The organism is Streptomyces sp. NPDC049627, assembly GCF_044465645.1.
Classification (GTDB): Bacteria; Actinomycetota; Actinomycetes; order Streptomycetales; family Streptomycetaceae; genus Streptomyces.
Genome location: NZ_JBITLW010000019.1, coordinates 114229 through 170730 on the forward strand (window position 1 = coordinate 114229; position 56502 = coordinate 170730).

Annotated in this window: 53 protein-coding genes and 1 tRNA gene (2 of these 54 cut by a window edge); 30 read left to right on the forward strand and 24 right to left on the reverse strand. The window is 70.5% G+C overall.

Features of this window, described 5'->3' with window-relative positions; translation table 11 throughout:
* Both ACIBU0_RS39770 and ACIBU0_RS39775 read left to right on the forward strand, forming a co-directional pair.
* Positions 1-67, forward strand: the 3' portion of a protein-coding gene (locus ACIBU0_RS39770) for a DUF397 domain-containing protein (protein WP_398828576.1). The gene continues 149 nt to the left of window position 1, outside the view; 67 of the gene's 216 nt are visible here — the last part of the coding sequence; the start codon falls outside the window, past its left edge; its stop codon occupies positions 65-67.
* 123 nt (positions 68-190) lie between these two features.
* Positions 191-337, forward strand: coding sequence for a hypothetical protein (locus ACIBU0_RS39775; protein ID WP_398828579.1), 147 nt, complete (start codon positions 191-193; stop codon positions 335-337).
* Positions 338-352: 15 nt separating this feature from the next.
* Here the strand turns inward: ACIBU0_RS39775 and ACIBU0_RS39780 are convergent, their stop codons facing one another.
* Complete coding sequence (locus ACIBU0_RS39780) at positions 353-1087, reverse strand: DUF899 domain-containing protein (RefSeq protein WP_398828582.1); 735 nt, start codon at positions 1085-1087, stop codon at positions 353-355.
* Positions 1088-1337: 250 nt separating this feature from the next.
* Between ACIBU0_RS39780 and ACIBU0_RS39785 the strand changes: the two genes are divergently transcribed.
* Positions 1338-2141 carry an endonuclease I family protein gene (locus tag ACIBU0_RS39785; protein ID WP_398828584.1) on the forward strand — a complete coding sequence of 268 codons (804 nt, stop codon included), beginning with the start codon at positions 1338-1340 and terminating at the stop codon, positions 2139-2141.
* Positions 2142-2269: 128 nt separating this feature from the next.
* Positions 2270-2542 carry a hypothetical protein gene (locus tag ACIBU0_RS39790; protein ID WP_398828586.1) on the forward strand — a complete coding sequence of 91 codons (273 nt, stop codon included), beginning with the start codon at positions 2270-2272 and terminating at the stop codon, positions 2540-2542.
* A gap of 4 nt (positions 2543-2546) precedes the next feature.
* Here the strand turns inward: ACIBU0_RS39790 and ACIBU0_RS39795 are convergent, their stop codons facing one another.
* Genes ACIBU0_RS39795 through ACIBU0_RS39805 form a run of 3 tightly spaced genes read right to left on the reverse strand, consistent with a single transcriptional unit; the run spans position 2547 to position 6730 of the window.
* A complete protein-coding gene (locus ACIBU0_RS39795) occupies positions 2547-4235 on the reverse strand; it encodes a thiamine pyrophosphate-binding protein (RefSeq protein ID WP_398828588.1) in 1689 nt (562 codons plus the stop codon).
* On the reverse strand, positions 4232-5212 hold the full coding sequence (gene speB, locus ACIBU0_RS39800; RefSeq protein ID WP_398828590.1) for an agmatinase: 981 nt from the start codon (positions 5210-5212) through the stop codon (positions 4232-4234). Before speB ends, ACIBU0_RS39795 begins: the two co-directional genes overlap by 4 nt.
* 57 nt (positions 5213-5269) lie before the next feature.
* Entirely contained in the window at positions 5270-6730 is a 1461-nt protein-coding gene (locus tag ACIBU0_RS39805) for a sodium:solute symporter (RefSeq protein WP_398828592.1), read from the reverse strand.
* A gap of 121 nt (positions 6731-6851) precedes the next feature.
* On the opposite strand from ACIBU0_RS39805, the gene ACIBU0_RS39810 reads away from it, so the two are divergent.
* The 3 genes from ACIBU0_RS39810 to ACIBU0_RS39820 all read left to right on the forward strand — a co-directional run bounded on the left by ACIBU0_RS39810 (position 6852) and on the right by ACIBU0_RS39820 (position 10179).
* Entirely contained in the window at positions 6852-8594 is a 1743-nt protein-coding gene (locus tag ACIBU0_RS39810) for a helix-turn-helix domain-containing protein (protein WP_398828595.1), read from the forward strand.
* A gap of 62 nt (positions 8595-8656) precedes the next feature.
* The gene (locus ACIBU0_RS39815) at positions 8657-9445 is read left to right on the forward strand and encodes a phosphatase (RefSeq protein ID WP_398828597.1); all 789 of its coding nucleotides are present in this window, start codon (positions 8657-8659) and stop codon (positions 9443-9445) included.
* A gap of 44 nt (positions 9446-9489) precedes the next feature.
* Positions 9490-10179, forward strand: a complete 690-nt coding sequence (locus ACIBU0_RS39820; RefSeq protein WP_398828599.1) for a DedA family protein — start codon at positions 9490-9492, stop codon at positions 10177-10179.
* Positions 10180-10217: 38 nt separating this feature from the next.
* On the opposite strand, the gene tesB is transcribed toward ACIBU0_RS39820, so the two are convergent.
* The 4 genes from tesB to ACIBU0_RS39840 form a co-directional block, all read right to left on the reverse strand.
* Positions 10218-11084: an acyl-CoA thioesterase II gene (tesB, locus tag ACIBU0_RS39825; protein ID WP_398828601.1), complete on the reverse strand. Its 867-nt coding sequence runs from the start codon at positions 11082-11084 to the stop codon at positions 10218-10220.
* 44 nt (positions 11085-11128) lie between these two features.
* Positions 11129-12286: an acyl-CoA dehydrogenase family protein gene (locus tag ACIBU0_RS39830; protein WP_398828603.1), complete on the reverse strand. Its 1158-nt coding sequence runs from the start codon at positions 12284-12286 to the stop codon at positions 11129-11131.
* 102 nt (positions 12287-12388) lie between these two features.
* Positions 12389-12883: a pyridoxamine 5'-phosphate oxidase family protein gene (locus tag ACIBU0_RS39835; RefSeq protein ID WP_398828606.1), complete on the reverse strand. Its 495-nt coding sequence runs from the start codon at positions 12881-12883 to the stop codon at positions 12389-12391.
* Between the two features lie 43 nt (positions 12884-12926).
* The gene (locus tag ACIBU0_RS39840; RefSeq protein WP_398828609.1) at positions 12927-13523 is read right to left on the reverse strand and encodes a TetR/AcrR family transcriptional regulator; all 597 of its coding nucleotides are present in this window, start codon (positions 13521-13523) and stop codon (positions 12927-12929) included.
* Between the two features lie 96 nt (positions 13524-13619).
* On the opposite strand from ACIBU0_RS39840, the gene ACIBU0_RS39845 reads away from it, so the two are divergent.
* From ACIBU0_RS39845 to ACIBU0_RS39895, 11 genes are all read left to right on the forward strand, one after another.
* Complete coding sequence (locus tag ACIBU0_RS39845) at positions 13620-15236, forward strand: carboxyl transferase domain-containing protein (RefSeq protein ID WP_398828611.1); 1617 nt, start codon at positions 13620-13622, stop codon at positions 15234-15236.
* A 14-nt stretch (positions 15237-15250) separates the two neighbouring features.
* Positions 15251-17194, forward strand: a complete 1944-nt coding sequence (locus ACIBU0_RS39850) for an acetyl/propionyl/methylcrotonyl-CoA carboxylase subunit alpha (RefSeq protein ID WP_398828613.1) — start codon at positions 15251-15253, stop codon at positions 17192-17194.
* A complete protein-coding gene (locus ACIBU0_RS39855) occupies positions 17191-18138 on the forward strand; it encodes a hydroxymethylglutaryl-CoA lyase (protein ID WP_398828615.1) in 948 nt (315 codons plus the stop codon). Before ACIBU0_RS39850 ends, ACIBU0_RS39855 begins: the two co-directional genes overlap by 4 nt.
* 6 nt (positions 18139-18144) lie before the next feature.
* Positions 18145-19305: an acyl-CoA dehydrogenase family protein gene (locus tag ACIBU0_RS39860; protein ID WP_398828618.1), complete on the forward strand. Its 1161-nt coding sequence runs from the start codon at positions 18145-18147 to the stop codon at positions 19303-19305.
* A gap of 259 nt (positions 19306-19564) precedes the next feature.
* Positions 19565-21556 carry a glycosyltransferase gene (locus ACIBU0_RS39865; RefSeq protein WP_398828714.1) on the forward strand — a complete coding sequence of 664 codons (1992 nt, stop codon included), beginning with the start codon at positions 19565-19567 and terminating at the stop codon, positions 21554-21556.
* Positions 21557-21664: 108 nt separating this feature from the next.
* Positions 21665-22711, forward strand: a complete 1047-nt coding sequence (locus ACIBU0_RS39870) for an ABC transporter substrate-binding protein (protein WP_398828621.1) — start codon at positions 21665-21667, stop codon at positions 22709-22711.
* A 109-nt stretch (positions 22712-22820) separates the two neighbouring features.
* Positions 22821-23630, forward strand: coding sequence for a siderophore-interacting protein (locus ACIBU0_RS39875; protein ID WP_398828624.1), 810 nt, complete (start codon positions 22821-22823; stop codon positions 23628-23630).
* Between the two features lie 108 nt (positions 23631-23738).
* Complete coding sequence (gene desA / locus ACIBU0_RS39880) at positions 23739-25181, forward strand: lysine decarboxylase DesA (RefSeq protein WP_398828626.1); 1443 nt, start codon at positions 23739-23741, stop codon at positions 25179-25181.
* A complete protein-coding gene (locus ACIBU0_RS39885) occupies positions 25165-26442 on the forward strand; it encodes a lysine N(6)-hydroxylase/L-ornithine N(5)-oxygenase family protein (RefSeq protein WP_398828629.1) in 1278 nt (425 codons plus the stop codon). The genes desA and ACIBU0_RS39885 overlap by 17 nt, the downstream gene beginning before the upstream one ends.
* Positions 26439-26981, forward strand: coding sequence for a GNAT family N-acetyltransferase (locus ACIBU0_RS39890; protein ID WP_398828631.1), 543 nt, complete (start codon positions 26439-26441; stop codon positions 26979-26981). Before ACIBU0_RS39885 ends, ACIBU0_RS39890 begins: the two co-directional genes overlap by 4 nt.
* Positions 26978-28750 carry an IucA/IucC family protein gene (locus tag ACIBU0_RS39895; RefSeq protein WP_398828633.1) on the forward strand — a complete coding sequence of 591 codons (1773 nt, stop codon included), beginning with the start codon at positions 26978-26980 and terminating at the stop codon, positions 28748-28750. The genes ACIBU0_RS39890 and ACIBU0_RS39895 overlap by 4 nt, the downstream gene beginning before the upstream one ends.
* 64 nt (positions 28751-28814) lie before the next feature.
* Here the strand turns inward: ACIBU0_RS39895 and ACIBU0_RS39900 are convergent, their stop codons facing one another.
* Positions 28815-30410 carry a beta-N-acetylhexosaminidase gene (locus ACIBU0_RS39900; protein WP_398828635.1) on the reverse strand — a complete coding sequence of 532 codons (1596 nt, stop codon included), beginning with the start codon at positions 30408-30410 and terminating at the stop codon, positions 28815-28817.
* A gap of 62 nt (positions 30411-30472) precedes the next feature.
* Between ACIBU0_RS39900 and ACIBU0_RS39905 the strand changes: the two genes are divergently transcribed.
* Positions 30473-31327 (forward strand): DUF4429 domain-containing protein, encoded by an 855-nt coding sequence (locus ACIBU0_RS39905; protein ID WP_398828637.1) that lies wholly within the window; start codon positions 30473-30475, stop codon positions 31325-31327.
* A 5-nt stretch (positions 31328-31332) separates the two neighbouring features.
* Here the strand turns inward: ACIBU0_RS39905 and ACIBU0_RS39910 are convergent, their stop codons facing one another.
* On the reverse strand, positions 31333-32898 hold the full coding sequence (locus ACIBU0_RS39910) for a purple acid phosphatase family protein (RefSeq protein WP_398828716.1): 1566 nt from the start codon (positions 32896-32898) through the stop codon (positions 31333-31335).
* Positions 32899-33073: 175 nt separating this feature from the next.
* On the opposite strand from ACIBU0_RS39910, the gene ACIBU0_RS39915 reads away from it, so the two are divergent.
* Positions 33074-33331, forward strand: a complete 258-nt coding sequence (locus tag ACIBU0_RS39915; protein ID WP_398828639.1) for a hypothetical protein — start codon at positions 33074-33076, stop codon at positions 33329-33331.
* A gap of 14 nt (positions 33332-33345) precedes the next feature.
* Positions 33346-35163 carry a glutamine--fructose-6-phosphate transaminase (isomerizing) gene (glmS, locus tag ACIBU0_RS39920; protein ID WP_398828641.1) on the forward strand — a complete coding sequence of 606 codons (1818 nt, stop codon included), beginning with the start codon at positions 33346-33348 and terminating at the stop codon, positions 35161-35163.
* A 54-nt stretch (positions 35164-35217) separates the two neighbouring features.
* Here the strand turns inward: glmS and ACIBU0_RS39925 are convergent, their stop codons facing one another.
* The 5 genes from ACIBU0_RS39925 to ACIBU0_RS39945 all read right to left on the reverse strand — a co-directional run bounded on the left by ACIBU0_RS39925 (position 35218) and on the right by ACIBU0_RS39945 (position 38660).
* Positions 35218-35718 (reverse strand): GNAT family N-acetyltransferase, encoded by a 501-nt coding sequence (locus ACIBU0_RS39925; RefSeq protein ID WP_398828643.1) that lies wholly within the window; start codon positions 35716-35718, stop codon positions 35218-35220.
* Positions 35719-35774: 56 nt separating this feature from the next.
* A tRNA-His gene (locus ACIBU0_RS39930) sits at positions 35775-35847 on the reverse strand.
* 117 nt (positions 35848-35964) lie between these two features.
* A complete protein-coding gene (gene orn / locus ACIBU0_RS39935) occupies positions 35965-36567 on the reverse strand; it encodes an oligoribonuclease (protein ID WP_398828645.1) in 603 nt (200 codons plus the stop codon).
* 159 nt (positions 36568-36726) lie between these two features.
* Entirely contained in the window at positions 36727-37968 is a 1242-nt protein-coding gene (locus ACIBU0_RS39940) for a helix-turn-helix domain-containing protein (protein ID WP_398828647.1), read from the reverse strand.
* Between the two features lie 377 nt (positions 37969-38345).
* Positions 38346-38660 carry a hypothetical protein gene (locus ACIBU0_RS39945; protein WP_398828649.1) on the reverse strand — a complete coding sequence of 105 codons (315 nt, stop codon included), beginning with the start codon at positions 38658-38660 and terminating at the stop codon, positions 38346-38348.
* Positions 38661-39012: 352 nt separating this feature from the next.
* On the opposite strand from ACIBU0_RS39945, the gene ACIBU0_RS39950 reads away from it, so the two are divergent.
* Positions 39013-39540 carry a universal stress protein gene (locus ACIBU0_RS39950; RefSeq protein WP_095755823.1) on the forward strand — a complete coding sequence of 176 codons (528 nt, stop codon included), beginning with the start codon at positions 39013-39015 and terminating at the stop codon, positions 39538-39540.
* Positions 39541-39702: 162 nt separating this feature from the next.
* Positions 39703-40269 carry a GPR1/FUN34/YaaH family transporter gene (locus tag ACIBU0_RS39955; protein ID WP_398828651.1) on the forward strand — a complete coding sequence of 189 codons (567 nt, stop codon included), beginning with the start codon at positions 39703-39705 and terminating at the stop codon, positions 40267-40269.
* 150 nt (positions 40270-40419) lie between these two features.
* Here ACIBU0_RS39955 and ACIBU0_RS39960 read toward each other — a convergent pair whose 3' ends face one another.
* The 4 genes from ACIBU0_RS39960 to ACIBU0_RS39975 all read right to left on the reverse strand — a co-directional run bounded on the left by ACIBU0_RS39960 (position 40420) and on the right by ACIBU0_RS39975 (position 43231).
* Positions 40420-41454 (reverse strand): sulfotransferase family protein, encoded by a 1035-nt coding sequence (locus ACIBU0_RS39960; RefSeq protein WP_398828653.1) that lies wholly within the window; start codon positions 41452-41454, stop codon positions 40420-40422.
* 20 nt (positions 41455-41474) lie between these two features.
* A complete protein-coding gene (locus ACIBU0_RS39965) occupies positions 41475-41882 on the reverse strand; it encodes a PIN domain nuclease (protein WP_398828655.1) in 408 nt (135 codons plus the stop codon).
* Positions 41879-42112, reverse strand: a complete 234-nt coding sequence (locus ACIBU0_RS39970) for a type II toxin-antitoxin system VapB family antitoxin (protein WP_398828718.1) — start codon at positions 42110-42112, stop codon at positions 41879-41881. Before ACIBU0_RS39970 ends, ACIBU0_RS39965 begins: the two co-directional genes overlap by 4 nt.
* Positions 42113-42175: 63 nt before the next feature.
* Complete coding sequence (locus ACIBU0_RS39975) at positions 42176-43231, reverse strand: LacI family DNA-binding transcriptional regulator (protein WP_398828657.1); 1056 nt, start codon at positions 43229-43231, stop codon at positions 42176-42178.
* Positions 43232-43615: 384 nt separating this feature from the next.
* Here ACIBU0_RS39975 and ACIBU0_RS39980 point away from each other — a divergent pair, with 384 nt between their 5' ends.
* From ACIBU0_RS39980 to ACIBU0_RS40000, 5 genes are all read left to right on the forward strand, one after another.
* Positions 43616-44941: an ABC transporter substrate-binding protein gene (locus ACIBU0_RS39980; RefSeq protein WP_398828659.1), complete on the forward strand. Its 1326-nt coding sequence runs from the start codon at positions 43616-43618 to the stop codon at positions 44939-44941.
* Positions 44938-45966, forward strand: coding sequence for a carbohydrate ABC transporter permease (locus ACIBU0_RS39985; protein ID WP_398828662.1), 1029 nt, complete (start codon positions 44938-44940; stop codon positions 45964-45966). Before ACIBU0_RS39980 ends, ACIBU0_RS39985 begins: the two co-directional genes overlap by 4 nt.
* Positions 45963-46865 carry a carbohydrate ABC transporter permease gene (locus ACIBU0_RS39990; RefSeq protein ID WP_398828665.1) on the forward strand — a complete coding sequence of 301 codons (903 nt, stop codon included), beginning with the start codon at positions 45963-45965 and terminating at the stop codon, positions 46863-46865. Before ACIBU0_RS39985 ends, ACIBU0_RS39990 begins: the two co-directional genes overlap by 4 nt.
* A gap of 133 nt (positions 46866-46998) precedes the next feature.
* On the forward strand, positions 46999-48429 hold the full coding sequence (locus ACIBU0_RS39995; RefSeq protein WP_398828668.1) for a GH1 family beta-glucosidase: 1431 nt from the start codon (positions 46999-47001) through the stop codon (positions 48427-48429).
* A 92-nt stretch (positions 48430-48521) separates the two neighbouring features.
* Positions 48522-50087, forward strand: a complete 1566-nt coding sequence (locus ACIBU0_RS40000; protein ID WP_398828670.1) for an oxidoreductase — start codon at positions 48522-48524, stop codon at positions 50085-50087.
* A gap of 87 nt (positions 50088-50174) precedes the next feature.
* Here the strand turns inward: ACIBU0_RS40000 and ACIBU0_RS40005 are convergent, their stop codons facing one another.
* The 3 genes from ACIBU0_RS40005 to ACIBU0_RS40015 form a co-directional block, all read right to left on the reverse strand.
* Positions 50175-51653, reverse strand: coding sequence for a cellulose binding domain-containing protein (locus ACIBU0_RS40005; RefSeq protein ID WP_398828671.1), 1479 nt, complete (start codon positions 51651-51653; stop codon positions 50175-50177).
* 113 nt (positions 51654-51766) lie between these two features.
* Positions 51767-53170 carry an ATP-binding protein gene (locus tag ACIBU0_RS40010; RefSeq protein ID WP_398828673.1) on the reverse strand — a complete coding sequence of 468 codons (1404 nt, stop codon included), beginning with the start codon at positions 53168-53170 and terminating at the stop codon, positions 51767-51769.
* Entirely contained in the window at positions 53167-53871 is a 705-nt protein-coding gene (locus tag ACIBU0_RS40015; RefSeq protein WP_398828675.1) for a response regulator transcription factor, read from the reverse strand. Before ACIBU0_RS40015 ends, ACIBU0_RS40010 begins: the two co-directional genes overlap by 4 nt.
* Before the next feature lie 158 nt (positions 53872-54029).
* On the opposite strand from ACIBU0_RS40015, the gene ACIBU0_RS40020 reads away from it, so the two are divergent.
* A complete protein-coding gene (locus ACIBU0_RS40020) occupies positions 54030-54551 on the forward strand; it encodes a hypothetical protein (RefSeq protein ID WP_398828677.1) in 522 nt (173 codons plus the stop codon).
* Positions 54552-54567: 16 nt separating this feature from the next.
* Here the strand turns inward: ACIBU0_RS40020 and ACIBU0_RS40025 are convergent, their stop codons facing one another.
* Together ACIBU0_RS40025 and ACIBU0_RS40030 are read right to left on the reverse strand one after the other, a co-directional pair.
* The gene (locus tag ACIBU0_RS40025) at positions 54568-55437 is read right to left on the reverse strand and encodes a spermidine synthase (protein ID WP_398828679.1); all 870 of its coding nucleotides are present in this window, start codon (positions 55435-55437) and stop codon (positions 54568-54570) included.
* Positions 55438-55483: 46 nt separating this feature from the next.
* Positions 55484-55927, reverse strand: a complete 444-nt coding sequence (locus ACIBU0_RS40030) for a hypothetical protein (RefSeq protein WP_398828681.1) — start codon at positions 55925-55927, stop codon at positions 55484-55486.
* 266 nt (positions 55928-56193) lie between these two features.
* Here ACIBU0_RS40030 and ACIBU0_RS40035 point away from each other — a divergent pair, with 266 nt between their 5' ends.
* Positions 56194-56502, forward strand: partial view of a hypothetical protein gene (locus tag ACIBU0_RS40035; RefSeq protein WP_398828683.1) — the beginning only. Its footprint extends 1188 nt past the window's final position; the window shows 309 of its 1497 coding nt (coding positions 1-309); it begins with the start codon at positions 56194-56196; the stop codon falls past the right edge of the window.

Consider the following 56502-nt stretch of genomic DNA (forward strand, 5'->3'; position numbering starts at 1 on the left):
TGCACTGATCTTCTCCGCCGCCAACTGGTCGGCGTTCGTCGCAACCATCAAGAAGTCACGGCTCTGAGTTTTGCGGTGATCAGATGCTGACGTTCACCGATGTCATCCTCGACTGCCCCGGCCCCTGGAAGCCGGCCGAGAGCACTGGGTCAACCTGCGCAACGACGGTGTCGAGCTGTCGTTCCAGCGGGTGGAGAACTACCAGCCGCCCAGCCGGCCGGGCCAGGAGCATCCGCAGCAGTTCCACCTCGACTTCGAGCTGGGCGCCACCTTCCGGAAGGTCTACACCGACCCGGCCGGGCATCCGTTCTGCCTGTGCCGCAACCGCCCGTCCTGACCGCGAACTCCGTTCTCAACCCCTCTCGTACTCGTCATGGCGCCGCAACCAGTGCGCCTCCTCGCCCTCCTCGTGGCGCCCCATCGGCGCCCGGTCCAGGAGGCCGTAGTAGGCCATGGCAGGCTCAAGGCCCCGCGCGGTCGTGACGTACGTCCGGTAGACGGTGCCGTCCGAGAGGGCGTAGGCACTCAGTCCCGGCCCCTCGGTGACGTAACTGGCGACATCCGTGCCGCACGCCTGCGCCATCTGCCGTACGGTCGCCGGGTAGCCGCCCTCCAGGAACGGCTTCAGTTCCTCGGCGGTGTAGACGAACCCGAGGTCGCGGTGGAAGTCGCTGCCGCCGCTGGAGACCCAGTCGAAACTCCAGCCCATCCGCCGCCGGTAGCCGAGGAGTTTGTCGAGCGGCGCACGTGAGGAGCAGATCAGCGTCACGTCACGGGCCTTGAGATGGACCGCGTTGGGGCTGAGGGTGTCCGCGATCGAGGAGCAGACCGGGCAGCCCGCCTCGTACGGCGGGCCGAACATGAAGTGGTAGACGAGCAGCTGCGAGCGCCCGTCGAAGAGGCCGGCGAGCGACTTGGGTCCGTCCTCGGTGTCGAAGCCGTAGTCCTTCTCGACCGGCACCCAGGGAAGCTCCCGCCGCTTGCGGGCGAGCTCGTCGCCGCGACGGGTGAGTTCCTTCTCCTGCGCGAGCAGCTCCGCTCGGGCCGCGTCGAACTCTTCCTGTGTGCCGACCCTGTGCTCGGGCATCGCCCTGTCCCTCCTGTAGGGGAGGTCATACGTCCACCGTACGCGCGCGGCGATGGACGGCGCATCGCAGCATGCCCTCGCCTCGTGGGCCGCCCCCTGGCCGCGACGTCGGCATCAACTCGCGTAGACAAGCCTGATTTGCCGTTTCCCGTCACCCAATGGACACGTACAAGGCCTCGACACGACAGCATGTCCATGCCACTCTCCCATCTGCCGCCTCCATTCAACCCGCGTAGATGGGACACCCCACATGCTGGCGACACGCATACGCAGCTGGAAGTCAGTGGCCCTGACGACCGCCGCCGTCCTGGTCGGCCTCACCGCCCCCGCGGTGACCGCGACCCCGGCCGCCGCCACCACGACCGCGTACGACTCGACGTACTACAAGAACGCGATCGGCAAGACCGGCACCAGCCTCAAGTCGTCGCTGCACACGATCATCAGCAGCCAGACGAAGCTGTCGTACTCGGCGCTCTGGGAGGCGCTGAAGGTCACCGACCAGGACCCGAACAACAGCAACAACGTGAAGCTGCTGTACTCGGGCATCTCCCGCAGCAAGTCCCTCAACGGCGGTGACGTCGGTGACTGGAACCGTGAGCACGTCTGGGCGATCTCCCACGGCGACTTGACGACCTCGACCGGCCCCGGCACCGACCTGCACCACATCCGCCCCGAGGACGTGACGGTCAACTCCATCCGCGGCAACAAGGACTTCGACAACGGCGGCAGCAGCTTCACCAACTCCGGCGGCAGCCTCACCGACTCCAACTCCTTCGAGCCGCGCGACGCCGTCAAGGGCGACGTGGCCCGCATGATCCTCTACATGGCCGTGCGCTACGAGGGCGACGACGCCTGGGCCGACCTGGAGCCCAACGACAGCGTCAGCAACGGCGGCAACCCCTACATGGGCCGCCTGTCCGTACTGAAGGCCTGGAACGACGAGGACCCGCCGGACGCCTTCGAGGAGCGCCGCAACCAGGTCATCTACGACACGTACCAGCACAACCGGAACCCGTTCATCGACCACCCGGAGTGGGTCGAGGCGATCTGGTAGACGGCCGGGCGCTGCGCGAGGGGCTCATTGAGCCCCTCGCGCAGGGCGTGCCCGCTGCCGCACTGTCCGGTACACCCTGATTTCAGGCTATATGTGACCTAAGTCCATCTGATGCCGTTGACCCGGCTATGAAGAAGATCAGCGCGCTCGCCGCGCTCACCATGGCCGCCCTCGTCCTCGCCACCCCGGCCCACGCCGACAACGGCAACCGGGGCCGTATCAACATCGCCGGCTACCGGGGCTTGTCCACCGCCTACCTCTGCAGGGAGGCACTCTCCCTCGTCCCGGTCGCCGCCCCATGGACCGGCCCCGCACTGGACGACGCCTGCAACGACCGCGACCACGACCACAGCGACGACCTGCGCGCCCAGCCCGCTCAGGCATCGCCCACAGACCGCTGAGGCTTCACATCGTGAGGTGCGTCGGCGCGAACATCCGCAGTACAGCGGGGAGGACGACCACCGACGGGCCGGGCGTCTGAAGCGCCTTCGCCAGGTCTGCCTCCAGCGTCTCCGGGGTCGTACGGACCCCGGAGACCCCGAACGACTCGGCCAGCGCCACATAGTCCGGCCGCGTCAGCTCGGTCGCCGTCGCCTCGCCGAAGGCGTCCGTCATGTACTCGCGCAGGATGCCGTAGCCACCGTCGTCGACGATGAGCCAGGTGACGTTCAGGTCGTACTGGCGGGCCGTCGCGAGCTCGGCGATCGAGTACAGGGCGCCTCCGTCGCCGGACACGGCGAGCACCGGGCGCGTCGGGTCCGCGGCCGCCGCGCCGAGGGCCGCCGGGTAGCCGTAGCCGAGGCCGCCGGCGCCCTGGGCGGAGTGCAGGAGGTTGGGGCCCTTGGCGTCGAAGGCCGACCAGGCCCAGTAGGCCAGGATGGTCATGTCCCAGAAGGACGGGGAGTCGGCGGGGAGGGCCCGCCGTACGGACGCCAGCACCTCCTGTTCCAGGGTCAGTTCCTGGGACGCGATGCGGTCGGCGACCTTCGCGAGGACCTCCCGTACGCGCTCCGGCGCCGTCGCGTCCTCCCGCTCCGGCACCGTCTCCAGCAGCGCCTGCAGGGCGAGGCGCGCATCCGCGTGGATGCCGAGCGCCGGATGGTTGGACTCCAGCTTGCCGAGGTCCGCCTCGATCTGGATGACCCGGCCCCGGGGCTTGAACGTGTGGTAGTTGGAGGAGAGTTCGCCGAGGCCCGAGCCGACCACGAGCACGACGTCCGCGTCCTCCAGGAAGTCCGTCGTGTACCGGTCCTCGATCCAGGACTGCAGCGACAGCGGGTGCGTCCAGGGAAACGCGCCCTTGCCGCCGGGGGTCGTGACGACCGGTGCCTGGAGCCGCTCCGCCAGCTGCTTCAGCTTGCCGGACGCGTCCGCCCGTACCACTCCCCCACCCGCGATGATCGCCGGGCGAGCGGCGCCGGACAGCAAGTGAGCCGCCACCGCGGTCAGTTCGGGGCGCGGCGGCAGCTCCTCGGGGAAGGCGTCGCCGCCCGTCACCACCGGGATCGACGTCTCGGCCAGGAGGACGTCCTGCGGGATCTCCACCCACACCGGGCCGTGCGGGGCCGTCAGCGCCGACTTCCAGGCCGCCTCGATCGCGGAGGGGATCTGGGACTGGGCGCGGACGGTGTGGACCGACTTCACCACGCCCCTGAACGAGGCCGACTGGTCCGGGAGTTCGTGGAGATAGCCGTGCCGGCCGCCGCCCAGCCCGGCCGACGGGATCTGACTGCTGATCGCCAGCACCGGCGCCGAGGCCGCGGCCGCCTCCTGGAGCGCGGCCAGCGAGGTCAGCGCCCCCGGCCCGGTCGACAGCAGCAGCGGCGCCGCCTCGCCCGTGATCCGGCCGTACGCGTCCGCGGCGAACCCGGCGTTGTTCTCCACCCGCAGACCGATGTACCGCAGGTCGGACCGCCGCAGCGCGTCGAACATGCCCAGCGCGTGCTGGCCGGGCAGCCCGAACACCGTCGTCGCGCCGAGCCCGGCCAGCGTCTCCACGACCAGGTCTCCGCCGGTGCGGCCGGCGGGGGGATTCAGGGCGGCAGCGATCTGCGCCTGAGTCGGGCGGAGCACCAGGTCGTGGTCGTGAGTCACTTGGCTTCCGAGTCCTTCCGGGCCGCCGCGATCTGGCGGGACATGATCGTGGTCAGTTCGTACGCCGTGTGGGACGCGGCCACCGACGTGATCTCGGCGTGATCGTACGCGGGCGCCACCTCGACGACGTCGGCCGAGACCAGGTTGCAGGACGCCAGGCCCCGCAGGATCTCCAGCAGCTCGCGCGAGGTCATGCCGCCCGCCTCGGGGGTGCCGGTGCCGGGCGCGTGGGCCGGGTCGAGGCAGTCGATGTCGATGGAGATGTAGAGGGGCCGGTCGCCGATGCGCTGGCGCAGCTGGTCGGCGACCTCGTCGGCGCCGCGGCGGTAGACGTCCGCCGAGGTGACGATGCCGAAGCCCATCTTCTCGTCGTCGGTCAGGTCCTGCTTGCCGTACAGCGGGCCGCGGATGCCGACGTGGGAGAGGGCGGAGGTGTCGAGGATGCCCTCCTCCACCGCGCGCCGGAAGGGCGTGCCGTGCGTGTACTCGGCGCCGAAGTAGGTGTCCCAGGTGTCGAGGTGGGCGTCGAAGTGGAGCAGGGCGACCGGGCCGTGCTGCTTGGCGACCGAGCGCAGCAGCGGGAGCGCGATGGTGTGGTCGCCGCCGAGGGTCATCAGGCGGGCGCCCGTGCCCAGCAGTTCGTCCGCGGCCGCCTCGACGGTCTCCACGGCCTCGTTGATGTTGAACGGGTTCACCGCGATGTCGCCGCCGTCCGCCACCTGCGCCAGCGCGAACGGGGACGCGTCCTGCGCCGGGTTGTACGGGCGCAGCAGCCGGGACGCCTCGCGGATGGCGTTGCCGCCGAAGCGGGCGCCCGGCCGGTACGAGACGCCCGAGTCGAACGGCACGCCGACCACGGCGACATCGGCGCGGCCGACCTCGTCCAGGCGCGGGAGCCGGGCGAAGGTCGCGGGTCCGGCGTACCGCGGGATGCGGGAGGAGTCGACGGGGCCGCGGGGCGTCTCGTTGCCAGTCATCGTGAAATGCCTTCTTTCCTACGCTTCGTCGCGTATGCGGGTTTTGCTCCTACGACTCTACTGGGGAGCCGGCACTGGTTCGGACACGAGTTCGGGAGCCCGCCCGGCGAGGCGCTCACGCCAGGCGGCGAGAACGGCCGCGTCGGTCGGCCTCGTCATCAAGGAGACGGCGATGTACGCGGCGAGGGAAGACAGCAGGCCGTAGTAGACGGGCTCGTTGGCGAGAATGCCGTGGGTCGCCATCAGGGTGATCACCGCCACACCGCCGACGACGACCGAGGCGAGCGCGCCCTGCACGGTTCCGCGCCGCCACAGCAGCCCGCCCAGGATCGGCACGAGCAGTCCGCCGACGAGCAGGTTGTAGGCGACGGTCAGCGCCTCGACGACGTTGTTCAGCGCGATGGCCGTACCGATGACGGCGAGGCCCATGAGGAGGATGAAGGCGCGGTTGCCCTTGACCTCGTCGTGCGCTTCCGCGTCCGCTCGTACGGCTCCCCGCAGCCGCGACCAGATGTCGTTGTTGGCGACGGTCGCGCAGGCGATGAGCGCGCCGGAGGAGGTGGACATCACCGCGGCGAGGGCGGCGGCCAGCACCAACCCCCGCACGCCGACGGGGAGTTCGTCCTTGACGATGGTCGCGAAGGCGTCGTCCGCACTGCCGAGCTTCGGGTAGAGCACCCGGGCGGCCGTACCGATGACGGCACCGGCGACGGCGTAGGCCAGACAGTAGGTGCCGGCGACCGTGCCGCCCCACTTGGCGGTCCTGTCGCTGCGCGCGGTGAACACGCGCTGCCAGATGTCCTGGCCGATGAGCATGCCGAAGGTGTAGATGAGGACGTACGTGAAGATCGTCTCGCCGCCGATGCCCAGCGGGTCGAAGTACTCGGTCGGCAGCTCGGCCTTCATCTCGCTGAACCCGCCGGCCTTGACGACGGCGATGGGCAGGAGCAGCAGGAGCACACCCACCGTCTTCACCACGAACTGCACCATGTCGGTGAGGGTGATGGACCACATGCCGCCGAGCGTCGAGTAGGCGACGACGATCGAGCCGCCGAGGACGATCGCGAGGGTGCGGTTCATGTCGAAGAGGACGTCGAAGATCGTGGCGTACGCGATGGTCGACGTGACCGCGAGCATGAGGGTGTACGCCCACATGACGACACCGGAGATGACGCCGGCCCGGCCGCCGTAGCGCAGGTCGAGCATCTCGGAGACGGTGTAGACCTTGAGGCGGGCGATGCGGGCGGAGAAGAAGACGGACAGGGCGAGCAGTCCGAGCCCGATGGTGACCACCATCCAGGCGCCGGAGAGCCCGTACTGATAGCCGAGCCCGACACCGCCGATGGTGGAGGCGCCGCCGAGGACGATCGCCGCCATGGTGCCGGAGTACATCGCGGGGCCGAGCCGGCGCCCGGCGACCAGGAACTCGCTCTTGGACTTGGCGCGGCGCATGCCCCACCAGCCCATGGCCAGCATTCCGGCCAGGTAGACGACGATCACGGTGTAGTCGATGGCCACAAGGCCCTCCTTCGCTCGGTCTCGCCGGCGGGTGACGTGGGTCGACACTAGGTGGCTGGAAAGCGACTGCGAAGTGTACGTTTCATCCATCTGCGGGCAGCTGCATGGAGGGAGTGCACACATGCCGGAACCGACAGTTCCCCCCACCCCACCGGTCCCGCTCTCCGCGCTGCTGGCCCGGGAGGACCTGGCCCTGCGCCAGATCGCCGGCCCGTCCGACCCCGGCATCGTGATCCACTGGGCGCACACCTCGGAGATGGCCGACCCGTACCCGTATCTGCTGGGCGGGGAGCTGCTGCTGACGGCCGGGGTGCACATCCCCGAGGCCACGGGCTCGGGCACCTACTTCGACGACTACGTCTCCCGGATCGTGGCGGCGGGCGGCGCGGCCCTCGGCTTCGGGCTCGCTCCCGTCCACGACACGGTGCCGCGCGCCCTGGTGGCGGCGTGCGAGGCGTACGAGCTCCCGCTCCTGGAGGTCCCGCCGCAGACCACCTTCTCCGGCGTGGCCCGCGCGGTCTGGCAGCTGATGGCCCAGGCCCGCCTCGCCGAACTGCGCCGCGTGACGGAGGCCCAGCAGAGCCTGGCGGCAGCCGCCTCGCGCCCCGACCCGGTCCGGGCCGTACTGCGGCAGCTGGCGCAGCGGGTCGGGGGGTGGGCGGTGCTGTACGGGCCGGAGGGCGCGGTGATCGGGGAGGCGGGGCGGGCGCCCGCGGGGGAGGGACGCGGGGCGTTGCGGGGGCTGGCGGAGGTGGTGCGGCCGACAGGTACGGGTCGCCCGCGGGGTGGGACGGTGCCGGAGGCCGAGGCGGCGGCTACGACGTCGGGTGCGGATCGCCCGCGAGGCGGACCGGCGCCACAGACCGAGACGGGCACGGCGCCGAGTGCGGCTCACCCAAGGGACGGAGCGGGCACGGCCCCGGCTGCGGCAGATCGGCAGGCGGACGCCGACCGCCTCTCCCACCCGACTGTGACCGCCGGTACCGTCCGCGCCCATGCCGCTGCCACCGCCAACCGCCCCGCCCCCACCTCCGCCACCGACACCACCCCCTCCGGCACCCACCTCGCCGCCTACGCCCTCGGCGCCGGGCACGGCTTCGTCCTCGGGGTCGCCGTCCCGCGGCGCGAGCCCGGGGACCACACCATCGCCTCCGTCGCCGCCGTGCTGCTGTCCCTGCTCACCGGCGAGCACCAGAGCGGCTCGGGAGCGGCCCGGTCCTCGGCGCTCGTACGGCTGCTGCTGGGCGCCGAGCCGCAGGCGGTGGCCCCGCTGCTGGGCGACGGCGACTGGCTCGTGGTGCACGGCCGGCCCGACGCCCAGCCCTGCGACGCGGTGGCGGCCTCGGCGCTGGGCGCGGCCCTCGGGTCGCCGCTGGTCGACCTGACGCGGGACGTCGTACGCGTCCTCGTCCCGGCGGACCGCGAACCGTCCCCGCAGCCCGGCTGGACCCTGGGCGTCAGCGCCCCCGCGACGGCACCGGACTGGCCGGCCGCCGACGCCCAGGCGGCCCGGGCCCTGTCCCGGGCGAGAGCCACCCGCACGCCCCTGTTCCGGCACGGCACCCACCGCCCGGCCCTCGCCGACCTGCTCTCCCCCGACGAGGCGGAGGCCCACGCCCGCGCCCTGCTCGCGCCCTTGGCGTCCCCCCTCACCGAGACCCTGCGCACCTGGCTCTCCCTGCACGGCAGTTGGGACCGCACGGCCGTCGCCCTGTCCGTGCACCGCAACACCGTCCGCCAGCGGATCGCCCGGTGCGCGGCGCTCCTCGGCACGGACCTGGACGACCCGGACGTCCGCATGGAGTTGTGGTTCGCCCTGCGCCATGCCGAACTGCCCGGCAGTGGGCGGTCGACCGCACAGTGACGCGCGTCGCACGCGCCCCGGACTCGGCCGTTCCCTCAGTTGTCTGCCTCACAATGGGGACCATGCCGATACCCGGGACACCCAGCCGCGCCGAGCTCGTCGACCACCTCGTCAGAACCCGTATCGCGGGCGACGTCGCCACTCCCCGCGAGAACAACCTCTCCCACTACCGCAAGCTGGCGAACGGCGACCGCCACTACTGGCTCGGCCTGGAGCTCGGTGACCGCTGGACCGACGAGCAGGACGTGCTCGCGGTGATGGCGGAGCGCGTCGGCGTGAACGACGACCCGGAGTACCGCCACGGGCAGGACACCATCGACCCCGAGCTGACGGTGGCCGCGCTGGAGCGGATGGCGGGCCGGCTGCGCAAGGCGGCGGAGGGCCGGCAGCGCGTCCTGTTCGCCACCGGTCACCCGGGCGGCCTGCTCGACGTCCACCGCGCGACCGCTGCCGCACTGCGCACGGCCGGCTGCGAGATCGTCGTCATCCCGGACGGCCTGCAGACGGACGAGGGGTACGTCATGCAGTTCGCGGACGTCGCGGTCCTGGAGCACGGCGCCACCCTCTGGCACACCCACTCCGGCGACCCGATGAAGGCCATCCTGACGGGGCTCCAGCGCGAGGGACGCCCCCTGCCGGACCTGGTCGTGGCCGACCACGGCTGGGCGGGGTACGCAGGGCAGCACGGGGTCGACTCCGTCGGGTACGCGGACTGCAACGACCCGGCGCTGTTCCTCGCGGAGGCGGAGGGGACCGTGCAGGTGGTGGTCCCGCTCGACGACCATGTGGTGAGCCCTCGGTACTACGACGCGATGACGGCGTTCCTGCTGGCGGAGGCAGGGCTGGCCTAGGCGCTCATGCCGCCTTTAGGTCAAGACTCGGTAAAGTGGCGGGCGTGATCATTGCTGCCACGTCCGAGGTACCCGTCGGCGGAGTCGCCGGCTGGGCCGCCGATCTGATGGAGAAGCTGGGCGGTCCGGGCGCCGGACTGGCCATCGCCCTGGAGAACTTGTTCCCGCCGCTGCCCAGCGAGGTGATCCTGCCGCTGGCCGGGTTCACGGCGAGCCAGGGCCGCATGGACGTCGTGGCCGCCGTCGCCTGGACGACGGCGGGTTCGGTGGCGGGCGCACTGGCCCTGTATCTGCTCGGCGCGCTCTTCGGCCGCGACCGGCTGATCGCGGTGGCGGCGCGGCTGCCCCTGGTGAAGATCGCGGACGTGGAACGGACCGAGGCGTGGTTCGTCCGGCACGGTACCAAGGCCGTGTTCTTCGGCCGCTTCGTGCCCGTCTTCCGCAGCCTGATCTCGATACCGGCCGGAGTCGAACGCATGCGGCTCCCCGTGTTCCTCGCCCTCACCACAGCGGGCAGCCTCATATGGAACACCGCCTTCATAGCCGCCGGTTACGCCCTCGGCGCCCGCTGGCACGAGGTCAGCGACCTGGTGGGGCTCTATTCCAAGGTCATTGCGGTGGCCGTGGCCGTGGTGGTCCTGGGATTCATCGGCCTACGGCTCTCGCGGTCGGCGCGGGAGCGGCAGCAGCCGGAGCAGCGCCAAGAGGCACGGCAGCGGCAAGAGGCACGGTGAGCAGCGAGGTCACCTCGCCTGCACCCGACGGGCCCCGGTCACCGGGGTACCCGCACCACACCTTCCTGGATCACCGACACCGCCAGCCGCCCGTCCTGCGTGTAGATCCGCGCCTGCCCGAGCCCCCGGCCCCCGTACGCCGACGGCGACTCCTGGTCGTACAGGAGCCACTCGTCCGCGCGGAACGGGCGGTGGAACCACATCGCGTGGTCCAGCGAGGCCCCGACCACGTCGCCGACCGCCCAGCCGCCCCGGCCGTGCGCGAGCAGGACCGAGTCGAGGAGCGTCATGTCGGAGACGTAGGTGGCGAGGACGACATGGAGGAGCGGGTCGTCGGCGAGTTTGCCGTTGGTGCGGAACCAGACCTGCGAGTGCGGCTCGCGCGGCTCGCCGAACTTGCCGTACGGCGGCTCCTCGACGTAGCGCAGGTCGACCGCCTGGCGAGCCTCGAGGAACCTCTCGATGATCTCGGGTGCGATGTGGTCGTAGCCGCGCAGCCGCTCCTGGGAGGTGGGCAGCGTGGCCGGGTCGGGCGCGGGCGGCATCGGGGTCTGGTGGTCGAGGCCCTCCTCGTACGCCTGGAAGGACGCCGAGAGGGAGAAGATCGGCCTGCCGTGCTGGACCGCCACCACGCGGCGGGTGGTGAAGGAGCGGCCGTCGCGGATGCGCTCGACGGTGTAGACGATGGGCGCGCCCGGGTCGCCCATGCGCAGGAAGTACGCATGGAGGGAGTGGGCGTGCCGGTCGTCCGGGACCGTACGCCCGGCGGCGACCAGCGCCTGGGCCGCGACCTGCCCGCCGAAGACGCGCGGGACGACGGCGGACCGGGACTGGCCGCGAAAGATGTCCTCCTCGATCTGCTCGAGGTCGAGCAGATCGAGGAGATCCTGTAGTGCCTGGCTCATGGCAGACAGTTGTACCCGCCAGTCATCTCCTGGGGTTGGCGGACCTACAGGCCCATGTCCTTGGCGATGATCGTCTTCATGATCTCGCTGGTGCCGCCGTAGATCCGGTTGACGCGGTTGTCCGCGTACAGGCGGGCGATCGGGTACTCGTTCATGAAGCCGTAGCCACCGTGCAGCTGGAGGCAGCGGTCGATCACGCGGTGGGCGACCTCGGTGCAGAACAGCTTGGCGGACGCGGCCTCGGCGGGGGTCAGCTCGCCCGCGTCGAGGGCCTCCAGGGTGCGGTCGGCGACGGCCTCGGCCGCGTCGACCTCGGCCTGGCAGGCGGCCAGCTCGAACTTGGTGTTCTGGAAGTGGGCGACCGGCTTGCCGAAGACGGTGCGCTCCTGGACGTACTGCTTGGCGAACCGGACGGCGGCCTTGGCCTGGGCGTAGGCGCCGAAGGCGATGCCCCAGCGCTCGGAGGCCAGGTTGTGGCCGAGGTAGTAGAAGCCCTTGTTCTCCTCGCCGAGGAGGTCCTCGACCGGGACCTTCACGTCGACGAACGCCAGCTCGGCGGTGTCGGAGGTCTTCAGGCCCAGCTTGTCCAGCTTGCGGCCGACGGAGTAGCCCTCGGCCTTGGTGTCCACGGCGAACAGGGAGATGCCGTGGCGGCGGTCCTCGGCCGTCGGGGCGGCGGTGCGGGCGCAGACGATCACGCGGTCGGCGTGCACGCCACCGGTGATGAAGGTCTTGGCGCCGTTGAGGATGTAGTGCGTGCCGTCCTCGGAGAGCTTGGCGGTGGTCTTCATGCCCGCGAGGTCGGAGCCGGTGCCCGGCTCGGTCATCGCGAGGGCCCACATCTCCTCACCGGAGACGAACTTCGGCAGGTACCGCTTCTTCTGCTCGTCGGTGGCGAGCATCTTGATGTACGGCAGGCCGAGCAGCACGTGCACGCCGGAGCCGCCGAACTGGACGCCCGCGCGGGCGGTCTCCTCGTACATGACGGCTTCGAACTTGTACGAGTCGATGCCGGCGCCGCCGTACTCCTCGTCGACACGGATGCCGAAGACGCCGAGCTCGGCGAGCTTGTAGTAGAAGTCGCGCGGCGCCTGGCCGGCCGCGAACCACTCGTCGTAGACCGGGACGACCTCGGCCTCGATGAAGGCGCGGATGGTCTCCCGGAACGCCTCATGGTCCTCGTTGAACACAGTACGGCGCACGCCGCCACCTCCACCGGTACATGTCTAAGCGCTTGCTCACTCAACCGTACCGGCGAGTATCCACAGGCGTCCAGAGGTCAAGGTCCGTAACGCTCGTCACGCTCAGAGCCGTACGTCACTCCTGTGCTCGTAGTCCAGCCCGTGCTCGGCACAGGGCTGCCCCGCCTCACGCGGGCAGATCATCGAGTACGCGGTGACCCGGGCGCGGTACACCCGCCAGGGCGAGGGCGCGCGGATCTCTTCCGGAGCGAGCGCGCGGCCACCGCGGCCTGCGGGGCCCGGGATGACCCTCAGGCCCTCCAGCGCGTCGTCCCCGTCCAGCTCCGCCGCCGTGGCGGTCAGGTACAGCGCACGCGGGCTCGCGGTACCGACCGGAGCGCGGGAGTCGTGGATGACGATGCCGACCCGCGGCTCGTGCGCGAGGTTGCGGGAGTGCGTGACCTCGGGGGACGAGACCCAGTAGAGGTCCCGGCCGTCCGCGGTGGAGTAGAAGACCGGCGCGGCCCAGGGGGCGCCGTCGGGGCCCACCGTGGCCAGCACCATGTACATGTTGCCGTCGATGATCGCCCGCGCGGCACTACGGGTGTCCCCGGCCATGCATCCCCCTCGGTGCGTTCCGTCATGTCATCCGGTCGGCGCCCTACCCGATCCCCGCCGCCCCGAACGCCCCCCGCGCCATCCGGTGCAGCAGCTCCGCCGTCGCCCCCCGCCCCGGCAGCGACCCCGGCCGCCCCAGATGCGGCGTCGAGTTCAGCAGCCCGAACACCGAGTGCACCGCCGAGCGGGCCGTCGGCTCCGTGAGCTCCGGGTACACCTTGCGGACCACCTCCACCCACAGCTCGACGTACTGCCGCTGGAGCTGTCGTACGAGCTTGCGGTCGCTGTCGCGGAGGCGGTCCAGCTCGCGGTCGTGCAGGGTGATGAGGGGACGGTCGTCGAGGGCGAAGTCGATGTGGCCCTCGATGAGCGAGTCCAGGACCGCCTCCGGCGGCACCCCGTCGGCCTCCGCGAGGCGCCGCTTCGCCCCCGTCAGCAGCTGGCCGCTGATGCCGACCAGCAGCTCGGCGAGCATCGCGTCCTTGCCGGCGAAGTGCCGGTAGAGACCGGGGCCGCTGATGCCCACGGCGGCGCCTATCTCGTCGACACCGACGCCGTGGAAACCGCGCTCGGCGAAGAGCCGCGCGGCCTCCTTGAGGATCTGTTCGCGGCGGGTCGGGGCGTCGGTTCTGGTGGCCATGGAAGCAATTCTAGACAGGGAGGTTAGCGATCGTTAACCTGAAGGAAACGTGTTAACGCTCATTAACTGGTGGACCACTGGTGAGGGGACAGCAGGATGCACGAGGCACCGGAGCTTCACAGCGCGGCAGATCCCGCGTCGGAAGCCTGGCGGGCCAACGAGGAGGCCCATCGGGCGCTCGCGGAGGAGCTGCGCGGCAAGCTCGCCGCCGCCCGGCTGGGCGGCGGGGAGAAGGCGCGCGCCCGGCACACCGCGCGCGGCAAGCTGCTGCCCAGGGACCGCGTCGACACCCTCCTCGACCCCGGCTCCCCCTTCCTGGAGCTGGCTCCCCTCGCCGCCGACGGCCTGTACGACGGCCAGGCCCCGGCGGCCGGTGTCATCGCGGGGATCGGGCGGGTCAGCGGGCGCGAGTGCGTGATCGTCGCCAATGACGCCACGGTCAAGGGCGGCACGTACTACCCGATGACCGTGAAGAAGCACCTGCGCGCGCAGGAGGTGGCCCTGGAGAACCGGCTGCCGTGTCTCTACCTCGTCGACTCCGGCGGCGCCTTCCTGCCGATGCAGGACGAGGTGTTCCCGGACCGCGAGCACTTCGGGCGGATCTTCTACAACCAGGCCCGCATGTCGGGGGCCGGGATCCCGCAGATCGCCGCCGTGCTCGGCTCGTGCACGGCCGGTGGCGCCTACGTCCCCGCCATGAGCGACGAGGCCGTCATCGTCCGCAACCAGGGCACGATCTTCCTCGGCGGTCCCCCGCTGGTGAAGGCCGCCACCGGTGAGGTCGTCACGGCCGAGGAGCTCGGCGGCGGTGACGTCCACGCGCGCGTGTCGGGTGTCACCGACCATCTCGCGGAGGACGACGCGCACGCGCTGCGGATCGTCCGGAACATCGTCGCCACGCTCCCCGCGCGCGGGCCCCTGCCGTGGGAGGTCCGGCCCGCCACTGAACCCAAGGTCGATCCCTACGGCCTCTACGGCGCCGTCCCCGTCGACTCCCGCACCCCCTACGACGTACGCGAGATCATCGCGCGCGTGGCCGACGGCTCCCGTTTCGCGGAGTTCAAGGCCGAGTTCGGCCAGACCCTCGTCACCGGCTTCGCCCGCATCCACGGCCACCCGGTCGGCATCGTCGCCAACAACGGCATCCTGTTCTCCGAGTCGGCCCAGAAGGGCGCCCACTTCATCGAGCTGTGCGACCAGCGCGGCATCCCGCTGGTCTTCCTGCAGAACATCTCCGGCTTCATGGTCGGCAAGGACTACGAGGCGGGCGGCATCGCCAAGCACGGCGCCAAGATGGTGACGGCGGTGGCGTGCACGCGCGTGCCGAAGCTGACGGTCGTGGTCGGCGGGTCGTACGGCGCGGGCAACTACTCGATGTGCGGCCGGGCCTACTCCCCCCGCTTCCTGTGGATGTGGCCCAACGCCAAGATCTCCGTCATGGGCGGCGAACAGGCGGCCTCCGTCCTCGCGACGGTCAAGCGGGACCAGATCGAGGCGCGCGGCGAGTCCTGGCCGGCGGAGGACGAGGAGGCCTTCAAGGCGCCCGTCCGCGAGCAGTACGAGCGCCAGGGCAACGCCTACTACGCCACCGCCCGGCTCTGGGACGACGGGGTCATCGACCCGCTGGAGACCCGGCAGGTGCTGGGCCTCGCCCTGACCGCCTGTGCCAACGCGCCACTGGGTGAGCCCCAGTTCGGCGTCTTCCGGATGTGAGGGGGACGGAACCCATGTTTGACACAGTGCTCGTGGCCAACCGCGGCGAGATCGCCGTACGGGTCATCCGTACGCTCCGCTCGATGGGCGTCCGCTCCGTGGCCGTCTTCTCCGACGCGGACGCCGACGCCCGGCACGTCCGGGAGGCCGACACCGCGGTACGGATCGGTCCGGCGCCGGCGGCCGAGAGCTATCTGTCCGTGGAGCGGATCCTGGAGGCCGCCGCGCGTACCGGCGCGCAGGCCGTCCACCCCGGCTACGGCTTCCTCGCCGAGAACGCCGGATTCGCGCGCGCGTGCGCCGACGCCGGGCTCGTCTTCATCGGGCCGACCGCCGACGCCATCTCCCTGATGGGCGACAAGATCCGCGCGAAGGAGACGGTGAAGGCGGCCGGGGTTCCGGTCGTGCCGGGGTCGAGCGGCAGCGGCCTGACCGACGCCCAACTCGCCGAGGCAGCCCGGGAGATCGGCACCCCCGTTCTCCTCAAGCCCTCCGCCGGCGGTGGCGGCAAGGGCATGCGGCTGGTGCGGGACCCGGCGCGGCTGGCGGACGAGATCGCCGCCGCCCGCCGCGAGGCCCGCGCCTCCTTCGGTGACGACACCCTCCTCGTCGAGCGGTGGGTCGACCGCCCTCGGCACATCGAGATCCAGGTCCTGGCCGACGGCCACGGCCATGTCGTTCACCTCGGCGAGCGCGAGTGCTCCCTGCAGCGGCGGCACCAGAAGATCATCGAGGAGGCGCCGAGCGTGCTCCTCGACGAGGCCACGCGCGCGTCGATGGGCGAGGCGGCGGTCCAGGCGGCCCGCTCGTGCGGCTACCGGGGCGCGGGCACGGTGGAGTTCATCGTGCCGGGCGGGGACCCGTCGTCGTACTACTTCATGGAGATGAACACCCGCCTCCAGGTGGAGCACCCGGTCACCGAGCTGATCACGGGGCTGGACCTGGTGGAGTGGCAGCTGCGGGTGGCGGCGGGTGAGTCGCTCGCCTTCGGGCAGGACGACGTCCGGCTGACCGGTCACGCCATCGAGGCCCGCGTCTGCGCCGAAGACCCCGCGCGCGGGTTCCTCCCCTCGGGCGGCACGGTCCTCGAGCTCCATGAACCCCAGGGCGACGGCATCCGCACCGACTCCGGGCTGAGCGAGGGCACGGAGGTCGGCTCGCTGTACGACCCGATGCTGTCCAAGGTGATCGCGTACGGGCCGGACCGGGAGACGGCGATCCGGAAGCTGCGGGCGGCGCTCGCCGGGACGGTCACGCTGGGGGTGCAGACGAACGCCGGGTTCCTGCGGCGGCTGCTCGCGCATCCGGCGGTGGTTGCGGGCGAGTTGGACACGGGGCTGGTCGAGCGGGTGGTGGACGACCTGGTCTCCACGGACGTACCCGACGAGGTCTACGAGGCCGCAGCGGCCGTACGGCTGGAGGCGCTGCGGCCGAAGGGCGGCGGCTGGACGGACCCGTTCTCGGTGCCGAGCGGCTGGCGGCTCGGCGGTGCGGCGAAGCCCGTCGGCTTCCACCTGCGCGTGCAGGACCCGGTGGAGTACGTCCCGCGCGGCTCCGCCGCCGTCACGGACGACCAGGTGTCCGTCACCCTCGACGGCGTCCGCCACACCTTCCACCTCGCCGCCCTGCCGGACGGCACCTGGCTCGGCCGCGACGGCGACGCCTGGCACGTCCGCGACCACGACCCGGTCGCCGCGTCCCTGACCCGCTCGGCCCACTCGGGTGCCGACTCCCTCACCGCGCCCATGCCGGGGACGGTCACGGTGGTGAAGGTCGCCGTCGGGGACGAGGTGACGGCGGGGCAGAGCCTGCTGGTGGTGGAGGCGATGAAGATGGAGCACGTCATCTCCGCCCCGCACGCCGGCACGGTCACCGGCCTCGACGTCTCGCCCGGCACGACGGTCGCCATGGACCAGGTGCTCGCGGTGATCACACCCCACGAGGAGGTGGCGCAATGAGCACTCCGGAACTCGGCCTGCCGATGGTCGTACCGGCGCCGGGACTGCCCGCCCGCGTGCGCGTCCACGAGGTCGGCGCACGCGACGGCCTGCAGAACGAGAAGGGCACGGTCCCGACCGACGTCAAGGCGGAGTTCATCCGCCGCCTCGCCGGCGCGGGGCTGACGACGATCGAGGCGACGAGCTTCGTCCATCCCAAGTGGGTGCCCCAACTCGCCGACGCCGAGCAGCTGTTCCCGCAGGTCGCCGACCTCCCCGTGGACCTTCCCGTCCTCGTCCCCAACGAGCGCGGACTGGACCGTGCGCTCGCCCTCGGCGCCCGGCGCGTCGCCGTGTTCGCCAGCGCCACCGAGTCCTTCGCCAAGGCCAACCTCAACCGCACGGTCGACGAGGCGCTCGCGATGTTCGAGCCGGTCGTGGCCCGGGCGAAGGCCGCGGACGTGCACGTGCGCGGCTATCTGTCGATGTGCTTCGGCGACCCGTGGGAGGGCTCGGTCCCGGCCGCGCAGGTGGTGAAGGTCTGCCGGGCGCTGCTGGACATGGGCTGCGACGAGCTGAGCCTGGGCGACACGATCGGAGTGGCGACGCCGGGCCATGTGCGGCAGCTGCTGACGGCCCTCGTGGAACAGGGCGTTGCCGTGGAAACGCTGGGCGTCCACTTCCACGACACCTACGGCCAGGCGCTCGCCAACACCTACGCCGCCCTGGAACACGGCGTCACGACCGTCGACGCCTCCGCCGGAGGCCTCGGCGGCTGCCCGTACGCCAAGTCCGCCACCGGCAACCTCGCCACCGAAGACCTCGTGTGGATGCTGCGGGGCCTTGGCATCCACACCGGAGTCGACCTCGACCGCCTCGTCGCCACGAGCGCGTGGATGGCCGAACAACTGGGCCGACCCAGCCCGTCCCGCACCGTCCGAGCCCTCTCCCACAAGGAGCGCTGAACAGCCATGGACCACCGTCTCTCCCCTGAACTGGAGGAACTCCGCCGCACGGTGGAGGAGTTCGCCCACGATGTCGTGGCGCCGAAGATCGGCGAGTATTACGAGCATCACGAGTTCCCGTACGAGATCGTGCGGGAGATGGGCCGCATGGGCCTGTTCGGCCTGCCGTTCCCGGAGGAGCACGGCGGCATGGGCGGCGACTACCTGGCTCTCGGCGTGGCGCTGGAGGAACTGGCCCGCGTGGACTCCTCGGTCGCCATCACCCTGGAGGCGGGCGTCTCGCTCGGCGCCATGCCGATCCATCTCTTCGGCACGGAGGAGCAGAAGCGGCAGTGGCTGCCGCGGCTGTGCTCCGGCGAGATCCTGGGCGCCTTCGGCCTCACCGAGCCGGACGGCGGCTCGGACGCGGGCGCGACCCGGACGACGGCCCGCCTGGACCCCGACACGAACGAATGGGTGATCAACGGCACCAAGTGCTTCATCACCAACTCGGGCACGGACATCACGGGCCTGGTCACGGTCACGGCGGTCACCGGCCGGGGGCCCGACGGCAGGCCGCGCATCTCCGCGATCATCGTCCCGTCCGGCACCCCCGGCTTCACCGTCGCCGCCCCGTACTCCAAGGTCGGCTGGAACGCCTCCGACACCCGCGAGCTGTCCTTCGCCGACGTCCGGGTCCCGGCCGCCAACCTCCTCGGCGAGGAGGGCCGCGGCTACGCCCAGTTCCTGCGCATCCTGGACGAGGGCCGCATCGCCATCGCGGCGCTGGCGACGGGCCTGGCCCAGGGCTGTGTCGACGAGTCGGTCAAGTACGCCAAGGAACGCCACGCCTTCGGCCGCCCCATCGGCGCCAACCAGGCCATCCAGTTCAAGATCGCCGACATGGAGATGAAGGCCCACACGGCCCGCCTTGCCTGGCGGGACGCGGCATCGCGTCTCGTGGCCGGGGAACCCTTCAAGAAGGAGGCGGCCCTGGCCAAGCTCTACTCGTCGACGATCGCCGTCGACAACGCCCGCGACGCGACCCAGATCCACGGCGGCTACGGCTTCATGAACGAGTATCCGGTCGCCCGCATGTGGCGGGACTCCAAGATCCTGGAGATCGGCGAGGGCACGAGCGAGGTACAGCGGATGCTGATCGCGCGGGAGCTGGGGCTGGTGGGCTGACCCCCGCCCACGTCGCCATACGGAAGCGGCGGAGGGGCGCACGGTTCCCGCCCCTCCACCCCCGGCACCCGCGCTGACCTGGAGACCTGAGCCCGCCCTCACACAGGGCGGTCATGCCATGGGCACAGTCGGCTCATGCTATCTTCACATTCCCTGCGGCACTTTCCTCCCGAAAAATGGCGCCCTGCGGCACCTTCACAGCCGATATCCATGCCATCCACATACGGGGCGTGCCCCGTATTCGTTGGAGAGCGTGACGATGGCTGCCCCGGCCGTTTCGGTGATTGTCGCCGCCTACAATGCGATGCCTTATCTGACGCGTTGCATCACGTCTGCCGCCGAGCAGAGCATCGGCCGGGACGAGCTGGAGATCATCGTCGTCAACGACGGCTCGACCGACGGGACGGCCGAGGAACTCGAACGCCTGGCCCGTGTGTATCCCGGGTTGATCAAGATCTTCGAGCAGGAGAACTCCGGCGGCCCGTCCGCACCCCGCAACGTCGGACTCGGGCACGCACGGGGGGAGTTCGTCTTCTTCCTGGACGCCGACGACTACCTCGGGACCGAGGCGCTGGAACGGATGGTGGCGGCGGCCGAGAAGAACGGCACCGACATCGTGCTGGGCAAGATGGTGGGCGTCGGCGGGCGCGGCCTGCCGCAGTCGATGTTCCGCCGCAATCAGCCGAAGACCGATGTCTTCAACTCCCGCGTCTACTGGGCCCTCAACCCGCTGAAGCTGTTCCGCCGCGCGTTGCTGGAGCGGCACGGGCTGCGTTTCCCGACCGGCCTGCCCATCGGTGAGGACCAGCCCTTCACGGCTCTGGCCTATCTGCACGCGTCGGGGATCTCCGTGATCGCCGACTACGACTGTCTGTTCTGCACCCTGCGGGACGACGGGGGCAACACGACCGTGCGCACCAAGGGTACGGAGCCCCGGCTGCGCTTTCTGCCGTACATGATCGACCTGCTCCTGGAGAACGTGCCGCCCGGCCCCGGCCGCGACCACCTGGCGCACCGGCACCTCACCGTCGAGGTGCGGCAGCTCCTCGACCACCTGATGCGCGAACCCCGTGTCGAGCAGGAGAAGGCCCTCGCCCGTCTCGCCGAGACCATCGAACCGCTGTGGCACGAGGGCCTGAACGACCGGCTGTCGGCGATGGCCCGGCTGCGGCTGCATCTCGTACGGCATCAGATGCTCGACGAGCTCCTCGCACTCGTGCGGTTCGAGAGGGAACTCGCCCGGACCGGCGTGTCCACCCCTGTCCTCGTCGACGGCGGCCGCGCCCTCGCCCGTTACCCCTTCCTCCGCGATCCCGACCGTGCCGTCCCCGACAGCTGCTACGACGTCACGGCACAGCTCGGAGTACGCCACCGGGTCACCCGCGCCGAGCTGCGCGGCACCACGCTGCACCTCGCCGGGCACGGCTGTCTCCACCGGATCGCCACCGAAGACGTCACCACCGGCCTCGTCCTGCGCGAGCGTGACAGCAAGGCGGAGTTCCGGCTGCCGGTCACGCACACCGCGACGCCGGGACTCGGCGCCGACGAGGACCAGGGCCACTACACCTACGAGCAGGCCGGCTTCGAAGCCGCCGTCGACATCACCACGGCCGCCGACGGCGGCCCGCTTCCGGACGGCCTGTGGGACATCTCCCTCGCCATCGGCGCCCAGGGCATCACCCGGGAGGTCCGCATCGGCAGCAAGCGGGCCGGCGAAGTGTCCGGCGAGGCCGCCACGCACATCGTGGACACGATCGGGGGTCCGCGGGCGGTCACGCTCTACACCACCCACCCGCACGGCAACTTCACGCTCGACCTCGGCGAGCGCAAGCACGCCGTACTGCCCCGTCTCGGTCTGGACGACGCGGTCCGGTGGGCCTCCGACGCCCCTGCCGAGCTGGAGTTCACCGGCCGCTGCACCCTCGCGGCCCACCCCGAGGGCACGCTCACGGTGGTCCTCCGCAACGACCGGGGAGACAGCGCCGCCTTCCCCGTTGCGATGACCGGCAGCACTTTTGCCGTACGCGTCCCCGTCACCGGACTCCCCGCCGGCACCTGGCGCGGCGAACTCCGGCTCGGCGACTGGGCGCTGGCCCTCCCGGCGCTCCCCGCCAACCTCACCGCGGCGAAGTGGCGCCGCCGCGCCCTGCCCTGGTACGCCAAGCCCGCCTCGGGCGGCAAGAACGGCTTCGCGCTGCTCGTAGCCAGGACCGACCTGGTCAGGGCGGTGGCTCGGCGCGTCAGGCCCTGACCGGGCGAGGGCGGGAGAGATCCCACCCCTGGACATCAGCTGAGGTTAGGCTAACCTATCTTCGAATTGTCCGGCGGGTGATCCGCCCTGTTCGAAAGCAGCGTACTCATGCCCAACGCCAGAGCCACCCACCTCACCCGCCGCGGCATCCTCGCCGCGGGCGGCGCCCTCGGCCTCGGGGCCGTGCTCGCGGCCTGCGGAGACGACGACGCGAAAAGCGAGGGCACCGGCGAGGCCACGACTGCTGCCAAGTCCGGCCCCTGGACGTTCAAGGACGACCGCGGCACCACCGTGAAGCTCGGCAAGGTCCCGACGAAGATCGTCGCCTTCGTCGGTGTCGCCGCCGCCCTCCACGACTACGGCATCGACATCAAGGGCGTCTTCGGCCCCACCAAGACACAGGACGGCAAGGCCGACGTCCAGGCCGGCGACATGGACGTCAGCAAGCTGACGGTCTTCGGCAACGTCTGGGACCAGTTCAACGTCGAGCAGTACGCGGCGTTCGCCCCCGAGGTCCTCATCTCCACGACCTTCGACAGCGCCGGCACCCTGTGGTACGTCCCCGAGGCGTCCAAGGACAAGATCGCCAAGCTCGCCCCGAGCGTCGCCGTCTCCGTCTACGACCGCCAGCTGACCAAGCCGCTGGAGCGGATGTGGGAGCTGGCCGAGTCCCTCGGCGCGGACATGAAGGCCGACAAGGTCGTCCAGTCCAAGAAGGACTTCGAGGCGGCGGCCGAGCGGCTGCGCAAGGCGGCCAAGGCCCGCCCCGAGATCAAGGTGATGGCCGGTTCCGCCAGCCAGGACCTGTTCTACGTCTCCGGCACCAACCTCTCCATCGACCTGGAGTACTTCAAGGCGCTCGGTGTGAACTTCGTCGAGCCGCCGGAGAGCGCCAAGAAGCAGGGTGGCGGCTGGTTCGAGTCGCTGAGCTGGGAGAACGTCGACAAGTACCCGGCCGACATCATCATGATGGACGACCGCTCCTCGACGATTCAGCCGGCCGACATCACCGAGGCGACCTGGAAGAAGCTGCCTGCGGTGAAGGCGGGGCAGGTCATCGCCCGGTCGCCGGAGCCGATTCTGTCTTACGACAAGTGCACGCCGCTTCTTACGAGCCTCGCCGAGGCCATCGAGAAGGCCAAGAAGGTCGCCTGAGAAAGAGCCGCTCGAGGTGGTGGGGCGACTGCGGGTCAGCTGCGGCTGGTCGCGCAGTTCCCCGCGCCCCTGAGCAGGCATACCTGACGTCGATTCAGGAGTTACCCCCATGACTACGGCCGTTGCCGCTCCGTTCCGCTTCTTCTCGCTGCAGGTTGTACGGACGAGGCAACTCGGTCCGTCCATGGTCCGGGTCACCTTCAGTGGGCCCGATCTGCATGCCTTCCACTCAGACGGGCGCGACCAGAGCCTGTCACTCTTCCTCCCCCACCCCGGCCAGACCGAGCCCCGGGTCCCCCTCGAACTCGGTGACGGCTGGTGGCAGGGCTGGCGCGAACTCCCCGACGACGTGCGGGCCGTCATGCGGTCGTACACCCTCCGCTCGCTCCGCCGGAACCCCGACGAGATCGACATCGACTTCGTCCTGCACACCCCGACCGGTCCCGCCTCCCGCTGGGCCTCCCAAGCCGGCCCCGGAGACCGCGTCCTGCTGCTCGGGCCCGCGATCGCCGACAACCGTGCCATCAGGTTCCGGCCTCCGGAGGACACCGGCCTGGTGGTGATCTGGGGCGACGAGACCGCCGTACCCGCCGTGTCCGCCATTCTCGAGTCCCTGCCCGCAGGCATCCGCGCCCGGGTCTGGCTGGAGGTGCGCGACGCCGGGGGCATTCAGGACCTGATGAGCGAGGCGGACGCCGAGATCACCTGGCTCGTGCGGGAGGACGGTCTGGACGCGATCCGTGCCACACGCCTCCCCGGCGCGGAACGCCCGTACGTCTGGATCGCCGGGGAGTCGGGTCAAGTGAAGGCACTGCGCAGGCACTTCGTCGGCGAACGCGGGATCGACCGGCGCCGCGTGACCTTCGTGGGCTACTGGCGGCACGGGATGACCGAAGAACAGCTGCGCGCCGCCGAGTAGTCACCACCGGGACCGTAGTGATCACGGTCACGGTCGAGGCTACCCTTATCCCGGTTACTTAGGTTAGGCTAACCTAAGTTAATGCTCCCCCATCGGAGGACACCCCACATGCGCTCGCACCTGCTCAATGACACGACCGCGGAGCAGTACCGCCGCTCCGTGACCGAAGGAATCGAGCGGGTGGCCGCCAAACTCGCCGCCACCGACCGTCCGTTCACCGGCGTCACGGTCGACGCCCTCGCCCCCGCCATCGACGCGATCGACCTCGACAAGCCGCTGCTCGACACCGCCGCGGTCCTCGACGAGCTGGAGGACGTCTACCTCCGGGACGCGATCTACTTCCACCACCCCCGCTACCTCGCCCACCTCAACTGCCCGGTGGTCATCCCGGCCGTGCTCGGCGAGGCCGTCCTCTCCGCCGTCAACTCCTCCCTCGACACCTGGGACCAGTCGGCCGGCGGCACCCTCATCGAGCGCAAGCTCATCGACTGGACGACCGCCCGCATCGGCCTGGGCGAGAACGCCGACGGTGTCTTCACCTCCGGCGGCACCCAGTCCAACCTCCAGGCACTGCTGCTGGCCCGGGAGGAGTCGAAGACCGACTCCCTCGCCAAACTGCGTGTCTTCGCCTCCGAGGTCAGCCACTTCAGCGTCAAGAAGTCCGCGAAACTGCTGGGCCTCGGCCAGGACGCCGTGGTCTCCGTCCCCGTCGATCACGACAAGCGCATGCAGACCGTCGCGCTCGCCCGTGAACTGGAGCGCTGCCGCCGCGACGGTCTCGTCCCCATGACCGTCGTCGCCACCGCCGGCACCACCGACTTCGGCTCCATCGACCCGCTGCCCGAGATCGCCGAGCTGTGCGAGCAGTTCGGCACCTGGATGCACGTGGACGCGGCGTACGGCTGCGGTCTGCTCGCCAGCCTCAAGTACCGGGACCGCATCGACGGCATCGAGCGCGCCGACTCGGTGACCGTCGACTACCACAAGTCCTTCTTCCAGCCGGTGAGTTCGTCCGCCGTGCTGGTCCGCGACGCTACGACGCTGCGCCACGCCACCTACCACGCGGAGTACCTCAACCCGCGCCGCATGGTGCAGGAACGCATCCCCAACCAGGTCGACAAGTCCCTGCAGACCACCCGCCGGTTCGACGCGCTCAAGCTGTGGATGACCCTGCGGGTGATGGGCGCCGACGGCATCGGGCAGCTCTTCGACGAGGTATGCGACCTGGCCGTGGAGGGCTGGCAGCTGCTGGCCGCCGACCCGCGCTTCGACGTCGTCGTCGAGCCGACCCTGTCCACCCTGGTCTTCCGCTACATACCGGCGGCCGTCACCGACCCCGCCGAGATCGACCGCGCCAACCTCTACGCCCGCAAGGCCCTGTTCGCCTCCGGCGACGCGGTGGTCGCGGGCACGAAGGTCCAGGGCCGCCACTACCTGAAGTTCACCCTGCTCAACCCCGAGACGACGGCCGAAGACATCGCCGCCGTCCTCGATCTGATCGCCGGCCACGCCGAGCAGTACCTGGGAGAGTCCCTTGACCGCGCGTCCTGACAACCCGACCAGAACCCATGACTTCGTGGGCATCGGGCTCGGCCCCTTCAACCTCGGCCTGGCCTGCCTGACCGAGCCGATCGACGAACTCGACGGCGTCTTCCTGGAGTCGAAGCCCGACTTCGAGTGGCACGCCGGGATGTTCCTGGACGGCGCCCACCTCCAGACCCCGTTCATGTCGGACCTGGTCACCCTCGCCGACCCGACCTCGCCGTACTCCTTCCTCAACTACCTGAAGGAGAAGGGCCGGCTGTACTCGTTCTACATCCGCGAGAACTTCTACCCGCTGCGGGTCGAGTACGACGACTACTGCCGCTGGGCCGCGAGCAAGCTGAGCAGCATCCGCTTCAGCACGACGGTGACGGAGGTGACGTACGAGGACGACGTCTACGTCGTGAAGACCGCCGACGGTGGCGTCTTCCGCGCCCGTCATCTCGTCCTCGGCACGGGCACCCCGCCCCACATACCCGAGGCGTGCCAGGGCCTGGGCGGCGACTTCATCCACAACTCCCGCTATCTGCAGCACAAGCGGGAGCTGCAGAAGAAGGACTCGATCACGCTGGTCGGCTCGGGCCAGTCGGCCGCCGAGATCTACTACGACCTGCTCAGCGAGATCGACGTCCACGGCTACCGGCTGAACTGGGTCACCCGCTCCCCGCGCTTCTTCCCGCTGGAGTACACCAAGCTCACGCTGGAGATGACGTCGCCGGAGTACGTCGACTACTTCCACGAGCTCCCGGAGGCCACCCGCTACCGCCTCACCGCCGAGCAGAAGGGCCTGTTCAAGGGCATCGACGGCGACCTCATCAACGAGATCTTCGACCTGCTCTACCAGAAGAACCTCGGCGGCCCGGTCCCGACCCGGCTGCTCACCAACTCCTCGCTGGCCGGCGCCCGGTACGAGAACGGCACGTACACCCTGTCCTTCCGCCAGGAGGAGCAGGAGAAGGACTTCGACATCGAGTCCCAGGGGCTCGTCCTGGCCACCGGTTACAAGTACGCCGAGCCGGAGTTCCTGAGGCCCGTGCGCGATCGCCTGGTCTACGACTCCCGGGGCAACTTCGACGTCGCCCGCAACTACGCCGTCGACGTCACCGGCCGCGGCGTCTTCCTGCAGAACGCCGGCGTGCACACCCACAGCATCACCAGCCCCGACCTGGGGATGGGCCCGTACCGCAACGCGTACATCATCCGCGAGCTGCTCGGCACCGAGTACTACCCGGTCGAGAAGACGATCGCGTTCCAGGAGTTCACCGTATGAGCACCGGTACCTTCACGTTCCGCCCCCTCGACCCGCTGCAGGACGCCGAGCTCCTGCACGCCTGGGTCACCCACCCCAAGGCCGCCTTCTGGATGATGCAGGACGCGAGCCTGGTGGACGTCGAGCGCGCCTACATGGAGATCGCGGCCGACGAGCACCACCACGCGCTGTTGGGCCTCGACGAGGACGGCGTGCCCGCTTTCCTCATGGAGAAGTACGACCCCGCCCACCGCGAGCTGGTCGGCCTGTACGAGCCGCAGCCGGGCGACATCGGCATGCACTTCCTCACGCCGCCCACCGACAGGCCCGTGCGCGGCTTCACCCGGGCCGTCATCACCGCCGTGATGGCGCACCTCTTCGAGGACCCCGCGGTGCGGCGCGTCGTCGTCGAGCCGGACGTGGCCAACAAGGCCGTACACGCCCTGAACGAGGCCGTCGGGTTCGTGCCCGAGCGCGAGATCCAGAAGCCGGAGAAGAAGGCGCTGCTGAGCTTCTGCACGCGTGAGCAGTTCTCGGCCGCCATAGGAGTAGCCGTATGACCCTGTCCGACGCCGTAGCGCATCTGTCCCCCCACCGCTGGGCGCGGGCCAACCGCCTCCTGATCCGCAAGGCACTCGCCGAGTTCGCGCACGAGCGCCTCATCACGCCCGAGGCCACCGGTGCCGGCGCGTACGTCGTCCGCAGCGACGACGGCCTGACCCGCTACACCTTCACGGCGGTGATCCGCGCCCTCGACCACTGGCAGGTCGACGCCGACTCGATCACCCGCACCCGCGACGGCGCCGACCTCCCGCTCGCCGCCCTGGACTTCTTCATCGAGCTGCAGAAGTCCCTCGGCCTGAGCGAGGAGATCCTGCCGGTCTACCTGGAGGAGATCTCCTCCACCCTGTCCGGCACCTGCTACAAGCTCACCAAGCCGCAGATCCCGGTCGCGGAGCTGGTCAGGAGCGACTTCCAGACCATCGAGACCGGCATGACCGAGGGCCACCCCTGCTTCGTCGCCAACAACGGGCGGCTCGGCTTCGGCATCCACGAGTACCTGTCGTACGCCCCCGAGACCGCGAGCCCGGTCCGGCTGGTCTGGCTCGCCGCCCACCGCTCGCGTGCCGCGTTCACGGCCGGTGTCGGCATCGAGTACGAGTCCTTCGTACGGCAGGAGCTGGGCGAGGAGACCGTCGAGCGCTTCTACGGCGTCCTGCGCGACCAGGACCTGGACCCCGCCGACTACCTCCTCATCCCCGTCCACCCCTGGCAGTGGTGGAACAAGCTCACCGTCACCTTCGCCGCCGAGGTCGCCCGGCAGCACCTCGTCTGCCTGGGCGAAGGGGACGACGAGTACCTGGCCCAGCAGTCCATCCGGACCTTCTTCAACCGGACCGACCCCGCAAAGCACTACGTCAAGACGGCCCTGTCCGTCCTCAACATGGGCTTCATGCGCGGACTGTCGGCCGCCTACATGGAGGCCACCCCCGCCATCAACGACTGGCTGGCCCAGCTCATCGAGGGCGACCCGGTCCTGAAGTCCACCGGCCTGTCGATCATCCGCGAGCGCGCCGCCGTCGGCTACCGGCACCTGGAGTACGAAAAGGCCACCGACCGCTACTCGCCGTACCGCAAGATGCTGGCCGCGCTCTGGCGCGAGAGCCCGGTGCCGTCCCTCCAGGACGGCGAGTCGCTCGCCACCATGGCCTCGCTCGTCCACGTCGACCACGAGGGCGCGTCCTTCGCGGGCGCGCTGATCGAGCAGTCGGGTCTCGCGCCGACCGAGTGGCTGCGCCGCTACCTGCGGGCGTACTTCACCCCGCTGCTGCACAGCTTCTACGCCTACGACCTGGTGTTCATGCCGCACGGCGAGAACGTCATCCTGGTCCTCGAGGACGGGGTCGTGGTCCGTGCGATCTACAAGGACATCGCCGAGGAGATCGCCGTCATGGACCCGGACGCGGTCCTGCCGCCGGCGGTCGAACGGCTGCGCGTGGACGTCCCCGAGGACAAGAAACTCCTGTCCCTCTTCACGGACGTCTTCGACTGCTTCTTCCGCTTCCTCGCCGCGAACCTCGCCGCCGAGGGGATCCTGGAGGAGGACGGCTTCTGGCGGACGGTCGCGGACATCACCCGCGAGTACCAGGCGTCGGTGCCCGAACTCGCCGAGAAATTCGAGCGGTACGACATGTTCGCCCCGGAGTTCGCCCTGTCCTGCCTCAACCGCCTCCAGCTGCGCAACAACAAGCAGATGGTGGATCTGGCGGATCCGGCCGGCGCACTCCAGCTGGTGGGCCACCTGAAGAACCCCATCGCAGGGCTGTAGAGCCCCACCAGACAGGCGGGCACCCCGGAGTACGGTCCTCCGGGGTGCCCGTCGGCAGTCGGACCTACTCAGCAGGCCAAGGAACCTGAGGCGACCGGTAGTAGCTGATCCCCAACGCCTCCCACCGCGCAGCCTGCGCAGCAAGCCGCACCTTGTAGGCGTCCCAGTCATGCGTGGCAGCCGGCGACCATCCCAGCTCGGCCGCTCCCGCGAGCCTCGGGAAGGCCATGTACTCGATGTCGGCCGACTTCGTGATCGTCTCCGTCCACAGCGGCGCCTCGACACCCCGGATCGCCGAAGAAGGCGCCCCCGGAAGGTAGTTGCCCGGATCCCAGTCGTACGACCGCTTCACCTCGACCAGCCCCGCCCAGTCCAGCCCCAGCGGAGTGTCGGCGGTGTACTTCATGTCGAGGTAGATCCGGTCGGCGGGCGACAGAATCACCCCCGTCCCGCTCTGCGCCGCCTTCGCCACCTGCGCCTTCTCCTCGGCGCTGGTGGCGTCCAGCCCCCAGTACTGCGCCAGGGCCCCCCGCGAGGGGTTCGCGCCCGTCAGCTGGTGCCAGCCGACCACCGTCTTGCCGTACTCGGCGACGATGGGCTGCACCCGGTCCATGAACTTGACGTAGTCCTCGTGGCTGGTGGAGTGCGCCTCGTCGCCGCCGATGTGCAGATAGCGGCCCGGCGTGAGCGCGGCGAGCTCCCGGATCACGTCGTCGACGAAGTCGTACGTGATGTCCTTGCCGACGCACAGCGAGCTGAAGCCGACGTCGGTGCCGGTGTAGAGCGGGGGTGCGATGCCGTCGCAGTTGAGCTCGGCGTACGAGGCCAGGGCGGCGTTCGTATGGCCCGGCATGTCGATCTCCGGGACGACCTCCAGATAGCGCGCGGACGCGTACCGGACGATCTCCTGGTAGTCGGCCTTGGTGTAGAAGCCGCCGGGGCCGCCGCCGACCTGGGTCGAGCCGCCGTGGGCCGCGAGGCGCGGCCAGGAGTCGATGGCGATGCGCCAGCCCTGGTCGTCACTGAGATGAAGGTGCAGTTTGTTGATCTTGTAGAGGGCGAGTTGGTCGATGTAGCGCTTGACCTGGCCGACGGTGAAGAAGTGCCGGGAGACGTCGAGCATCGCGCCGCGCCAGCCGTAGCGCGGGCTGTCGGTGATCGTACCGCCCGCGACCAGCCAGGGGCCGGGCTGGACGGAGTCCTTCTCGACGGCCGCCGGCAGGAGTTGGCGCAGGGTCTGGACGCCGTGGAAGAGACCGGCGGGCTCGGCCGCCGTGATGGTGATGCCACCGCGACCGCTGTCGAGGCGGTAGCCCTCGGCGCCGAACGGCCCCTTGGCGAGGCGCAGTCGGACGCCACCCCGCCCGTGCGAGGTGACCGGCAGCGGATATCCGGTGGAGGGCCGCAGGACGCCCGCGAGGTACTCGCCGACGCGCCGGGCCTCGCGGGAGTCGTCGACGAGGATGCGGGTGCCGTCGGTGATGCGGTACGGGGGTCCGCCGGGCGCCACCGACGCGGGTGCGGGGACCACCCGGCCCAGGGGTATCGGCTCGCCGGGCGCCGGTGCCGCGCCCACCGTGAAGGCGCCGGCCGCCGCCACGAGCAGCAGGGATCCGAGGATCCGGGTCATACGGGGAGTCGTTCTGTGGTGCCGTCTCACATGCGCTCCCTTCAGGATTGGTAGAGACCACTCTCCCGCAGAACCGATGAAACAATCCCCCCATGGCGGAAATCATCCAGAAGGACGGCACGTGGGTCTTCGACGGCGACGCACTGCGGCTGACCCCCGGACGGGACAAGAACGTCAGCCTGTTCCGCAAGACGCTGGGTGAACTGGTCGTCCCCCTGGGCGCGTTGGCGGGGGTCTCCTTCGAACAGGGCAAGAAGGCCGGGCGGCTGCGGCTGCGCCTGCGCGACGGCGCCGACCCGCTGCTGCACGCCACCGGCGGCCGCCTGACCGAGCCGCACGACCCGTACCAACTGATCGTGGAGTCCGACCGCTACGGCGTCGCCGAGTACTTCACGGACGAGGTGCGCAACGCCCTGCTGCTGGACGAGGTGCCGGCCGACCCGGTCGACCAGTACCTGCTGCCCGGCCCCTCCGTCCCCCTGTCCTTCTCCGCCGGGGACGGCACCGCCGGCTTCGACGGCGAGCACGTCCGCCTGGAGTGGAACTGGAAGACGGAGGACGCCAAGGCCGCCGCCGGCGCCCGCTCCCTCCCGCTCACCGACATCACGGCCGTGGAGTGGCATCCGGCGGCGGGCCTGGAGAACGGCTACCTGCGCTTCACCGTCAGGAACGCGCCCACCAAGGCCCCGCCCAAGTACGACCCCAACTCCGTGGAGCTGTGGGGCTTCAAGAAGGACCCGCTGATGGCCCTGGTCGCGGCGGCGGTCCAGGCCCGTCTCCCGCATCCCACCGCTCCGGTCGCCGCGAGCGCGCCGCAGGACGACGTGGCCCAGGACCACGACGCCCTCCTGCGCCGCCTGCGCGAACTCGGCGAACTCCACCGCACGGGTGTGCTGACGGACGAGGAGTTCACGATGGCCAAGCAGGCGGTGCTCAAGCGGATGTAGCGGGCCTACTTGGCCTTGCGGGCCACCGTGAAGTGGTCGATCCGGTCGCCCGTCTCGGCGATGCCCGACACCTTCAGCCTGGCGTAGTGGCCACGCGGCGCGGGCTGGACGTCCACCCGCAGGAACGAGTAGTTGAGGTAACGCACCCGCGACCACGCGACCGTCTCGTTCTGCTTGCCGTCCTTGAGGTTCACGAAGGAGGCCACGGAGTCGACCTCGTGCTCGTGCCCCTCGTAGGAGTCCGGCGCGGAGAACGCGTACAGGCTGCGGCCCGCCGCGCCCGCGGTGACGTAGACGACGCCCTCGATCTCCGGGTACGCCGTGCCGCCGATCGGCAGCTTCTTGGCGACCTGGTCGCCCTTGATGACGTCGGTGCGCTCGTACTGGTGGTTGTGGCCGTTGATGACGAGGTCGACCTGGTACTTCTCGAACAGCGGCACCCACTCCTGTCGCACGCCGCCTTCCGAGGCGTGCGCCGTGGAGGTGCAGTACGCGCAGTGGTGGAAGAACACGACGACGAAGTCGATGTCCTTCGCGGCCCGGAAGTTCTTCAGCTGCGCCTCGAACCACTTGGTCTGGGTGCCGCCGGAGATGCCGAGGTTGGCGGGTATCTCGTACGACACGTCGTTCGGGTCGAGCGAGATGACCGCGGTGTTGCCGTAGACGAAGGAGTAGACGCCGGGCAGGTTCTTCCTGTCCGGCCCGTTGTCGGGGAGCGTGAAGCGGGCCGCCTCGCCGCCGTAGCCGTTGGGCGAGTACCAGGCCTCCATGTCGTGGTTGCCGTAACTCACCATCCACGGGACGGATTTGGCGACCGACTCGGTCTGGTACAGGAACTGGTCCCAGGTGCGCGCGTCGAAGCCGGTGTCGGACGTCTTGCCCTGGCCCGCCGGGTCGCCGTACGCGATGTCGCCGGCGTGCAGGTGGAAGACCGGGTTCTGGCCGAGGATCAGGCTGTCGTTGGCGAGCGCGTGGTAGCTGACGCCCTGGTCGCCGAAGGCGGTGAAGGTGAAGGGTGTCTTGTGGGCGGGGGCGGTGGTGAACGTGCCGAGGGTGCCGAGCAGGTGCGGGGCGGCGGGGTCGAAGCCCTGGTGGCCGACGCCGTAGTAGTACGTGCGGCCGGGGCGCAGATGGGTGAGCTTGGCGTGCAGGTAGTACTGCGTGTGGTCGCCGCTCGTGCCGACGCCGGCCGGTGTGTGGAGGGTGCGGACCTCCGCCTCGATCTTGCGGGAGAGGTCCCAGGGGTGGGCGCCGATGCGGACGTACGGCTTCTTCACGGCGACCGGGACCTGCCACGAGACGGTCATCTCGGTGCGCGGGTCGTTGCCGTAGGCGAGGTGGCGGCCGAACGGGGCGACGAGGGCGCCGTCGACGGTCTCGGTGGCAGCGGCCGTGCGCTGCGTCGGCACGGCGGCCTGTGCGGTGGCGCCCGGCACGAACGCGCCCCCCGTGACGGCGCCCAGGGTGACGGCGCCGCCTCTGATCATCGTGCGTCGCGAGAACGCGGCGCGCAGGTACTCGTGCTGCTCGGCCATGCTCATGCGGTCGGCCAGCTGCTGGGGTACTCCCATGCGAGGTATGTCCATGGCGCCACAAGGTGCTCGATGCACACATCCCCCCGCGGAACAACCGCCCAACGGACACCCATGGGCGTTCCATAACTGTCCCAAAGCCCCCCGACACAGCCTTGCCCGAAATCGGGCAGAATTCTTGCGAAGCAGCCACCCATACCTCAGGATCTACCGAGTGCACGACGACCTTGTTGATCACCTGACCCGCACCACACCCCTCAACCGGGGCGAGGCGCTGCGTGTGATCCAGGACGTGCTCGCCTACTTCGACGAGACGACCGAGGAATACGTCCGTCGCCGCCACCGCGAGCTCCAGGCCCAGGGCCTGGTGAACGCGACGATCTTCGAACGGATCGAGGCGGACCTGAAATACCGTGCGGTGGCCCCGGCGGAGCTCACGCTCCGCCAGCTGCGCCGGATCGTCTACGGCTAGGAATACGTATATATATGTGCGGAATCGTCGGATACATCGGGAAGCGTGACGTGGCGCCCCTGCTGCTGGAGGGCCTCCAGCGCCTGGAGTACCGCGGCTACGACTCGGCGGGCATCGTCGTCACGTCCCCGAAGGCGGCGGGCCTGAAGACGGTCAAGGCCAAGGGCCGGGTCCGTGACCTGGAGGCCAAGGTCCCGGCGCGCTTCAAGGGCACCACCGGCATCGCCCACACCCGCTGGGCCACCCACGGCGCCCCCTCCGACGTGAACGCCCACCCGCACCTGGACGCCGAGGGCAAGGTCGCCGTCGTCCACAACGGCATCATCGACAACGCCTCCGACCTGCGCCGCAAGCTGGAGGCGGACGGCGTCGAGTTCCTCTCCGAGACCGACACCGAGGTCCTCGTCCACCTCATCGCCCGCTCGCAGGCCGAGAAGCTGGAGGACAAGGTCCGCGAGACGCTGCGCCTCATCGAGGGCACGTACGGCATCGCGGTGATGCACGCCGACTTCAACGACCGCATCGTCGTCGCCCGCAACGGCTCGCCGGTCGTCCTCGGCATCGGCGAGAAGGAGATGTTCGTCGCCTCCGACATCGCCGCACTGGTCGCCCACACGCGGCAGATAGTGACGCTGGACGACGGCGAGATGGCCACCCTGAAGGCCGACGACTTCCGCACCTACACGACGGAGGGCACCCGTACGACGGCGGAGCCCACGACCGTCGAGTGGGAGGCCGCGTCCTACGACATGGGCGGCCACGACACCTACATGCACAAGGAGATCCACGAGCAGGCCGACGCCGTCGACCGCGTGCTGCGCGGCCGTATCGACGACCGCTTCTCCACCGTGCACCTCGGCGGCCTCAACCTGGACGCCCGCGAGGCCCGCCAGATCCGCCGCGTGAAGATCCTCGGCTGCGGCACCTCGTACCACGCCGGCATGATCGGCGCCCAGATGATCGAGGAGCTGGCCCGCATCCCCGCGGACGCCGAGCCGGCCTCGGAGTTCCGCTACCGCAACGCGGTCGTCGACCCCGACACCCTCTACATCGCCGTCTCCCAGTCCGGTGAGACGTACGACGTCCTGGCGGCCGTCCAGGAGCTGAAGCGCAAGGGTGCCCGCGTCCTGGGCATCGTGAACGTGGTGGGCTCGGCGATCGCCCGCGAGGCCGACGGCGGCATCTACGTCCACGCGGGCCCCGAGGTCTGCGTCGTCTCGACGAAGTGCTTCACCAACACGACGGTGGCCTTCGCGCTCCTCGCCCTGCACCTGGGCCGCACCCGCGACCTCTCCGTCCGCGACGGCAAGCGGATCATCGAGGGCCTGCGCAAGCTCCCCGCCCAGATCTCCGAGATCATGGAGCAGGAGGAGGAGATCAAGAAGCTGGCCGAGCAGTTCGCCGACGCCCGCTCGATGCTCTTCATCGGCCGCGTCCGGGGCTACCCGGTGGCCCGCGAGGCCTCCCTGAAGCTCAAGGAGGTCTCCTACATCCACGCCGAGGCCTACCCCGCCTCCGAGCTCAAGCACGGCCCCCTGGCCCTGATCGAGCCCGCCCTCCCGACGGTCGCGATCGTCCCCGACGACGACCTCCTGGAGAAGAACCGCGCCGCCATGGAGGAGATCAAGGCCCGCAGCGGCAAGATCCTCGCGGTCGCCCACCAGGACCAGGAGAAGGCCGACCAGACGATCGTGGTCCCGAAGAACGAGGACGAGCTGGACCCGATCCTGATGGGCATCCCGCTGCAGCTCCTCGCCTACCACACGGCGTTGGCCCTGGGCCGGGACATCGACAAGCCGAGGAACCTCGCCAAGTCGGTGACGGTCGAGTAGCGGCTTTCAAGGAACGGACCCCCCGTGTCGGCATCGAACACGGGGGGTCCGTTCTCATGTACGCCGCCAGAGCCGCTCCCCGTCCCGCTCCTCCCCCGTAACGGTCAGCCCGGCCGCCGCGGCAACCGCCGCCGAGGCCAGGTGATCGGGATGGACATACGCGGCGACCGTACGGACGCCCCGCCGCCCGAGCCGCCCGACGAGCCCCCGCGCCGCCTCCGACGCGACACCGCGCCCCTGCCACGGCGTGCCGACCACCCAGGCGATCTCCGCATCGTGTCCCCCGGTGACCGTGGCCTGGACCGTGCCCACGAGACACGACTCGGCGCGCAGCCGCAGCGCCCAGTTGCACCAGGAGACGCCCGGGTCGGGGGAGCCGGCGACGAGGCGCTCGTAGCGGGCGCGCAGGCCGGCGGCGGAGTAGGGGGCGCCACCGATGAAGCGGTGCAGCGCCGGGTCCGACAGGACGACGGCCATCTCCGCGGCGTGCTCGACGCGCAGTGGGAGGAGATCGAGCCGGTCGGTGGGGATGGGCTCTGCGCATAGACGGGGCATACGGAAAATGATTCAGCCGGTGACTTCATTTCTGAAGTCACCGGCTGATCGGTGAGGGTGAGTGACGGGACTCGAACCCGCGGCATCCTGGACCACAACCAGGTGCTCTACCAGCTGAGCTACACCCACCATGACCGGTTGTAGGACTTCCGTGGAGTCCCCTACCGGCCGAGAAAAAGTGTACAGGGTCCGAAGGGGTGCTCGCGCACGCCTTTTGCGGCGCCCCTGCGTGACCCTCTCTCACACCTACTGAGCAGGCAGGACGTGCTTCGCCGCGATCGACTTCGCGGTGTCGGAGTCGGGGCCGGGCTGCGGTACGAAGATGGCCTCGCGGTAGTAGCGGAGTTCGGCGATGGACTCGCGGATGTCGGCGAGGGCCCGGTGGTTGCCGTTCTTCTCGGGGCTGTTGAAGTAGGCCCGCGGGTACCAGCGGCGGGCCAGCTCCTTGACCGAGGAGACGTCGACGATCCGGTAGTGGAGGTAGTCCTCCAGCGTCGGCATGTCGCGCAGCAGGAAGCCGCGGTCCGTGCCGACGGAGTTGCCGCACAGCGGGGCCTTGCCGGGTTCCTTCACGTGCTCGCGTACGTACGCCAGGACCTGCTCCTCGGCGTCCGCCAGCGTCGTGCCGCCGGCCAGCTCGGCGAGCAGCCCGGACGCGGTGTGCATCTGACGCACCACCTCCGGCATCGTCTCCAGCGCCTGCTCCGGCGGGCGGATGACGATGTCCACTCCCTCGCCGAGGACGTTCAGCTCGGAGTCGGTGACGAGGGCGGCAACCTCGATGAGCGCGTCGTCGGACAGCGAGAGGCCGGTCATCTCGCAGTCGATCCACACCATGCGATCGTTCATGCGACCACCCTAAAGCTGACGTCCGCTTTTGGGATGCCCGGCGTTGCAGCCGACCCGCACTGGGGACTGCCGCCCCCAGACCCCCGCTTCGGCCCTGAGGGGGCCTCGTCCTCAAACGCCGGACGGGCTGAGTCGGTCAGCCCGCCCGGCATTACAAGGTCACGACCCGCTGCGCTGCCCCGGCAGGCTCGCCCGGCTCGCCGCATACGCCTCGCGGCCGTTGTCCGACGCCACCGACAGGGGCCCGGACGTGCCCACCGGTGCCGGGGTGCGGCGGGTCTGGAGCGGGACGGGGCCGCCCTCCGGGTACGCCGGGGGCGGTGGGCCCTGCGGCGCCGGGCCCGGGCCGGCCGTGGGCTCCGGGTCCACCGGCCGGTCGCCCTGGGGGCGCCGCGCACGGTACGCCGCCCGGTACGCGGCCGGTGACGAGCCGAGCTGGCGCCGGAAGTGGCCGCGCAGCGCCACCGGCGAGCGGAAGCCGCAGCGGCCCGCGACCTCGTCCACCGAGTAGTCCGACGTCTCCAGCAGGCGCTGCGCCTGCAGCACCCGCTGGGTGATCAGCCACTGCAGCGGGGCGCTCCCGGTCAGGGACCGGAAACGGCGGTCGAAGGTCCGGCGCGACATGTACGCGCGCGCAGCCAGCGTCTCCACGTCGAACTGCTCGTGGAGGTGTTCCAGCGCCCAGGCGACGACCTCGGCCAGCGGGTCGGCGCCGATCTCCTCCGGTAAAGACCGATCGAGGTAGCGCTCCTGACCGCCGGACCGGCGCGGCGGGACCACCAGACGGCGGGCCAGGGCCCCGGCCGCCTCGTTGCCGTGGTCCGTCCGCACGATGTGGAGACAGAGATCGATTCCGGCCGCCGTACCCGCCGACGTCAGTACGTCCCCGTCGTCCACGAAGAGTTCTCGTGGATCCACGTGCACCGACGGATAGCGCTTGGCCAGCGTCGGTGCGTACATCCAGTGTGTCGTCGCCGGGCGGCCGTCCAGCAGGCCGGCCGCGGCGAGGACGAAGGCGCCGGTGCACAGCCCGACTATGCGGGCGCCTTCCTCGTGCGCCCGGCGCAGTGCGTCGAGCGCCTCCTCCGGCGGCGGCGAGGTGATCGAGCGCCAGGCAGGCACGACGACCGTGCCCGCCCGCGATATCGCCTCCAGGCCATGTGGTGCCGAGAGTTCCAGGCCCCCTGTGGTCCGCAGTGGGCCTTCCTCGCCGCCGCACACCAGCAAGCGGTAGCGCGGCACGCCGGCGTCCTGGCGGTCAATCCCGAACACCGACAGCGGTATGGAACTCTCGAAGATGGGGCCGCCGCTGAACAGCAGCACCGCGACGATCTCCTTGCGACGTCGCCCGGAAAGCTTCCGGGCCGCGGCTTCCGGCGCGGCAGTGGAGTCGTGGCTCATACTGCTAAGCCCCCCTCGGTGGTCGCGGCTCCTCGGTTGTGTCGCTCCTGCACGTTTCCCCTCGGTCCTGCACGAGTCCCCCGCCGTAGACAGTCAAGATCGAATCTACTGTGTCGCGTCGTGCCGCAGTGGCCGGTTCGGCACTCGGCACATTGTCGACTTGGCAACTTGGCGTGAAGCATTCGATCACGAAGCGTTGCACTCGCGGGCCGTGCAGGGAAGTGCGCCTTGTCGCAGTGGCCAATCCACGTAGGGTGCGCAGACCCCCTGAGGCCCTTTCCGTGCAGGTGGAACGGGGGGTGGAGGGTGTTCTGGACGGGGAATGCATGGACGCCGGAAGTTGGCTGAAAAGCAACGTCCCCGTGCGCGGAAACCGGTCAGCCGACCGGTGTATTTCCCCCAGTGTGACGTCCGCCTCGGTGGGCCCCGGTTCCGGTCCTGTGGTGGCGTCCGCGTCGCGAGGGCGACGGGCCGGTGCGTTCGTCGTCCTTCATGCGCGCCGCGCCGCGTTCCGATTCGCGCAGCAGCAGCCGACAGACCGCCGTCACGGCCGCGAGGCCGAGGGCCGTGCCGGTGGCGCCGGCCAGCGAGGTGCCGTACCAGAGGAGGACCACGGGGACCAGGACGCAGGAGAAGACGGCCCACCGGACCACGATGGCGCTGTCTTCGTACGGGGTGCGGGGTCCTGGCATGAGTGCGTGCTCCCTGGGCTCCCTCGGGGGTGGATCACGGGGATCAACGCCCGTTCGAGCGGTCGGTCACTGGGGGCACGGTGACGAGCGCGGTCGTGGGGGCGAGTGAATCCTGTGCAAACCGCCTGTACACCGCAGCAACCATTGCGTTACGGGCGTCCCCTCGTGCATGCTCCCTGGAACCCGCGCCGACCGGGCGCGGGGATCTGGGTTAAGGAGGCGTGCCGCCGTACCCTTGGGGTATGGGGTTGGGAAGACCATTCCCGGACACAGCTCCGCCGCAGACTGCTGCATCCGTCAGCGAGCCCCGCTCGCGGGCCCACCCATAAAGGATCAATACGCCGAGACAGCCATGGCCGGTCACGAATTCTTCGAACCCGCGGACCGCAAGCGGCCGGTCGCCGACCCCACGGCGGCCGATCCCCTGGCGGCGGAAGAGCCACGCCAGTCCTGCGACCCCGCCTTCAAGCACGGCGTCGTCGTCGGCTTCGACGGCTCCACCTCCAGTGAGCGCGCCCTCGCGTACGCCATCGGCATGGCCCATCGCTCCGGGTCGGGCCTGATCATCGTCCACGTCGCCAACCGGCTGCCCACCACGGTGTGGGCGGGCTGCGAGCCGCCGGTCTTCGTGGACGTGCCGGACCACCGCACCGAGGTGCTCGGCCTCGAACTCGCCTGTGCCGACTACCTCGCCGAGGTGCCCTGGATCCTCGTCGAGCGCGGCGGCGACATCTGCCACGAGCTCGAAGAGGTCGGACGGGAGTACGAGGCGGACGCGATCGTCGTCGGCTCCACGCACGGCATCGTCGGACGGATCTTCGGGTCCGTGGCCGGGCGGCTGGCCAAGCGCGCCAAGCGTCCCGTCGTTGTCATTCCGTAACTCGCCGTCGTCCCAGGTGAGATGAGCCGTTCGGGACGCCGTGCCCCTTCCCGCGGTGCGCGAATTCACTCGCGAATTTACTCACGCGTAGAGGTGTTTGTGCCCTTGTGAAGGGCATATAACGCTCACCGCACAACTGCACATGCAAGAAGGGAGCCCGCCGTGGACAACGACGTCTCTGCGGGAAGCGGAATCACCACCGTGGTCGGCCGACTCGCCCTGGGCATCACCCTGTTGGCCTTCGGGCTGGGGTACACCGACGTGATCGACGGTGTCTCGGCTGCTGACGCCGTATCAATCGCCCAGTACGTGGGCGGCATAGCCCTCTTCGTCGCCGGCCTGATGGCCCTCCGCGACCGTGACGGCGCGAACGGGACCGCGTTCGTGGCGCTCGGCGCCTTCTGGTTCACCTGGGCCGTCTCCTCGGACGCGGCGGTCTCCGACAACGCGGCGGGGCTCTTCCTGCTGCTGTTCGCCCTGGTGGCGCTGTCCCTCACCCTCGCCGGTGGTGACCAGCTCGGTCAGGGCGCGTACGGGTTGTTCTTCGTTGCCCTGCTGCTCATGGCGATCGCCGCCTTCGCCGACAACGACGGGCTGACCAAGGTGGGTGGCTGGTTCGCCGTGGCGGCGGGTGCGGTGGCTTGGTACGCAGCGACTGCGGCTCTGGCCCATTGGCCGACGGCCCTTCCGCGACGCGCTGCCGGCCGGGGAGTGACGGCCACCGGTTAGCTGCGCAGGCCGGGGAGTTGGGCGGCTTCCCGGCGTTCAGAGACGGACCCCCCCCGTGAAAGGTGGCATCACGTGGGGGTCCGTCCTTGTTCGTCGGCCTCTGCGGGTGTGTGGGGGCTTGTCGCGCAGTTCCCCGCGCCCCTTGGGGCGTCAGCGGAACCGTTGGCCGTCCAAGGCTCGCGTCCCCGCGGCGCAGGCCTGCCTCAGTTCGGTGAGTTCGGAGGGCGGCAGTCTTCGGGCCGAGCCGCGGCGGGTGAGGTCGAGTGTCTCGGATGCGGTGCGCAGCCACTGTGGCGCGGGGTCTACGCCGATGAACTCGGCCAGGCGGGTGAGTTCTTCGGCCGGGTTGTCGAGGAGGTCCTCGTAGGCGAGGGTGGTGCGCCGGTCGGTGGGCAGGCGGGTGAGGAACTCCGTGCCCTCGGTGACGAGTTCGGACCACAGGGCGCCGAACCTGCGCAGGGGAAGGTCCCGGTCGCGTACGAGGGCAGGGTCGAAGCGTTCGGCGAGCAGCGGTGCCAGGTCCGCGGGGAGGGCGCGCACATGATCCTCGGTCAGGTCGGCGAAGCTGTCGATGCCGGCTCGTTCCTTGATCTCGCGCAGCAGCAGGATCGTGCGGTACCCGGGGTGGCGGCTCATGGACAGGGCGCAGTCCGGTCCGTCTCTGAACAGGTGCACGAACCTCGCGTCCGGGAACGTATCGCGCAGCCCTGGCGCCCAGCCGGTCGAGTAACCGGACCGCTCCACGACGGCGGTGCGCCCGAACCGCCCGCAGAGCAGGTCGAACAGCGCCCGGTGGTGCTCGGCGGCGGTGCGCTCGGGCCAGCGGACCACCGCCGTGGCGAGCTCGTCGAGAAGCCCGTCCGGGTCGTCGGTGAGGTGCGGCAGCACCATCAGGGAGAGCGCGGGAATGCCGGTGGTCCGCCCCGTGTATCTGCCGGGGCGGCGCGTGTAGAGGAACTCCGGCAGCGGCAGCCCGCTGCGGATCATCCGCTCGAAGTGCGGGGCGGGCCGGAAGAGCGCCTGCCAGAACTCCTCACCGGTCACCTTGCCCTCGGGGAAGGCGGCGTCGCCCACGGAGGCCATGAACTCGTTGAGGCTCAGGACGTCCGGGTGGGCGTTGAGAATGCGCGACAGCGCGGTCGAGCCGCTGCGCCCCGTACCGATGACGAAGGTCAAGGAACGCATGGTCAGCCTCCGAAAACGCCTCAGCCACGGGCATCCCGCTGGTCGACTTCCTTCAACACCGCGGCGACGGTGGCGAAGTCGTTGTCCACGTGAAGCACGGCGTGGCCATGGTGGACCGCAGTGGCGCACACCAGCAGATCAACAGCCCCCGCGGCGCGATGCTGCCCGTACTGGGTGAGCTTGTACTGAGCCGTGTCGACCCAGCGCCACGCGCTCTTCGGAACCGGCGAGAGATGGCACAGGGCATCCAACTCGTCGGCCAGTTCGTCGCGGTGGGCAGGGCCCGTGGCGGAATACAGGAACTCGGTGCGCGTGGGCTCGCAGATGTGGAAGGCGCCCGCGGCGATGTGCCCTTCCCAGGCACGCAGCGCGCCGGGCGTGCGGAACAGATGCCACAGCGCCGAGGTGTCCAGGAGGTAGGTGATCACTCGAAGGCCGCCCGACGCGCCCGCTTGGCGTCGTCATGGGCCGCCGCCGCCGCATCGAACTCGCCACGCTCGCCACGTGCCGCCAGCCTCTCGGCGGCCTCGAGACGCCTCACGCGCGCGACGTAGTCCCGCAGGGCGGCGTTCACCGTGTCCTTCTTGGTCGTGGAGCCCATGAGTCGCATCGCCTCGGCGAGCGCCTCGTCGTCCAGATCGATCTGGGTCACGCTCATCTCGCCCACCTCCATGTCCGCGATGTACATGAACAGTGTACGTCACCAACATTGAAGGAGCTCTCACGACGACGCCCGGCTCACCAGCTCCGTAGCCAGCACCACCTGCGGCCGCTCCAGCCCCCGCGACACCGCCGGCCGGCGGTCCGCGATCTCGCTGAGGAGGAGGTCCAGCATCCGGCGGCCCATGTCCTCGATGGGCTGGCGGACGCTGGTCAGGGGCGGGTCCATGTGGCGGGCGATGGCGGAGTCGTCGTAGCCGACGAGGGCCACGTCGTCGGGGATACGGCGGCCCGCCTCGCGCAGGGCGTGGCGGACGCCCGCCGCCGTCACGTCCGACGCCGCGAAGACCGCGTCCAGGTCGGGGCGGCGCGCGAGCAGGGCCTGCGTCGCCCGGGCGCCGCCCTCCTCCGTGAAGTCGCCCGGCTCGATCAGCGCCTCGTCCACCTCGTGCCCGGCGTCCCGCAGGGCGTCGCGGTAGCCGTCGACGCGGCGCTGGGCGCCGTAGACGTCGAGGCGGCCGGTGATGTGGGCGATCCGGGTGCGGCCGCGGGCCAGCAGATGCTCGACGGCCGAGCGGGCGCCGCCGTAGTTGTCGGAGTCCACCGAGGTCAGCGTCTCCGTGGCCGACCTGGGGCCGCTGATCACCGCCGGGATCTCCAGCTGGGCCAGCAGGTCCGGCAGCGGGTCGTCCGCATGGACCGAGACCAGGAGCACGCCGTCCACCCGGTGCGCCGCCAGGTACTGGGCCAGGCGACGTCGCTCCCGGTCGCTGCCCGCGAAGATCAGCAGCAGCTGCATCTCGGTGTCGGCGAGCGCGGCGCCCACGCCCTTGACCATGTCCGAGAAGTACGGCTCCGCGAAGAAACGCGTCTCCGGCTCGGGCACGACCAGCGCGATCGCGTCCGTGCGGTTCGCCGCCAGGGCCCGGGCCGCCGTGTTGGGGACGTAGCCGAGCTCCGCGACCGCCGCCTCCACCGCGGCGCGGGTCGCGTCGCTGACGCGGGGCGAACCGTTGATCACCCGGGAGACGGTGCCGCGGCCGACGCCCGCGCGCGCCGCCACCTCTTCGAGGGTGGGCCGGCCGCCGCTCCGGCCCCGCGTTCCGTGGGTTGCCATGGGCTCCGCCTTCCCCGCCGTTCCTTACGCTGGCCTGGAATCTAACAGCCCCGTCCGCTGCAGTGCCCCCACCTGGGGGCAGCCGCCCCCGGACCCCCGCTTCGGTCCCCGAGGGGCCCGTCCTCGATCGCCCCCGGACGGACTCGGCCGAGTCCAGTTAACGGCCCGATAACTGAACGCATCTCTCCGCGCCGATGCCCTTGACACCCCCGCCCGGACCGACGACCCTTCAACACATCACTTGTGGGAGCGCTCCCACAGTACCTGACACATACACATCCCGCACGTTCCCCGCCCGAGCCGCAGCGATGCATCATGACGTTTCAACGGGCCCAACAATGCCGTTGGCCGGGGGGTCGGCACGTCAGGCAACAGGAGGACGCAATGCGCACGAGTACCCGCGGGTCCCGCAGGCTGATGGCCCTCGCGGCCGTCGCCGCGCTGACGACGGGGCTGCTGGCCGGCTGCGCCGAGGACTCGGACGACGGCTCCGCGAACGACGGCGGTGGCAACGGCGGCGGTGGCAAGACCACCCTCACCATCGGCACGTTCGGCACCTTCGGCTACAAGCAGGCCGGCCTCTACGACGAGTACATGAAGCTGCACCCCGACATCTCCATCAAGGAGAACGTCACCACCCGCACCGACGTCTACTGGCCCAAGGTCCTCACCCGCCTGCAGGCCGGCTCCGGTGCCGACGACATCCAGGCCATCGAGGTCATGAACATCACCGAGGCCGTGGAGACACAGGCCGACAAGTTCGTGGACCTCGGCAAGGAGGTCGACAAGTCGCAGTGGCTGGACTGGAAGAACCAGCAGGCCACCACGAAGGACGGCAAGCAGATCGGGCTCGGCACCGACATCGGCCCGATGGCGATCTGCTACCGCAAGGACCTGTTCGAGAAGGCCGGCCTGGAGACCGACCGCACCAAGCTCGCCGAGCAGTGGAAGGGCGACTGGGGCAAGTACGTCGACCTGGGCAAGCAGTACATGAAGAAGGCGCCGAGCGGCACCAAGTTCGTGGACTCGGCCTCCTCCGTCTACAACGCGGCCCTCGGCGGGGCGCCCGAGCGCTACTACAAGGACGACGGCACCGTCGACTGGGACAAGTCGGAGGGCGTCAAGAAGGCCTGGGACGTCGCCATGGACGTGGCGACCAGCAACATGTCGGCGAAGCTGAAGCAGTTCGACAAGCCGTGGGACCAGGGCTACGCCAACGGCACCTTCGCCACGGTGGCCTGCCCGGCCTGGATGATCGGCTACATCCTGGAGAAGTCCGGTGACGCCGGCAAGGGCAAGTGGGACGTGGCGGCGGCGCCGACCGCGGCCAACTGGGGCGGTTCCTTCCTGGGCGTGCCGACGTCGGGCAAGCACCAGAAGGAGGCCATCGCGCTGGCGAAGTGGCTGACCGCGCCCGAGCAGCAGGCGAAGGTGTTCGCCAAGCAGGCCAGCTTCCCGTCGACCCCGTCGGCGTACTCGTCCCTGAAGCCGGCGGCCGCCACCACGGAGTACTTCTCGAACGCGCCGATCACGGAGATCTTCTCGGCCTCCGCGAAGACCATCCCGTCCCAGTACTTCGGCATCAAGGACCAGCCGATCAACACCGCGCTGACCGACATCGGCATCCTCCAGGTCGAGCAGAAGGGCAAGACCCCCGACGAGGGCTGGGACGCCGCGTCCAAGGAGATCAAGGACGTGCTCGGCCAGTGACCAGCCCCAAGCAGGCCCTCGCGCATCACGCGTCGAGCGCCGACGCCGCGCCCGGTGAGCAGCCGGGCGCGGCCGGCCGCGCGCACGGTCGCGGTACGCCTCCGCCGGGGAGCGATTCCTGGCGGAGCCGGCTGTACCGCTGGGACATGAAGGCGTCGCCGTACGCCTTCATCGCCCCCTTCTTCATCGTCTTCGGGGCGTTCTCACTCGTCCCGCTGCTCTACACGGCTTGGTACTCGCTGCACAACGTGCAGTTGTCGAACCTGGACGGCCAGACCTGGGCCGGCCTGGACAACTTCCAGAACCTGCTGTCCTCGGACTTCTTCTGGAACGCGCTGTGGAACACCTTCACCATCGGTGTGATCTCCACGGTGCCGCAGCTGCTGATGGCGATCGGCCTGGCGCACCTGCTGAACTACAAGCTGCGCGGTTCGACCGTGTGGCGCGTCGTGATGCTCACTCCGTACGCCACCTCGGTGGCGGCGGCGACGCTGGTGTTCGTGCTGCTGTACTCCTGGGACGGCGGCATGATCAACTGGCTGCTGGACTTCGTCGGCATCGACCCGGTCAACTGGCGTGAGTCCGACTGGGGTTCGCAGTTCGCGGTGTCGTCGATCGTGATCTGGCGGTGGACGGGCTACAACGCGCTGATCTACCTGGCGGCGATGCAGGCCATCCCGGCCGACCTCTACGAGTCCGCGGCGATCGACGGCGCCAACCGCTGGCAGCAGTTCCTGCACGTCACGATCCCGCAGCTGCGGCCGACGATCCTGTTCACCGTGGTCGTCTCGACGATCGGCGCGACCCAGCTCTTCGGTGAGCCCCTGCTGTTCGGCGGGGTGAGCGGTTCGAAGGGCGGTTCAGAGCACCAGTACCAGACGCTCGGCCTGTACATGTACGACCAGGGCTGGATCATCGGCAACCTGGGCAAGGCTTCCGCGATCGCCTGGACGATGTTCCTGCTCCTGCTGATCGTCGCCGTGATCCAACTGCTGGTCTCCCGACGGCTGAGGAAATCCCAATGAGCACTACTGAACTGACGCTCCCTCAGGCGAAGCGGGACAAGAGGCCCCGGCGCGAGCGGCGGCGGGTGATGGGCGCGGGCAAGCAGCTGCACGCCGGCCCGGTCACCTACGTCGTGCTGAGCGTCTTCGCGCTGGTGTCGCTGGCCCCGCTGGTGTGGACGGCGATCGCGGCCTCGCGCACCGACCGGCGACTGGCTCAGACTCCGCCGCCGCTGTGGTTCGGCGGGAACCTGTTCAAGAACATGGAACGGGCGTGGGAGGAGGGCGGGCTCGGCACCGCGATGTTCAACACCACGTTCGTCGCGGCCACGATCACCATCAGCACGGTGCTGTTCGCCACCCTCGCCGGTTTCGCCTTCGCCAAGCTCCGCTTCCGGTTCTCCGGTCTTCTGCTGATGCTGACGATCGGCACGATGATGATCCCGCCGCAGCTGGCCGTCGTACCACTGTATCTGTGGATGGCGGACCTCGGCTGGTCGAACCAGCTCCAGACGGTGATCCTGCCGACGCTGTGCACGGCCTTCGGTACGTTCTTCATGCGGCAGTACCTGGTGCAGGCGCTGCCGACCGAGCTGATCGAGGCGGCGCGGGTGGACGGCGCGAGCAGTCTGCGGGTCGTCTGGCACGTGGTCTTCCCGGCGGCCCGGCCCGCGATGGCCGTCCTGGGCCTGCTGACCTTCGTGTTCGCCTGGAACGACTTCCTGTGGCCGATCATCGCCCTGAACCAGGAGAACCCGACCGTGCAGGTCGCCCTCAACTCCCTCGGCACCGGCTACGTCCCCGACCAGGCGGTGATCATGGCGGGCGCCCTGCTCGGCACGCTGCCGCTGCTGATCGCGTTCCTGCTGTTCGGCAAGCAGATCGTGGGCGGCATCATGCAGGGCGCGGTCAAGGGCTGACGCGCGCCCGCTCCGCCCCGGCCGTACGACTCCGGGGGCCGGGTCACCGCCGCCTCGGCCCCTGCACCACCCCTGCACCGCCCCTTCCCCCCTCTACCCGTCGGTCTCCACGACCCCCAATGGGAGCGCTTCCATGCCTGAGCCCATGTCCTCCGTGTCCTTTCCCCCCGCCTTCCTCTGGGGCGCCGCGACATCCGCGTACCAGATCGAGGGAGCGGTGCGGGAGGGCGGCCGTACGCCGTCCATCTGGGACACCTTCAGCCATACGCCGGGCCGGACGGCCGGCGGCGAGCACGGTGACATCGCTGTCGACCACTACCACCGCTACCGCGAGGACGTGGCGCTGATGGCCGAGCTCGGCCTGACCGCGTACCGCTTCTCGGTCTCCTGGCCGCGTGTGCAGCCCACGGGCCGCGGCCCGGCGGTGCAGGTGGGCCTGGACTTCTACCGCCGTCTGGTGGACGAACTGCTGGCCCACGGCATCAAGCCCGCCGTCACCCTCTATCACTGGGACCTGCCGCAGGAGCTGGAGGACGCGGGCGGCTGGCCGGAGCGCGACACGGCGTACCGGTTCGCGGAGTACGCGCAGATCGTCGGCGAGGCGCTCGGCGACCGCGTGGAGCAGTGGATCACGCTCAACGAGCCCTGGTGCAGCGCGTTCCTCGGCTACGGCTCGGGCGTGCACGCGCCCGGCCGCACGGAGCCGGTGGCCACACTGCGGGCGGCCCACCACCTGAACCTGGCGCACGGCCTCGGCGCGTCGGCCCTGCGCTCGGTGATGCCGGCCCGCAACTCGGTGGCGCTCAGCCTCAACTCCGCGGTGGTGCGGCCGCTGTCGCAGGACCCGGCGGACCTGGCTGCGGCCCGCAAGATCGACGACCTGGCCAACGGGATCTTCCACGGCCCGATCCTGCACGGGGCGTACCCGGAGTCGCTGTTCGCGGCGACGGAGCCGGTGACGGACTGGTCGTATGTCCTGGACGGCGACCTGGCGGCGATCAACCAGCCGTTGGACGCGCTGGGCCTGAACTACTACAGCCCGTCGCTGGTCTCGGCGGCGGAGCCCGATGCCGACGGCCCGAGGGCCGACGGCCACGGGGCGAGCGAGCACAGCCCCTGGCCGGCCGCGGACGACGTCGCCTTCCACCAGACGCCGGGCGACCGCACGGAGATGGGCTGGACGGTCGACCCGACCGGCCTGCACGAGCTGATCATGCGCTACACGCGGGAGGCTCCGGGTCTGCCGCTGTACATCACCGAGAACGGCGCGGCCTACGACGACAAGCCCGACGCCGACGGCCGCGTCCACGACCCGGAACGCATCGCCTACCTGCACGGCCACCTCGCGGAGCTCCGCCGCGCGATCACCGACGGCGCCGATGTCCGCGGCTACTACCTGTGGTCCCTGTTGGACAACTTCGAGTGGGCGTACGGCTACGAGAAGCGGTTCGGGGCGGTGTACGTCGACTACTCGACGCTCGTTCGGACGCCGAAGTCGAGTGCGTACTGGTACGGGGAGGCGGCCCGGACGGGCGCGCTGCCGGCGCTGGAGCCGGGGATGTAGCGCAGGGGTCCCGGTGGGGGCGCGGCACGCTGAGGGGACGTGCCGCGCCCCGCGGTGCTCCCGGAACGAGTGGAGATCACTACGCTGATCGGGTGCTCTCATACGACGAGTTGACGCCGCCGGAGCGTGAGTTGTGGAACGCCTGTCCGGAGGGGCGCCAGGTGGACCTGCGCCCGGACGGGCCGGGGGACGACCGTCCGGCCGACGGTGCGCAGTGGGGGCCCGAACGCACCGTGCGGGCGGCAGTGATCGCGGCGCTGCTCCTGGGTGCGCACAGCGGGGAACCGGGCGCCGTCGCCTGTCTGAGACTGACCGGCGCGCGGATCACCGGGCCCCTCGATCTCGCCGGTGCGCAGATCGGTCACGCCCTCTGGCTCGCAGGGTGCTGGTTCGAGGAACGCATAGACCTCTTCGGGGCGTCCACGCAGTCGATCGCGATCGTGGGCAGTCGCATCCCCGGCCTCGAAGCCGGTTCGGCCCGCGTCGAGGGAACCTTCGACCTGCGCAGCTCTCTCGTGGAGGGCGCCACGGCCTCGCCCTACCACGGCACCGTCACCGCCCTGTCGCTGATCAACGCCCGGATATCCGGCGCCATGATCCTCAACGGGGCCCGGATCGACGCGCCCGGCGGATGGGCGGTGAGTGCCGGTGGACTGGTCATGGAGGGGGGCGTCTTCTGCCGGGGCGGCTTCGTCGCGCGAGGTGAAGTGCGGCTGCTGGGCGCGCAGTTGCCCGGTGGGCTGTTCATGGCGGGGGCTCGCCTGGAGAGTCCCGGTCCACGTGGAGTGGCGTTGGCGCTGGACAGCGCGGTGGCGTCGACGCTCGACTTCTCGCGGGAGTTCACCGCGAACGGGACCGTGCGGCTCCGGGGCAGCCGGGTCTCGGACAACCTGACCTTCGAGGGGGCCGTCCTGAACGGGCCGCCCGACGGGGACGGCCCGGCCGTGGTCGGGATGCTGATGCAGGCCGTCGACTTCGACTTCACGCTCGCCCGACCGCCGTCCGGCCCGGTGGATCTGCGGGGCGCGCAGGTGTCGTACCTCCACGAAGGCGAGCACAGCTGGCCGGACGTGGTGGAGCTGGACGGCTTCGTCTACGGCTCCATCAAAGTGGCCGACGCGGACGGGACCGGCGAGCGCCGGGAGGCGGTCGGGCCGCGGGACTCCGTCGCCCGCCGCCTCGCGTGGATACGGCGCAGCCCGGGCTACGGCCCGCAGCCGTACGAGCAGTTGGCGAGCTGGTACCGCACGGTCGGCCACGACGACGACGCCCGCCGGGTCCTCCTGGCCAAGCAGCGCCACCGCCGCCGCACCCTGCGCCCCGCCGCCCGGGCCTGGGGCCATCTGCTCGACGCGGCCGTCGGCTACGGCTACCGCCCCTGGCTGGCCGGCGTCTGGCTGCTGGCGCTGACCCTGCTGGGCACCCTCGTCTTCCGCACGCACTCCCCCACACCGGTGAAGCCGGACGAGGGCGCCCCGTTCCAGCCCTTCGTCTACACGCTCGACCTCCTGATCCCCATCGGCGGTCTGGGCCAGCGCACGTCCTGGTACTGGACGGACGACGGTGTGCAGTGGCTGGCCTATGCGCTGATCGCCCTGGGCTGGGTGCTGACGACGGCCGTCATCGCGGGCGTGACCCGCGCCCTGCAGAAGAACTGACCACGGCCGCAGTGCCGATGCGCGCCCCGGCCGGATGGGGGAAGCCGGCCGGGACGCGCTCCCCCGTTGTCCCGAGGGCGGCCTGCGTCACTTGTAGGCCGCGAACGCCTTCGAGAACGCGAACTTGTCCTGGTCGATGGAGCTGCAGGTCGCGTCGGCCGAGGGCTTCGGGCCGCCCGCGCAGGCCTTGTCCCGGGTCGCCGACCACATCGACAGCCAGCCGAGGCCCTTGGACTTGGCGAAGTTCACCAGCTGGGTGGCGTCGTCGACCTTGAAGATCTCGGACGCCACGTCGTTGACGCCGATCATCGGGGTGACGGCGACCGTCTTCCAGGCCGCGCTGTCGGAGCGGCCGAGCACGCTCTTGACCTGGGCCTGGGTGGCGGTGGCCGCCTGCTCGGCGTAGGTGCCCATGTCGCCGCTGTACGCGGGCCCGTAGTCCATCGCCATGATGTTGACGGTGTCGATCTTCACGCCGTTCTGCTTGGCGTCGGCGAGGAGGTCGACGCCCGGCTGGGTCAGGCCCTCCGGCATGACGGGGAGGGTGAAGGAGACGTCCAGGCCGGGGTGCTGCCGCTGCAGCTTGGCTATCGCCTGGGCGCGGCGGGTGTTGGCCGCCTTGTCGGGCAGTGCGCCGCCCTCGACGTCGAAGTCCACCTTGGTCAGCTTGTACGCGTCCACGGCCTTGCCGTACGCCGACGCCAGCGCGTCCGCCGACGAGCACGTCGTGGCCAGCTCGCTGCCGGACGCGCCGCCGAAGGAGACCCGGACGTCGCCGCCCTTGGCGCGCAGGTCGCCGATCTGCGCGGCCACCGCGTCACTGGCCAGGTCCGTCACGCCGCCCCACTTCGGGGTGCAGCCGCCGCCGTCGGTGACGAAGGCGAGGTTGTAGTCCTTGACGCCCGTCGCCTGCGCGCTCGCCAGGAGGTCGAAGGCCGGGTAGAGGGAGGTGTCGATGTACGGGGCGAAGCCGGCGGTGGCGCCCGTTCCGGTGCCGGGGGTCTCCGACGGCTTGGCGGTCGGGGTCGAGGTCGGGGTCGGGCTCTGGGTGGGGGGCGCGCTCTGGCTGGGGGTGGCCGTCGGCTTCGGGGTGGCGGACGCGGTGGACGTCGGCCGGCCGCTCGGCTCGGGCGTCGCGCTGTCGTCCGCGGAGCACTTCGCGTCGTCGATCAGACAGCCCGTCGGCGCGCCCGTGCCGTTGACGACGAAGCCGACCGTGACCGACTCACCGGCGGCCAGCCCGTCCTTGTCCCACTTCGGCGGCGTGACGGTGACGTGCTGTCCGCTCACGCTCGACTCGGCGTTCCACAGCGAGCTGAGCTTCGAGCCCGCCGGCAGGTCGAACTCGAGCGTCCAGTCCTTGTCCCTCTGACCGTTGTTGTTGGTGACGACGTACTGGGCGGTGTAACCCGTCGACCACTCGCTCGTCTTCGTGTACGCCGCGCCGATTCCGGCCGCCTGGGCAGTACCGGTGAACACGATCGCGCCGCCTCCGACCACGGCCGCGGCCACCAGGCCGCCGATCGCCTTGTTCCTGCCACTGACCTTGCGCCGGTGTGTCCTCATCGCGTGCCTGCCTTCGCTGTTCACCAAGGGGGTGGGGATGCGGCAGCACGCTAGCGATCCCGAATCGGGCAAAGCGCCTGATCCGGGCGGCAGTTGGGGACCTTAGGGTGCGCTTAAGGGAGAGATCGGGGACGGTTAAAGGTCGAGACCAATTTGCCGGGACGGCGCCGGCGAACCGACCCCCGATGCCCCCTGCGCACCGGTGCTCTCCCGTCCAGCTGGATCCAGATCCGCACCTCGGTCCCGCCGAGCACCGACGACCCGATCCGCACGTCCCCGCCCGTCGACTCCGCGAGCCGCCGCACGATGTCCAGCCCGAGACCGGTCGACCCGGCGCTGCCCGAACCCCGGCCGCGCGCCATCGCCGCCTCGGGGTCGGATATGCCGGGCCCCGCGTCGGAGACGAGCACGATCACCGCGTCCTCGCCGTTGTGCACGTCGACCGCGAACGCCGTGCCCTCGGGGGTGTGCCGGAAGACATTGCCGAGCAGGGCGTCCAGCGCGGCCGCCAGATCCGCCCGGGCCACGGGTATGCGCACCGGCCGGTCCACGCCGGCCACCCGCACCTTGCGTCCCTCGTCCTCGGCCAGCGCCGACCAGAACGCCATGCGTTCGCGCACCACTTCGGCCGCGTCGCACCCGGCGCCCGGACCGGCCGCCGCCGTCTGCGGCTTGGCCTCCCGGGCCGTACGGATGATGGTGTCGACCTCGCGCTCCAGCTGGGCGACGGCGGTCCGGGTCTGCTCGGCGGCCGGACCGTCCCCGAGCGAGGCCGCGTTCAGCCGCAGCACGGTCAGCGGGGTACGCAGCCGGTGGGACAGGTCGGCCGCCAACTCGCGCTCGTTCGCGAGCAGTTGGACGACCTGGTCGGCCATCGAGTTGAATGCCACAGCCGCCAGCCGCAGTTCGTTCGGCCCCTCCTCGGGCACCCGGGCGCCCAGCTTGCCCTCCCCCAGCTCGTGCGCGCCCTCGACCAGGCGCTGCGCGGGCCGCACCATCCGCACCCCCAGCCGGTCGGCGACCGCCACCGACCCGACGATCAGCGCGACGCCGACCCCGGCGAGCACCGCCCAGGCCGTGGCGAGGCCGTTGGTGACCGCGGCGTCGGGGACGAACACCTCGACGACGGCGATCTCGCCGGAACTCAGCGCGACCGGCTGAAGCAGCGTGGATCCGCCGGGCACCTCGGTGGTCGAGGCCCGGCCCAGCCGCCGTACGGTCGCGATGTCACCGTCGGCGGCGCGCCGCCGGCCCAGGTCGACGGCCGCTGTGCCGCCGGACGCCGGTATGTGGACGGCCATGCCCGCGTCCGACCCGGCCGAGGCGACGACCCGCTCCAGCTGGTCCCGGTCGGTGGTGATGGACAGCGCGGGGGCGACGGCCGCGGCCTCCCGCTCGGCGTTGGAGAAGGCGCGGTCGCGGGCCATCTCCCGGATGACGAGTCCGAGCGGCACGGCGAAGGCGACCACGACCATGGTGGTGACCGCCAGACTGACCTTGACCAGTGCCCACCTCATTGCGGCGGCTCCCCCACGGGTGGTTCCAGCTTCACGCCGACGCCCCGAAGGGTGTGCAGATAGCGCGGGTTGGCGGCGGTCTCGCCCAGTTTGCGGCGCAGCCAGGACAGATGGACGTCGATGGTCTGGTCGTCGCCGTACGACTGCTGCCACACCTCGGCGAGCAGTTCCTTGCGCGGCACGACGACACCGGGCCGCCCGGCGAGGAAGGCGAGCAGGTCGAACTCGCGGCGGGTGAGGTCCAGGCGGACACCGTCCAGCTCGGCCTGGCGGCGCAGCGGGTCGACGGTCAGACCCCCGACGCGGAACACGCTGGACGGGGCGGCCTCCGCGCTGCCCGACCGGGCGCGGCGCAGGACGGCGGACATCCTGGCCGACAGGTGCTCGACCGAGAACGGCTTGGTCAGGTAGTCGTCCGCCCCGGCGTTCAGCAGCCGGACGATCTCCGCCTCGTCGTCCCGTGCCGTGGCGATGATCACAGGCACGTCGGTGATGCCGCGCAGCATCTTCAGGGCCTCGGAGCCGTCCAGATCGGGCAGACCGAGGTCCAGGATCACCACGTCGAAGCGGAAATGGGCGACCTCGCGCAGCGCCTCCAGCGCCGTACCGACACTGCGCACCGTGTGGGCGGCGTCGGTCAGGTGCCGGATGAGCGCCGAGCGTACGAACTGGTCGTCCTCGACCACAAGCACACTTGCCATGCGCCGCACCGTACGCCATGCGAGCGAGCCCGGTCCGGACCTGTGGACAACTCACCGCCTGTGGACAACTCCGTGCCCCGTGAGCAACTTCACCCCTGTGGACAACCACGCGACAACCGCGCGACACGTCCGGGACGCGTGAGGCAGTATGGCCCGCGATGCGCAGAGGACTCGTACACGTACTCGCTTGGTCGCTCGCCACGGGCGCGGCGGTCACGCTGTCGTGGTGGGGTGTCCACACGGTGATGGCGGGCACGGTGTACGACCGGCCGCGCGCCCTGCCCATCACCGCGGCCGACGCGACCACGCAGGGGTCGAAGCCGCTGGCGTCGTCGACGAACCGGCCGACCCCGTCGAAGAGCCCCTCGCCCCCCTCACCGAAGCCGACCGGGCAGCCCCGTACGCCGGCCCCCTCGAAGTCGCCGGCGAACAGCCCCAGCTCCTCCCCTGCCACGTCCGGCCAGGTCAAGAGCTACGACACCGACGGCGGCCGCGTGGTCTTCGACATCGGCGAGAGCTCCGCGGCCCTGGTCTCGGCCTCCCCGGGCGCGGGCTGGTCGATGCAGGTGTGGAAGACGGAAAGCTGGATCCGGGTGGAGTTCGGCTCGGGCGCGGACCGGGTGTCGGTGTTCTGCACCTGGCACGACGGGCCGCCGCGGGTGGAGATCGGGAACTACTGACCCGGCCGGCGCGCCCTCAGCGGAACACGGACGCGGGCGGGGCCGGGGAGGCCACCGCCGCGAGATCGGTCACGGGGACGGCTCCGCCGGTGAAGTCGGTGAGCGCCTTGCCGTGCTCGACGCGGGCCGGATGGGGGTCGGAGGCGGCACGGCGGGTCAGTTCGGCGAGCGGGAGCGGGTGGTCTGAGGCGACGAGGACGGCGTTGCCGAAGCGTTTGCCGCGCAGTACCGCCGGGTCGGCGACGAGGGCGAGTTCCGCGAAGCGGTCGGCGACGGTGGCGATCTGGCCGCGCAGATGCGCGAGCGGCGGTCCGTCGGCGAGGTTGGCCGCGTAGACGCCGCCGGGCCTCAGGCTTCTGCGGACGTCGTCGAGGAACTCCGTAGAGGTCAGGTGGGCGGGCGTACGGGCCCCGCTGAACACGTCGGCGATGACGAGGTCGGCCCACGCGTCGGGCACCTTGGCGAGTCCGTCGCGGGCGTCCGCCGACCGCACCCGGATCCGGGCGTTCGGATCCAATGGCAGCTCCCGCCTGACCAGTTGGACGAGGGTGGCGTCCCGCTCGACGACCTGCTGGGTGGAGCGGGGGCGGGTGGCGGCGACGTACCGGGCGAGCGTGAACGCGCCACCGCCGAGGTGGACGGCGTGGACGGGCTTGCCGGGCGGGGCGACGAGGTCGATGACGTGGCCCAGGCGCCGCTGGTACTCGAAGGACAGGTACGCCGGGTCGTCCAGATCGACGTGCGACTGCGGAGCCCCGTCGATGAGGAGCGTCCAGGCCCTGGCCCGCTCCCGGTCGGGTATCAGCTCGGCGAGCCCACCGTCGACGCGCTCGACGACGGCTTCCGCTGCGGCCGGCCGGCGCCGGGCGTTCCTGGACCTTCCCATTGGGTCATTGTCGCAAGCGGGGGACGGTGCCGCCCGGGCAACCGGGTCAGCGGCAGTTGTCCGCGGCCTCGATCAACCGTGCCGCCTCCCCCAGCGCCGCCCGCAGCGCCGCGGGGTCCGTCGCCAGGTCCGCCTCGCCGGGCGGCAGCAGCCAGTCCGAGCCCTCGACCGGCGGCCCGGGGTCCGGGTCCAGGTCCAGACTCAGCCCCCGGCCGTCGGTCTCCGTACAGGTGCTGCCCGGCACGTCCCAGGCGGCCGCCGTGCCCGGCGGGACCACGAAGCCCAGCGTGTCGCCGCCGTCGTCGTGCAGAACGGGCCCCACCGCGTCCCCGGCCCCGCGCCGCAGGATGTCGACCGCCTCCAGCCCCTGCCGCGCGGGCACCGTCACCACGTCACAGCCCGCACCCGGCGGTTCGCTGCACTCTGCGGTCGGCGCATGCCCCGCCGCTGTCGACGGCGCATGAGGAGCAATGCTCTGGCTGGTCTCCATCTCGACCTCCACCACGGAACCCCTTTTGCAGTCCGAAGAGTTCAACGCGGCGCGGAGTCAACGGCTACGGCGGAAGTCCGCCGCAAAGGATGGCAGTTCATGGCAGATCCCGTATGAGATATCCGGTTTGTAGCCAAACCCTGCGTTGCGGGTCCGCTACAGCAGGTACGTTCTTGCCCGCCGGAGACAAGGGCAGAGCCGGATCTTTCGGCCCAACTCGTTCTCCCTCCGGCATGGTTCGACGGTTCGCACGAGAGGACCCGGCCATGGCGTCGTCAGAGCTGACCTCGTCCCCGCCCCCCAGGCCGCCGCGGCCGAATCTCGCGTTCCGGCAGTTGCGCGGACAGCGCTCGCCGGCCGAGTTCGCCGCTGCGGTACGCCGGGCCGCCCGCGAGATCGGCGAGCGGGTCAGCTGTGACGCGCGGTACGTCGGCCGGGTCGAGGCCGGCGAGATCCGCTGCCCCAACTACGCGTACGAACGGGTGTTCCTGCACATGTTCCCCGGCCGCACGCTCACCGACCTCGGCTTCGCGCCCCGCTCGTCCGTACGCGGACGCCGGGCGCGCACCGACGAG

Coding starts and splice junctions, on each gene's coding strand:
- ACIBU0_RS39810 (WP_398828595.1), top strand. CDS start 6,852: ATGCCGGAACCGACAGTTCCCCCCACCCCACCGGTCCCGCTCTCCGCG.
- desA (WP_398828626.1), top strand. CDS start 23,739: ATGCGCTCGCACCTGCTCAATGACACGACCGCGGAGCAGTACCGCCGC.
- speB (WP_398828590.1), bottom strand. CDS start 5,212: ATGACTGGCAACGAGACGCCCCGCGGCCCCGTCGACTCCTCCCGCATC.
- glmS (WP_398828641.1), top strand. CDS start 33,346: ATGTGCGGAATCGTCGGATACATCGGGAAGCGTGACGTGGCGCCCCTG.
- ACIBU0_RS39940 (WP_398828647.1), bottom strand. CDS start 37,968: ATGAGCCACGACTCCACTGCCGCGCCGGAAGCCGCGGCCCGGAAGCTT.
- ACIBU0_RS40030 (WP_398828681.1), bottom strand. CDS start 55,927: ATGGAGACCAGCCAGAGCATTGCTCCTCATGCGCCGTCGACAGCGGCG.
- ACIBU0_RS39980 (WP_398828659.1), top strand. CDS start 43,616: ATGCGCACGAGTACCCGCGGGTCCCGCAGGCTGATGGCCCTCGCGGCC.
- ACIBU0_RS40025 (WP_398828679.1), bottom strand. CDS start 55,437: ATGGGAAGGTCCAGGAACGCCCGGCGCCGGCCGGCCGCAGCGGAAGCC.
- ACIBU0_RS40020 (WP_398828677.1), top strand. CDS start 54,030: ATGCGCAGAGGACTCGTACACGTACTCGCTTGGTCGCTCGCCACGGGC.
- ACIBU0_RS39835 (WP_398828606.1), bottom strand. CDS start 12,883: ATGGCCGGGGACACCCGTAGTGCCGCGCGGGCGATCATCGACGGCAAC.
- ACIBU0_RS39850 (WP_398828613.1), top strand. CDS start 15,251: ATGTTTGACACAGTGCTCGTGGCCAACCGCGGCGAGATCGCCGTACGG.
- ACIBU0_RS40005 (WP_398828671.1), bottom strand. CDS start 51,653: ATGAGGACACACCGGCGCAAGGTCAGTGGCAGGAACAAGGCGATCGGC.
- ACIBU0_RS39785 (WP_398828584.1), top strand. CDS start 1,338: ATGCTGGCGACACGCATACGCAGCTGGAAGTCAGTGGCCCTGACGACC.
- ACIBU0_RS39910 (WP_398828716.1), bottom strand. CDS start 32,898: ATGGGAGTACCCCAGCAGCTGGCCGACCGCATGAGCATGGCCGAGCAG.
- tesB (WP_398828601.1), bottom strand. CDS start 11,084: ATGAGCCAGGCACTACAGGATCTCCTCGATCTGCTCGACCTCGAGCAG.
- ACIBU0_RS39815 (WP_398828597.1), top strand. CDS start 8,657: ATGCCGATACCCGGGACACCCAGCCGCGCCGAGCTCGTCGACCACCTC.
- ACIBU0_RS39925 (WP_398828643.1), bottom strand. CDS start 35,718: ATGCCCCGTCTATGCGCAGAGCCCATCCCCACCGACCGGCTCGATCTC.
- ACIBU0_RS39865 (WP_398828714.1), top strand. CDS start 19,565: ATGGCTGCCCCGGCCGTTTCGGTGATTGTCGCCGCCTACAATGCGATG.
- ACIBU0_RS39970 (WP_398828718.1), bottom strand. CDS start 42,112: ATGAGCGTGACCCAGATCGATCTGGACGACGAGGCGCTCGCCGAGGCG.
- ACIBU0_RS40010 (WP_398828673.1), bottom strand. CDS start 53,170: ATGAGGTGGGCACTGGTCAAGGTCAGTCTGGCGGTCACCACCATGGTC.
- ACIBU0_RS39960 (WP_398828653.1), bottom strand. CDS start 41,454: ATGCGTTCCTTGACCTTCGTCATCGGTACGGGGCGCAGCGGCTCGACC.
- ACIBU0_RS39840 (WP_398828609.1), bottom strand. CDS start 13,523: ATGGCCACCAGAACCGACGCCCCGACCCGCCGCGAACAGATCCTCAAG.
- ACIBU0_RS40015 (WP_398828675.1), bottom strand. CDS start 53,871: ATGGCAAGTGTGCTTGTGGTCGAGGACGACCAGTTCGTACGCTCGGCG.
- ACIBU0_RS39790 (WP_398828586.1), top strand. CDS start 2,270: ATGAAGAAGATCAGCGCGCTCGCCGCGCTCACCATGGCCGCCCTCGTC.
- ACIBU0_RS39860 (WP_398828618.1), top strand. CDS start 18,145: ATGGACCACCGTCTCTCCCCTGAACTGGAGGAACTCCGCCGCACGGTG.
- ACIBU0_RS39905 (WP_398828637.1), top strand. CDS start 30,473: ATGGCGGAAATCATCCAGAAGGACGGCACGTGGGTCTTCGACGGCGAC.
- ACIBU0_RS39950 (WP_095755823.1), top strand. CDS start 39,013: ATGGCCGGTCACGAATTCTTCGAACCCGCGGACCGCAAGCGGCCGGTC.
- ACIBU0_RS39895 (WP_398828633.1), top strand. CDS start 26,978: ATGACCCTGTCCGACGCCGTAGCGCATCTGTCCCCCCACCGCTGGGCG.
- ACIBU0_RS39995 (WP_398828668.1), top strand. CDS start 46,999: ATGCCTGAGCCCATGTCCTCCGTGTCCTTTCCCCCCGCCTTCCTCTGG.
- ACIBU0_RS39870 (WP_398828621.1), top strand. CDS start 21,665: ATGCCCAACGCCAGAGCCACCCACCTCACCCGCCGCGGCATCCTCGCC.
- ACIBU0_RS39890 (WP_398828631.1), top strand. CDS start 26,439: ATGAGCACCGGTACCTTCACGTTCCGCCCCCTCGACCCGCTGCAGGAC.
- orn (WP_398828645.1), bottom strand. CDS start 36,567: ATGAACGATCGCATGGTGTGGATCGACTGCGAGATGACCGGCCTCTCG.
- ACIBU0_RS39845 (WP_398828611.1), top strand. CDS start 13,620: ATGCACGAGGCACCGGAGCTTCACAGCGCGGCAGATCCCGCGTCGGAA.
- ACIBU0_RS39975 (WP_398828657.1), bottom strand. CDS start 43,231: ATGGCAACCCACGGAACGCGGGGCCGGAGCGGCGGCCGGCCCACCCTC.
- ACIBU0_RS39855 (WP_398828615.1), top strand. CDS start 17,191: ATGAGCACTCCGGAACTCGGCCTGCCGATGGTCGTACCGGCGCCGGGA.
- ACIBU0_RS39780 (WP_398828582.1), bottom strand. CDS start 1,087: ATGCCCGAGCACAGGGTCGGCACACAGGAAGAGTTCGACGCGGCCCGA.
- ACIBU0_RS39990 (WP_398828665.1), top strand. CDS start 45,963: ATGAGCACTACTGAACTGACGCTCCCTCAGGCGAAGCGGGACAAGAGG.
- ACIBU0_RS39945 (WP_398828649.1), bottom strand. CDS start 38,660: ATGCCAGGACCCCGCACCCCGTACGAAGACAGCGCCATCGTGGTCCGG.
- ACIBU0_RS39875 (WP_398828624.1), top strand. CDS start 22,821: ATGACTACGGCCGTTGCCGCTCCGTTCCGCTTCTTCTCGCTGCAGGTT.